55 protein-coding genes (2 of these 55 cut by a window edge) are annotated in these 55,112 nt (G+C 68.5%); 23 read left to right on the top strand and 32 right to left on the bottom strand.

All coding sequences use genetic code 11. From position 1 onward, the window contains the following. From dnaG to aroB, 7 genes are all read right to left on the bottom strand, one after another. Positions 1 to 1,681 carry the 5' portion of a DNA primase gene (gene dnaG, locus F793_RS0103835; protein ID WP_018882442.1) on the bottom strand. The gene continues 101 nt to the left of window position 1, outside the view, so 1,681 of the gene's 1,782 nt are visible here — the first part of the coding sequence; it begins with the start codon at positions 1,679 to 1,681; its stop codon lies beyond the left edge, outside the window. Between the two features lie 66 nt (positions 1,682 to 1,747). Then, positions 1,748 to 2,158, bottom strand: a complete 411-nt coding sequence (locus tag F793_RS0103830; RefSeq protein WP_018865576.1) for a DUF86 domain-containing protein — start codon at positions 2,156 to 2,158, stop codon at positions 1,748 to 1,750. After that, entirely contained in the window at positions 2,143 to 2,541 is a 399-nt protein-coding gene (locus tag F793_RS0103825; RefSeq protein ID WP_018865577.1) for a nucleotidyltransferase family protein, read from the bottom strand. Before F793_RS0103825 ends, F793_RS0103830 begins: the two co-directional genes overlap by 16 nt. Before the next feature lie 128 nt (positions 2,542 to 2,669). Beyond that, positions 2,670 to 7,133 (bottom strand): glutamate synthase large subunit, encoded by a 4,464-nt coding sequence (gltB, locus tag F793_RS0103820; RefSeq protein ID WP_018882441.1) that lies wholly within the window; start codon positions 7,131 to 7,133, stop codon positions 2,670 to 2,672. Positions 7,134 to 7,481: 348 nt separating this feature from the next. After that, positions 7,482 to 9,344 (bottom strand): SPOR domain-containing protein, encoded by a 1,863-nt coding sequence (locus F793_RS0103815; protein WP_026280795.1) that lies wholly within the window; start codon positions 9,342 to 9,344, stop codon positions 7,482 to 7,484. 11 nt (positions 9,345 to 9,355) lie between these two features. Next, on the bottom strand, positions 9,356 to 10,525 hold the full coding sequence (locus tag F793_RS0103810; RefSeq protein ID WP_018876529.1) for a deoxyguanosinetriphosphate triphosphohydrolase: 1,170 nt from the start codon (positions 10,523 to 10,525) through the stop codon (positions 9,356 to 9,358). 4 nt (positions 10,526 to 10,529) lie between these two features. Beyond that, positions 10,530 to 11,639: a 3-dehydroquinate synthase gene (gene aroB, locus F793_RS0103805; RefSeq protein WP_018881420.1), complete on the bottom strand. Its 1,110-nt coding sequence runs from the start codon at positions 11,637 to 11,639 to the stop codon at positions 10,530 to 10,532. A gap of 179 nt (positions 11,640 to 11,818) precedes the next feature. On the opposite strand from aroB, the gene rpsU reads away from it, so the two are divergent. The 4 genes from rpsU (at position 11,819) to hemE (ending at position 15,093) form a co-directional block, all read left to right on the top strand. Then, positions 11,819 to 12,034: a 30S ribosomal protein S21 gene (rpsU, locus tag F793_RS0103800; protein ID WP_012981683.1), complete on the top strand. Its 216-nt coding sequence runs from the start codon at positions 11,819 to 11,821 to the stop codon at positions 12,032 to 12,034. Between the two features lie 40 nt (positions 12,035 to 12,074). Then, complete coding sequence (locus tag F793_RS0103795; RefSeq protein ID WP_018865581.1) at positions 12,075 to 12,524, top strand: GatB/YqeY domain-containing protein; 450 nt, start codon at positions 12,075 to 12,077, stop codon at positions 12,522 to 12,524. A gap of 98 nt (positions 12,525 to 12,622) precedes the next feature. Continuing rightward, the gene (locus F793_RS0103790) at positions 12,623 to 14,029 is read left to right on the top strand and encodes an FAD-dependent oxidoreductase (RefSeq protein ID WP_018865582.1); all 1,407 of its coding nucleotides are present in this window, start codon (positions 12,623 to 12,625) and stop codon (positions 14,027 to 14,029) included. Positions 14,030 to 14,037: 8 nt separating this feature from the next. Continuing rightward, on the top strand, positions 14,038 to 15,093 hold the full coding sequence (hemE, locus tag F793_RS0103785; protein ID WP_018865583.1) for a uroporphyrinogen decarboxylase: 1,056 nt from the start codon (positions 14,038 to 14,040) through the stop codon (positions 15,091 to 15,093). Between the two features lie 278 nt (positions 15,094 to 15,371). Here the strand turns inward: hemE and F793_RS0103780 are convergent, their stop codons facing one another. Both F793_RS0103780 and F793_RS0103775 read right to left on the bottom strand, forming a co-directional pair. Further along, the gene (locus F793_RS0103780; RefSeq protein WP_018865584.1) at positions 15,372 to 15,977 is read right to left on the bottom strand and encodes a hypothetical protein; all 606 of its coding nucleotides are present in this window, start codon (positions 15,975 to 15,977) and stop codon (positions 15,372 to 15,374) included. Beyond that, on the bottom strand, positions 15,977 to 18,355 hold the full coding sequence (locus F793_RS0103775) for a penicillin-binding protein 1A (RefSeq protein ID WP_018882440.1): 2,379 nt from the start codon (positions 18,353 to 18,355) through the stop codon (positions 15,977 to 15,979). Before F793_RS0103775 ends, F793_RS0103780 begins: the two co-directional genes overlap by 1 nt. A 143-nt stretch (positions 18,356 to 18,498) precedes the next feature. On the opposite strand from F793_RS0103775, the gene F793_RS0103770 reads away from it, so the two are divergent. From F793_RS0103770 to F793_RS0103745, 6 genes are all read left to right on the top strand, one after another. Then, the gene (locus F793_RS0103770) at positions 18,499 to 19,566 is read left to right on the top strand and encodes a pilus assembly protein PilM (RefSeq protein ID WP_018876524.1); all 1,068 of its coding nucleotides are present in this window, start codon (positions 18,499 to 18,501) and stop codon (positions 19,564 to 19,566) included. Beyond that, a complete protein-coding gene (locus F793_RS0103765) occupies positions 19,563 to 20,126 on the top strand; it encodes a PilN domain-containing protein (RefSeq protein ID WP_018865587.1) in 564 nt (187 codons plus the stop codon). Before F793_RS0103770 ends, F793_RS0103765 begins: the two co-directional genes overlap by 4 nt. Further along, positions 20,126 to 20,707, top strand: coding sequence for a type 4a pilus biogenesis protein PilO (locus F793_RS0103760; protein WP_018865588.1), 582 nt, complete (start codon positions 20,126 to 20,128; stop codon positions 20,705 to 20,707). Before F793_RS0103765 ends, F793_RS0103760 begins: the two co-directional genes overlap by 1 nt. Beyond that, a complete protein-coding gene (locus F793_RS0103755) occupies positions 20,707 to 21,249 on the top strand; it encodes a pilus assembly protein PilP (protein WP_018865589.1) in 543 nt (180 codons plus the stop codon). Before F793_RS0103760 ends, F793_RS0103755 begins: the two co-directional genes overlap by 1 nt. Positions 21,250 to 21,267: 18 nt before the next feature. Beyond that, the gene (gene pilQ, locus F793_RS0103750) at positions 21,268 to 23,421 is read left to right on the top strand and encodes a type IV pilus secretin PilQ (protein WP_196799890.1); all 2,154 of its coding nucleotides are present in this window, start codon (positions 21,268 to 21,270) and stop codon (positions 23,419 to 23,421) included. Positions 23,422 to 23,525: 104 nt separating this feature from the next. Then, positions 23,526 to 24,068 (top strand): shikimate kinase, encoded by a 543-nt coding sequence (locus tag F793_RS0103745; protein ID WP_026280881.1) that lies wholly within the window; start codon positions 23,526 to 23,528, stop codon positions 24,066 to 24,068. Between the two features lie 184 nt (positions 24,069 to 24,252). Here the strand turns inward: F793_RS0103745 and F793_RS0103740 are convergent, their stop codons facing one another. Together F793_RS0103740 and F793_RS0103735 are read right to left on the bottom strand one after the other, a co-directional pair. Beyond that, positions 24,253 to 24,714 carry a nuclear transport factor 2 family protein gene (locus F793_RS0103740; RefSeq protein WP_018880016.1) on the bottom strand — a complete coding sequence of 154 codons (462 nt, stop codon included), beginning with the start codon at positions 24,712 to 24,714 and terminating at the stop codon, positions 24,253 to 24,255. After that, positions 24,690 to 25,100, bottom strand: coding sequence for a nuclear transport factor 2 family protein (locus F793_RS0103735; RefSeq protein ID WP_018865593.1), 411 nt, complete (start codon positions 25,098 to 25,100; stop codon positions 24,690 to 24,692). The genes F793_RS0103740 and F793_RS0103735 overlap by 25 nt, the downstream gene beginning before the upstream one ends. Positions 25,101 to 25,236: 136 nt before the next feature. On the opposite strand from F793_RS0103735, the gene F793_RS0103730 reads away from it, so the two are divergent. After that, positions 25,237 to 26,127, top strand: a complete 891-nt coding sequence (locus tag F793_RS0103730; RefSeq protein WP_018882437.1) for a PfkB family carbohydrate kinase — start codon at positions 25,237 to 25,239, stop codon at positions 26,125 to 26,127. Positions 26,128 to 26,182: 55 nt separating this feature from the next. Here the strand turns inward: F793_RS0103730 and F793_RS0103725 are convergent, their stop codons facing one another. From F793_RS0103725 to F793_RS0103655, 15 genes are all read right to left on the bottom strand, one after another. Further along, on the bottom strand, positions 26,183 to 26,452 hold the full coding sequence (locus F793_RS0103725; RefSeq protein WP_018865595.1) for an HPr family phosphocarrier protein: 270 nt from the start codon (positions 26,450 to 26,452) through the stop codon (positions 26,183 to 26,185). Next, positions 26,424 to 26,849, bottom strand: coding sequence for a PTS sugar transporter subunit IIA (locus F793_RS0103720; RefSeq protein WP_018865596.1), 426 nt, complete (start codon positions 26,847 to 26,849; stop codon positions 26,424 to 26,426). The genes F793_RS0103725 and F793_RS0103720 overlap by 29 nt, the downstream gene beginning before the upstream one ends. Positions 26,850 to 26,900: 51 nt before the next feature. Beyond that, positions 26,901 to 27,773: an RNase adapter RapZ gene (gene rapZ, locus F793_RS0103715; RefSeq protein WP_018882436.1), complete on the bottom strand. Its 873-nt coding sequence runs from the start codon at positions 27,771 to 27,773 to the stop codon at positions 26,901 to 26,903. A gap of 7 nt (positions 27,774 to 27,780) precedes the next feature. Continuing rightward, on the bottom strand, positions 27,781 to 28,812 hold the full coding sequence (gene hprK / locus F793_RS0103710) for an HPr(Ser) kinase/phosphatase (RefSeq protein ID WP_018882435.1): 1,032 nt from the start codon (positions 28,810 to 28,812) through the stop codon (positions 27,781 to 27,783). A 51-nt stretch (positions 28,813 to 28,863) separates the two neighbouring features. Then, positions 28,864 to 29,331, bottom strand: coding sequence for a PTS sugar transporter subunit IIA (locus tag F793_RS0103705; protein ID WP_018881413.1), 468 nt, complete (start codon positions 29,329 to 29,331; stop codon positions 28,864 to 28,866). A gap of 3 nt (positions 29,332 to 29,334) precedes the next feature. Then, positions 29,335 to 29,673, bottom strand: coding sequence for a ribosome hibernation-promoting factor, HPF/YfiA family (hpf, locus tag F793_RS0103700; protein WP_018865600.1), 339 nt, complete (start codon positions 29,671 to 29,673; stop codon positions 29,335 to 29,337). Between the two features lie 16 nt (positions 29,674 to 29,689). Then, the gene (locus F793_RS0103695) at positions 29,690 to 31,171 is read right to left on the bottom strand and encodes an RNA polymerase factor sigma-54 (RefSeq protein WP_018882434.1); all 1,482 of its coding nucleotides are present in this window, start codon (positions 31,169 to 31,171) and stop codon (positions 29,690 to 29,692) included. A gap of 89 nt (positions 31,172 to 31,260) precedes the next feature. After that, on the bottom strand, positions 31,261 to 32,031 hold the full coding sequence (lptB, locus tag F793_RS0103690) for an LPS export ABC transporter ATP-binding protein (RefSeq protein WP_018880013.1): 771 nt from the start codon (positions 32,029 to 32,031) through the stop codon (positions 31,261 to 31,263). Continuing rightward, a complete protein-coding gene (gene lptA, locus F793_RS0103685) occupies positions 32,028 to 32,555 on the bottom strand; it encodes a lipopolysaccharide transport periplasmic protein LptA (RefSeq protein WP_018880012.1) in 528 nt (175 codons plus the stop codon). Before lptA ends, lptB begins: the two co-directional genes overlap by 4 nt. Next, positions 32,536 to 33,081: an LPS export ABC transporter periplasmic protein LptC gene (gene lptC, locus F793_RS0103680; RefSeq protein ID WP_018880011.1), complete on the bottom strand. Its 546-nt coding sequence runs from the start codon at positions 33,079 to 33,081 to the stop codon at positions 32,536 to 32,538. The genes lptA and lptC overlap by 20 nt, the downstream gene beginning before the upstream one ends. A 38-nt stretch (positions 33,082 to 33,119) precedes the next feature. Beyond that, entirely contained in the window at positions 33,120 to 33,659 is a 540-nt protein-coding gene (locus F793_RS0103675; RefSeq protein ID WP_018865605.1) for an HAD family hydrolase, read from the bottom strand. Beyond that, on the bottom strand, positions 33,659 to 34,636 hold the full coding sequence (locus F793_RS0103670) for a KpsF/GutQ family sugar-phosphate isomerase (RefSeq protein WP_018865606.1): 978 nt from the start codon (positions 34,634 to 34,636) through the stop codon (positions 33,659 to 33,661). The genes F793_RS0103675 and F793_RS0103670 overlap by 1 nt, the downstream gene beginning before the upstream one ends. Next, positions 34,633 to 35,610 (bottom strand): calcium/sodium antiporter, encoded by a 978-nt coding sequence (locus F793_RS0103665; protein ID WP_018882433.1) that lies wholly within the window; start codon positions 35,608 to 35,610, stop codon positions 34,633 to 34,635. Before F793_RS0103665 ends, F793_RS0103670 begins: the two co-directional genes overlap by 4 nt. A gap of 56 nt (positions 35,611 to 35,666) precedes the next feature. After that, positions 35,667 to 36,593: an NAD-dependent epimerase/dehydratase family protein gene (locus F793_RS0103660; RefSeq protein ID WP_018878134.1), complete on the bottom strand. Its 927-nt coding sequence runs from the start codon at positions 36,591 to 36,593 to the stop codon at positions 35,667 to 35,669. 15 nt (positions 36,594 to 36,608) lie between these two features. Further along, a complete protein-coding gene (locus F793_RS0103655; RefSeq protein ID WP_018878135.1) occupies positions 36,609 to 37,706 on the bottom strand; it encodes an LLM class flavin-dependent oxidoreductase in 1,098 nt (365 codons plus the stop codon). A 102-nt stretch (positions 37,707 to 37,808) separates the two neighbouring features. Here F793_RS0103655 and F793_RS0103650 point away from each other — a divergent pair, with 102 nt between their 5' ends. The 11 genes from F793_RS0103650 (at position 37,809) to hisC (ending at position 47,199) form a co-directional block, all read left to right on the top strand. Further along, entirely contained in the window at positions 37,809 to 38,462 is a 654-nt protein-coding gene (locus tag F793_RS0103650) for a hypothetical protein (RefSeq protein ID WP_018876514.1), read from the top strand. Positions 38,463 to 38,536: 74 nt separating this feature from the next. Continuing rightward, positions 38,537 to 39,385, top strand: a complete 849-nt coding sequence (locus F793_RS0103645) for an ABC transporter ATP-binding protein (protein ID WP_026280880.1) — start codon at positions 38,537 to 38,539, stop codon at positions 39,383 to 39,385. Then, positions 39,378 to 40,160 carry a lipid asymmetry maintenance ABC transporter permease subunit MlaE gene (gene mlaE / locus F793_RS0103640; RefSeq protein WP_018876513.1) on the top strand — a complete coding sequence of 261 codons (783 nt, stop codon included), beginning with the start codon at positions 39,378 to 39,380 and terminating at the stop codon, positions 40,158 to 40,160. The genes F793_RS0103645 and mlaE overlap by 8 nt, the downstream gene beginning before the upstream one ends. Before the next feature lie 28 nt (positions 40,161 to 40,188). Further along, a complete protein-coding gene (gene mlaD / locus F793_RS0103635) occupies positions 40,189 to 40,647 on the top strand; it encodes an outer membrane lipid asymmetry maintenance protein MlaD (protein ID WP_017942739.1) in 459 nt (152 codons plus the stop codon). 46 nt (positions 40,648 to 40,693) lie between these two features. Beyond that, positions 40,694 to 41,338, top strand: a complete 645-nt coding sequence (locus tag F793_RS0103630) for an ABC transporter substrate-binding protein (protein WP_017942740.1) — start codon at positions 40,694 to 40,696, stop codon at positions 41,336 to 41,338. After that, positions 41,335 to 41,652 (top strand): lipid asymmetry maintenance protein MlaB, encoded by a 318-nt coding sequence (locus F793_RS0103625; RefSeq protein ID WP_017942741.1) that lies wholly within the window; start codon positions 41,335 to 41,337, stop codon positions 41,650 to 41,652. The genes F793_RS0103630 and F793_RS0103625 overlap by 4 nt, the downstream gene beginning before the upstream one ends. Positions 41,653 to 41,742: 90 nt before the next feature. Beyond that, positions 41,743 to 43,002 (top strand): UDP-N-acetylglucosamine 1-carboxyvinyltransferase, encoded by a 1,260-nt coding sequence (murA, locus tag F793_RS0103620; RefSeq protein WP_017942742.1) that lies wholly within the window; start codon positions 41,743 to 41,745, stop codon positions 43,000 to 43,002. Between the two features lie 37 nt (positions 43,003 to 43,039). Then, on the top strand, positions 43,040 to 43,690 hold the full coding sequence (gene hisG, locus F793_RS0103615; protein ID WP_017942743.1) for an ATP phosphoribosyltransferase: 651 nt from the start codon (positions 43,040 to 43,042) through the stop codon (positions 43,688 to 43,690). 11 nt (positions 43,691 to 43,701) lie between these two features. Then, entirely contained in the window at positions 43,702 to 44,769 is a 1,068-nt protein-coding gene (locus tag F793_RS0103610; RefSeq protein ID WP_017942744.1) for a 3-deoxy-7-phosphoheptulonate synthase, read from the top strand. Between the two features lie 37 nt (positions 44,770 to 44,806). Continuing rightward, complete coding sequence (gene hisD / locus F793_RS0103605) at positions 44,807 to 46,108, top strand: histidinol dehydrogenase (RefSeq protein WP_018882431.1); 1,302 nt, start codon at positions 44,807 to 44,809, stop codon at positions 46,106 to 46,108. Beyond that, on the top strand, positions 46,105 to 47,199 hold the full coding sequence (hisC, locus tag F793_RS0103600) for a histidinol-phosphate transaminase (RefSeq protein ID WP_018880006.1): 1,095 nt from the start codon (positions 46,105 to 46,107) through the stop codon (positions 47,197 to 47,199). The genes hisD and hisC overlap by 4 nt, the downstream gene beginning before the upstream one ends. A gap of 229 nt (positions 47,200 to 47,428) precedes the next feature. Here hisC and F793_RS0103595 read toward each other — a convergent pair whose 3' ends face one another. From F793_RS0103595 to F793_RS0103570, 6 genes are all read right to left on the bottom strand, one after another. Continuing rightward, a complete protein-coding gene (locus F793_RS0103595; RefSeq protein WP_018882430.1) occupies positions 47,429 to 51,973 on the bottom strand; it encodes a DEAD/DEAH box helicase in 4,545 nt (1,514 codons plus the stop codon). 18 nt (positions 51,974 to 51,991) lie between these two features. Continuing rightward, positions 51,992 to 52,294 carry a hypothetical protein gene (locus tag F793_RS0103590; protein WP_018878143.1) on the bottom strand — a complete coding sequence of 101 codons (303 nt, stop codon included), beginning with the start codon at positions 52,292 to 52,294 and terminating at the stop codon, positions 51,992 to 51,994. 61 nt (positions 52,295 to 52,355) lie between these two features. Continuing rightward, complete coding sequence (locus F793_RS0103585) at positions 52,356 to 53,561, bottom strand: alkaline phosphatase family protein (protein ID WP_018882429.1); 1,206 nt, start codon at positions 53,559 to 53,561, stop codon at positions 52,356 to 52,358. 10 nt (positions 53,562 to 53,571) lie between these two features. Continuing rightward, the gene (locus F793_RS0103580; RefSeq protein WP_018865620.1) at positions 53,572 to 53,892 is read right to left on the bottom strand and encodes a BolA family transcriptional regulator; all 321 of its coding nucleotides are present in this window, start codon (positions 53,890 to 53,892) and stop codon (positions 53,572 to 53,574) included. Between the two features lie 113 nt (positions 53,893 to 54,005). Continuing rightward, positions 54,006 to 54,305, bottom strand: a complete 300-nt coding sequence (locus F793_RS0103575; RefSeq protein WP_018138965.1) for a type II toxin-antitoxin system RelE/ParE family toxin — start codon at positions 54,303 to 54,305, stop codon at positions 54,006 to 54,008. Further along, positions 54,302 to 54,526 (bottom strand): addiction module protein, encoded by a 225-nt coding sequence (locus F793_RS0103570; protein WP_018138966.1) that lies wholly within the window; start codon positions 54,524 to 54,526, stop codon positions 54,302 to 54,304. The genes F793_RS0103575 and F793_RS0103570 overlap by 4 nt, the downstream gene beginning before the upstream one ends. Positions 54,527 to 54,644: 118 nt before the next feature. Between F793_RS0103570 and F793_RS0103565 the strand changes: the two genes are divergently transcribed. Next, positions 54,645 to 55,112, top strand: the 5' portion of a protein-coding gene (locus tag F793_RS0103565) for a haloacid dehalogenase type II (protein ID WP_018882428.1). It continues 201 nt past the right edge of the window; only the first 468 of its 669 coding nucleotides appear in the window; it begins with the start codon at positions 54,645 to 54,647; its stop codon lies beyond the right edge, outside the window.

The following is a 55,112-nucleotide window of genomic DNA, read 5'->3' as shown; positions in this document are numbered from 1 at the left end:
TTCGCGAACGGTAGTGCTGGCGCAGGAGCTGGCGGGCGCAGTCCAGCGCCGTCTGCCGGGTGACGGCCACCTCGCCGTCGTCCAGGGCCTGTTGGGCCAGGGCCATCAGGCGCTGGAAGTGGCGTTCCTCGCGGAAGCGTTCCAGCAGCCCGGCGGTATGCCGTTCGGGATTTTCGTCCAGGGCGGCGAGGAGCTCGCGCAGGGTGGCCGCGGCCACGCCGGGCAGTTCGACGAGCTGGCGGATCTCCGGCTGCGACCAGTCGAGTTCCGGATGTTGCAGGACACGCGCCAGCAGGGCGCCCCACAGGGCCGGCGGGCTTTCGCCGCCGGGTGCCCGGCTGGCGGTGGGGTTGGCCGGGAGATCGCCCCCCGAACCCGAGGCCGTCGCGCGGGCGGGTTCGGGAGGCTGCTCGGACAGGACCTGTTCCAGACGTTCGTGGCTCAGATGGGTCTCCTCGGCGATGCGTTCGACCAGCTGGTCGCGGAACAGGGGATCGCGCGTGGTGGCGACCAGCTTCATCGCGGCATGGGCGAAGCGGGTGCGGCCTTCGGCGGTGTCGGTCGGGTGCTCCTCGCGCAGTAGCCGGACCAGCGTCTCGGACAGGGGCAGGGCACCGGCCAGCCGTTCTTCCCAGCCGGCGAGGCCGTCACGCAGCACCAGGCTGTCGGGGTCGTCCCCCTCGGGCAGAAACAACACGCGCACCTCGCGCAGGCCCTGGATCGCGGGCAGTGCCTCGGCCAGCGAGCGCCAGGCCGCGCGGCGCCCGGCGGCGTCGCCGTCGAAGCACAGGGTGATGCGCGAGACCTGGCGGAACAGGCTGTCCAGGTGGGCGCGGGTCAGGGCGGTGCCCATGCAGGCCACCGCTCGGCGAAAACCGGCGCGGGCCAGTCCGACCACGTCCATGTAGCCCTCGACCACCACGATGTCATCCAGCCGGGTGCCGGCCTTGCGGGCCTCGAACAGGCCGTAGATGGTCTGCCCCTTGTGGAAGACCTCGCTCTCCGGGCTGTTCAGGTACTTCGGCTCTCCGTCTTCGATCAGGCGCCCGCCGAAGCCGGTAATACGCCCGCGCCGGTCGCGGATCGGGAACATGATGCGCCCGCGGAAGCGCTCGCGGATGCCGCCGTCGTCGCGGCGCGCGGCCAGCCCGGCATCCACCAGTTGCTGCGGGGTGAAGCGGGGCTTGAGGGCCTCAAGCAGGCCCGAGGGCGGGGCCCAGCCGATCTGGTAGTCGCGGGCCGTGGTGCCGTCGATGCCACGGTTTTTCAGGTATTCGACTGCCTTCGGCGTCTGGCGCAGCTGCTGCACGTAGTAGTCGGCGGCCGCGTTGAGGGCCTCGTACAGCGGGGCGTGGGCCTCGCGTTTGTCGTCCCCTCCGGCCTCGCGCGGGACCTCCAGTCCGGCCTGTTCGGCCAGCTGCTCCACCGCCTCGGGGAAGCTCAGGTTCTCGTACTCCATCAGGAAGCTGATGGCCGTGCCGTGCGCCCCGCAGCCGAAGCAGTGGTAGAACTGCTTTTGCGGCGAGACATAGAACGACGGCGTCTTCTCGCCGTGGAACGGGCAGCAGGCGGCGAACTCGCGCCCGGCCTTCTTCAGGCTCACGCGGCGCTGGATCACCTCGACGATGTCGCTGCGTTCGAGGAGCTCGTCGATGAATGCCTGTGGGATGAGGCCTGCCATGGGGGTCTGCTGGGGTGCCTGAGCCGTGGGGGTATCCGGATGATACCGGCTGCCGCGGCTTGTGGGTCAGATGCGGTCGGAAACCACGCGTGCGAAGGCCCGAAAATCATCCAGATGCCGGGAGCAGACCGAGTGGGTGATGTCCCAGTTGATGCGTTCGTAGTTGTGCACGGCGATGTTGCGGAAGCCGACCGCCTTCTTGAGTCGCTCGGCCAGGGTTTGCTCGATCACGCCGCCTTCGACGAGGCGGTCGAACGTCTCGCCCATGGTGTTGGGCGGCGGGAGGTCGAGCGAGGTGACCAGGTGTGCCCCGATGTCTACGCATTGCTGCACGGCACGCGACAAGTTCAGGGCAATGATGTCCTGAGTGTCCGGGTCCCGGGCCAGTTCCTCGGCCGTGGCGGGGCAACGCTGGCTGACCCGGTTAACGCAGTACCGTAGGGTCTCGAGTTTCTGCTCGACTACGCGCGGGTCCACGCGTCTCTCCGCTCGGCCAGGATGCGATTACGGTAGGGCAGGAAATCGGCCTGCTCGATCAGGTGACGGGTCAGGTAGCGCGCGTGGGTCTCGTCGCTGCCAAGCACGCGGATGCCCCGAGTCATGATCTCGCCCAGCAGGGGTTCACCCGCCTGAGTCAGGTCCACGAGGTCCACCGGACGCCCGGTGGCCGCGGCCAGGGCATCGATCAGCTCGATGCGTGCCTGGGTATCCAGAGGCGATCCGGCGCTGACGGCGAGGTCGAGGTCGCTGTCGAACCGTGCGCCGCTGCGAGCCAGCGATCCGAACAGGATGGCCAGCTCCAGTTCCGGATGTTGTTCCAGCGTGCGCCGGATATCCGCAATTTCGGCTCTCGTTTCCATGGCCTCGAGTCTAGCAGGAGTATCGGCTTGCCCGACGGTTCTCCAAACGCCTCGGTTCCGCACTGAGACGGGCCAAAACAAAACGGGCCCCGTGAGGGGCCCGCGTCGTCGTGCCGCCGGGTGGCGGGTCAGGCGGCCTGGCGCAGGTTGGCCAGCAGGCCCCGGAGTTCGGAGGCCTTGGGCTTCACCAGCCAGAACGAGCCCTGGTAGTCGTCGAAACGTTCCAGGATCTCGCGGCCCCAGGCGCTGTCCGTCTCGTGCACGAACTCGGTGATGAGTTCCTCGAGATAGTTGCGGTGCGCCTCCATGTCCTCGGTGTCGAGGCGGTGCAGGTCGATCAGCTCGTTGTTGATGCGGTCCGGGAAGTCGTTCTCCCGGTCCAGCACGAACGCGAAGCCGCCGGTCATGCCCGCGCCGAAGTTGATGCCGGTGTTGCCCAGCACCACCATCACGCCGCCGGTCATGTACTCGCAGCCGTGGTCGCCGATGCCTTCCACCACGGCGATCGCGCCGGAGTTGCGCACCCCGAAGCGTTCGCCGCACTGGCCGGCGGCGAACAGCTTGCCGCCGGTCGCGCCATACAGGCAGGTGTTGCCCATGATGGTGGTGTCCTGGCTGGCGAAGCCCGAGCCTTCCGGCGGGCGGATCACCAGCTTGCCGCCGGTCATGCCCTTGCCGACGTAGTCGTTGGCATCGCCTTCCAGGTACAGGTGCAGGCCGCCGGCGTTCCAGACGCCGAAGCTCTGCCCGGCCGTGCCCTTCATACGCACGGTGATCGGGGCATCGGACATGCCCTGGTTGCCGTGGCGCTTGGCGATCTCGCCGGACAGGCGCGCGCCGATCGAGCGGTCGGTGTTGGCAACGTCGAAACGGTACTCGCCACCGGCCTTGTTCTCGATCGCCTCGAGCATCTCGGCGACCATCTTCTCGGCCAGCTCGCCCTTGTCGAACGGCTCGTTCTTCGGCTCCTTGCAGAAGCGTGGCTTGTCGGCGAGGTCGCCGCTGGCCAGCAGGCCGTTCAGGTCCAGGTGCTGCTGCTTCGGCGTCTCGCCCGGCAGGATCTCCAGCAGATCGGTACGGCCGATCAGATCCGTCAGGCTGCGCACGCCCAGCTTCGCCATCCACTCGCGGGTCTCGCGGGCGACAAACTGGAAGTAGTGCATGACCATCTCGGGCAGGCCGATGAAGTGGTTCATGCGCAGCACCTTGTCCTGCGTGGCGACACCCGTTGCGCAGTTGTTCAGGTGGCAGATCCGCAGGTACTTGCAGCCCAGCGCGACCATCGGGCCGGTGCCGAAGCCGAAGCTCTCCGCACCCAGGATCGCCGCCTTGATCACGTCGAGGCCGGTCTTCAGGCCGCCGTCGGTCTGCAGCCGCACCTTGTCGCGCAGGTCGTTGCCGCGCAGGGTCGCGTGGGTCTCGGTCAGGCCCAGCTCCCACGGGGTGCCGGCGTACTTCACCGAGGTCAGCGGGCTGGCGCCGGTGCCGCCGTCGTAACCGGAGATGGTGATCAGGTCGGCGTAGGCCTTGGCCACGCCGGCGGCGATCGTGCCAACCCCGGCCTCGGAGACCAGCTTCACCGAGACCAGCGCATCCGGATTGACCTGCTTGAGGTCGAAGATCAGCTGCGCCAGGTCCTCGATGGAGTAAATGTCGTGGTGCGGCGGCGGCGAGATCAGGGCCACGCCCGGATTCGAGTAGCGCAGCTCCGCGATCATCTTGTTGACCTTGTGGCCCGGCAGCTGGCCGCCCTCGCCGGGCTTCGCGCCCTGGGCAACCTTGATCTGCAGCACCTCGGCGTTGACCAGGTAGTGCGGGGTCACGCCGAAGCGGCCGGAGGCCACCTGCTTGATCTTGGACATGCGCTCGGTGCCGTAGCGGGAGACGGCCTCGCCGCCCTCGCCGGAGTTGGAGCGCCCGCCTAGGCGGTTCATCGCGGTGGCCAGGGCCTCGTGGGCCTCCGGCGACAGCGCGCCCAGGCTCATGCCAGCGGAGTCGAAGCGCGGCAGGATCTCGGCCTCGGGCTCGACCTCGTCCAGCGCGATCGGCTCGATGTCGTCGCGGACCTTCAGCAGGTCGCGCAGCACGGTCACCGGGCGTTCGTTCACCAGGTCTGCATATTCCTGGTACACGCCGTAGTCGCCGGACTGCACGGCGCGGTGCAGGGTCTGGATCACATCCGGGTTGTAGGCGTGGTACTCGCCACCGTGGACGTACTTCAGCAGGCCGCCCTGGCCGGCGCTCTTGCGCGGGTTCCAGGCGCGCCTGGACAGCGTCTCCAGGTCCGCCTCGATATCGGCGAAGCGGGTGCCCTTGATGCGGCTGGTGGTGCCGGTGAAGCAGGTGTCCACGACCTCGTCGGCCAGGCCGACGATCTCGAACAGCTGCGCGCCGCGGTAGCTGGCGATGGTGGAGATGCCCATCTTCGACAAGATCTTGAACAGGCCCTTGTTGATGCCGCGGCGGTAGTTCTGCGCCAGGGTCAGCGGGTCGGCGTTCGGGATCTCGCCGGATTCGCACATGCCGTGCAGCGCGGAGTAGGCCAGGTACGGGTAGATCGCGGTGGCCCCAAAGCCGAGCAGGACCGCGAAGTGGTGCGGGTCGCGCACGGTGGCGGTCTCGGCGACGATGTTCGCGTCGGTGCGCAGCTTGGCGCGGATCAGCGCGTGATGCACCGCGCCCACGGCCAGCGCGGCCGGGATCGGGCGGCGTTCCGGGTCGATGCCGCGGTCCGACAGCACCAGCACCACGGCACCGCCGCGCACGGCCTCGACTGCGTTTGCGGTCAGGGCCTTCACGGCGTCTTCCAGGGAGCCGGCATGGACGTCGTAGTTGAGGTCCATGCGCTCGACGCGGAAGGCGTCCTCGGTCTGGTTGCACAGTTCGCGGAACTTGGCCTCGGACAGCACCGGGGAGTCGGATACCAGGCGGTGGGCGTGGTCCGGGGTCTCCTCGAACAGGTTCTGCTCGCGGCCGAAGCAGGTCTCCAGCGACATCACGATGCTCTCGCGCAGCGGGTCGATCGCCGGGTTGGTGACCTGGGCGAACTGCTGGCGGAAGTAGTCGTACAGTGAGCGGGTGTGCTGCGACAGCACCGCGAACGGGGTGTCGTCGCCCATCGAGCCCACGGCCTCCTGACCGGCCTCGGCCAGCACGCGCAGGATCTGGTCGCGCTCCTCGAAGGTCACGTCGAACAGCTTTTCGTAGGTCTCCAGGCGCTCGGCCGGCATCGGCTCGCCGGAGAACAGCTGGTTGTCGTCCAGCTGGCTCTTCAGGTGTTTCTCGTGGGCGCGCAGCCACTGGCGGTAGGGCTGGCGCGTGCGGTTGATGCGGTCGACGTCCTCGGGATGGAGCAGCTCGCCGGATTCGGTATCCACGGCCAGCATCTGCCCGGGCTTCAGGCGGCCCTTGGCGACCACGTCCTCCGGGGCGTAGTCGTACACGCCGATCTCGGAGGCCAGGGTGATGTGGCGGTCCTTGGTGATCACATAGCGCGCCGGGCGCAGGCCGTTGCGGTCCAGGGTGCAGGCGGCGTAGCGGCCGTCGGTCAGCACGATCCCGGCCGGGCCGTCCCAGGGCTCCATGTGCATGGAGTTGTATTCGTAGAAGGCGCGCAGGTCGGAGTCCATGTGCGCGACGTTCTGCCACGCCGGCGGGACCAGCAGGCGCATCGCGCGGAACAGGTCCATGCCGCCGGCCAGGAGGACCTCCAGCATGTTGTCCAGGCTCTGCGAGTCGGAGCCTTCCAGGTTGACCAGCGGCTCCAGTTCGGCCAGTTCCGGCAGCTTCTCGGTGGCGAACTTGTGCTGGCGTGCGACCGCCCAGTTGCGGTTGCCCTGCACGGTGTTGATCTCGCCGTTGTGGGCGAGGAAGCGGAACGGCTGCGCCAGGCCCCACTGCGGGAAGGTGTTGGTGGAGAAGCGCTGGTGGAACACGCAGATCGCGGTCTCCAGCTCCGGGCGCTGCAGGTCGCGGTAGAACACCGGCAGGTTTTCCGGCATCACCAGGCCCTTGTAGGAGACCACGCGCGCGGACAGGCTCGGCACGTAGAATACCGGGTCGTCGCCCATCGCGATCTCGGCGCGGCGGCGTACCACAAACAGGGCGCGCTCGAAGTCATCGCCGTCCATGTCGGCCGGGGCGTTGATGAACACCTGCAGGATGTGCGGCTGGCTCTTCAGGGCCTCGGCACCACAGGCGTCTTCCGGGTTGACCGGGACCTCGCGCCAGCCGGCAAGCGTAAGCGGGCCGCGCTCGATCGCGTTCTCCACGGCGGCACGCGTCTCGGCGATCTTTTCCGGGTTGATGAACACGATACCGGCGGCGAAGCGCTCGGCCAGCTCGATGTTCGACTCCGAGGCCAGGGTGCGCAGGAAGGCCTCGGGGGCCGTCATCAGCAGCCCGCAACCATCGCCGGTCTTGCCGTCCGCGGCGATCGCGCCGCGGTGGGTCATGCGTTCCAGTGCCTTGATTGCCGTGTCCACCACCCAGTGGCTGGCGACGCCGTCCATGTGCGCAATGAGGCCGAAGCCGCAGTTGTCGCGCTCGAATTCGGGGCGGTAGAGGGTGCCGTTCAGTTGGTTCTGTCGCATCGGTGAACTCCGGTCGCAGCGCGCAGGGCCTTGCGCGGGCGCGGTACGTGGGTCAGGGCCGTCCCTGGGAACAAGAACACGAAAAAAGGCGCAGGAATATAGCGAACCGCCATTCTCCCGGCAAACCGGGCCCGGTCAAAAAGACACGACACCCGCGCAGGTTAAAGTCCGGCAGGGTAGTTCACCACGGAGCCACCAATCAGGTCGAAGGCGGTTCACAGGAAGATGGGAAGACTGGAAGGTACTGACTGGAATGTTTTTGGTCGGAATCGTCTTTTCCTTCCCGTCTTCCCATCTTCCTGTTAATGCTTTTCAGGTTCTCTTTGGGCACCTTGTGGTGGGTGCAGCTTAATCCCGGACGGCGTTCTGGACCGAGCCGATGGAGCGGATCCAGGGCTCGTCGTTGCGCACTGCGGCCGGCAGGTCCTCGGCGGCGCGCTGGGCGGCCGCCCGGTCGGAGAAGACTCCGGCCAGGATGACCACGAAGTCGCGGTTGTTGACCCGGGTCGGGATGTAGCGGATGGCACCCAGATCGTGCTGGTCCGCGTATGCGCGTGCGGCCTCCATGTTCGGCGCGGCCAGCAGCTGGATGGTCGTGGCGCTGCCGTCCTGGTTGTTCAGCCAGTCGCGGTCACTGGCCAGACGCGCGGCGTCGGCGTCGTCCACGGCCGGTGCTTCGGCGGCGGGTTCCGGCTCGGGTTCCGGTTCCGGCTCTGGCGCCGGTTCCGGTGCGGGCTCGGGGGTTGGCTCCGGCTCGGGTGCTGGCTCCGGCTCCGGAGCGGGTTCTGCGTCACCGGCTTCTGCGGTGGGTTCAGGTTCGGGTTCGGGTGCTTCTGCGGCCGGTTCCGGGGAGTCGGTCCCGGGCGCGGACGGTTCGGCCGCGGCCGGCGGGGGCAGATCCAGCGGGTCGGCCACGGCGATCTCGTCATCGTGCGCGGGCGCCGGCTCGGGCCTGGGTTCGGGCTCGGCCTCGGTGACGCGCGGTTCGGGCAGGGGTAGCTCGATGATCTCGCTGTCGGCGGGCGCGGGCTCGCCCTCCAGCAGTTGCCAGGCGACCGGTGCGGCGATCCCCAGTGCCACGGTGATGGCGACGGCGGGTACGAACCAGCGCTGGTTCCAGAACGCGGCGTTTTCCGGTGCCGGGGGCTCGGGGATACGGTCGTCGGCCGCAATGCTGCCCGGCTCGCTCGCGGAGCTCTCCGGGGCGGGAGGCTCGGCGGTGGAGGTGGACAGGGCTTCGGCCGCGGGCGTGAAGTCCTCGTCGTCGCGGCCCGCCCGGAGGCTCGGTTCCGGGTCCGGGGCGGGCTCGGGGGTCGGCTCGGGCTCCCTGCGAGCGGCGTGAAAGGCCGGTTCTTCTGTGTCCGGTTCCGGGTCGGGGGTATCGACCTCGGCGGCGTCCCCTGCGGCCACGCCGGGCGCGGCGCTGCCGGTGGTCGCCGCGGCGCTGGCCCGGCGCTCGCTGCGGCACTGGCGTTCGAGGAAGCTGTTGGCCTCGCGGTTGAGGTTGCCCGGCAGGCCCTGGCTGGTGGTCTGCAGGTGGGCAATGGCGTCCGCGTCCAGCAGGCGGTCGGGGTCGGTCAGGCCCGCCGCCTGCAGGCGGTGGCGCAGGTAGGCCGCGGTCTGTTCCAGGTTGAAGGCGCGCAGGCTGACCCGGGTGACCTGATCCTCGTCGGAGGGGTCGGGCAGGTACAGGCGGCGGCGCAGCAGGCCGCCGGACCCCACCAGGATGATGCGCGGGGCGCGGCCGTGCTTGGCGAGGACCTCGCTGCGCATGCGCATCAGATTGTTGACGATGTCGGTGCCCACCAGATGGGCGTCGTCCATGGCAATGACCGGGTCGACGCCGTCGTCGACGCGGTCGGCCAGCAGTTCGGTCAGGGGGCGGTCGGGGTCGTCCGCGTTCTGCGAGCGCAGGTAGTTGCGAATGGTGTTGTCCACCGATTCGAACTGGGTATTGATCCGCGCGCGGAAGGCAATCAGCTCGAACGGGTCGGGCAGCATGGCCAGCAGCCGCATCAGCTGCAGGCTGCGTCCGGAGCCGTTCTCCCCGGTCATCAGGACGACCGCCCCGGGGCCGTTCAGGGCAGCCCGTGCCGATTCCAGCTGGCCGTCCAGCAGCGGATCGCTGTAGATGAAGGTCTCGTCGGGGGCGTCGTCAAACGGCGGCGCGTGCAGGCCGAGTTGTTCCAGGCATTGTTCGGAAAGCGCCATCGGATTCGGTCTCAGGTCAGCGTGCCCAGGTCGAACAGGCGGTGGTGTTCGCGGATGGCGTGGCGGTCGGTCATGCCGGCGATGTAGTCGGCGATGGCGCGTTGCAGGGCGTGCGGATCATGCGCGGCGATTGCGTCCGCGTGGCGCTGGTAGTTCTCGGGCATCAGGCGGGGCTCGGACTCGAACGCGGCGAACAGATCGTGGATCAGTTGACGTGCCTTGTGCATGACCCCGTGGACCTGATGGTGATGGTAGAGGTTCTCGCGCAGGAAGCCCTTGAGTTCACGCGCCTGCTCGGCCACCTCCGGGCTGAAGCGGATCAGGGCCTCCCCGGCGCGGCGGACGTCATCGGCGGACTGCGGGCGGTGGCGGTCGATGGCCGCCTGGCTGCTCCCGATCAGGTCGCTGACCAGGGTGTCGATCATGCGGCGCACGGTCTCGTGCTGGGTTCGCCGTGGATCCAGATCCGGATAGCGGGCCTGGACCTTCTCGCGGCAGTCGCGGAACAGGGTGACCTCGGCGAGGCGGTCCATGGTGAGCAGACCCGAGCGAAGGCCGTCGTCGACGTCGTGATTGTTGTAGGCGATCTCGTCGGCCACGTTGGCGAGCTGGGCCTCCAGGCTCGGCTGTTCCTTCTGCAGGAAGCGCACCCCGACCTCGCCCAGCTGGCGGGCCTTTTCGGGCGAGCAGTGCTTGAGGATGCCCTCGCGCGTCTCGAAGGTCAGGTTGAGGCCGTCGAACTCGGCGTAGTGGCGCTCCAGCAGATCGACGATGCGCAGGGACTGCAGGTTGTGCTCGAAGCCGCCGTGCTCGCGCATGCAGGCATTCAGGGCGTGCTGCCCGGCGTGCCCGAACGGCGTGTGGCCGAGGTCATGCGCCAGGGCGATGGCTTCGACCAGGTCCTCGTTGAGTTGCAGGGCGCGCGCGATCGAGCGCCCGATCTGCGCGACCTCCAGCGAGTGGGTCAGACGGTTGCGGAACAGGTCGCCCTCGTGGCTGATGAAGACCTGGGTCTTGTACTCCAGGCGGCGAAAGGCGCTGGAGTGCACGATGCGATCGCGATCGCGCTGGAAGTCGCTGCGGTGGCGGGGGGCGGGCTCCGCCTGGGCGCGCCCGCGCGAGTGCGCGGGATCGCAGGCCCAGGGTGCCAGTCCCAGTGTGAGGCTGCCGGGCGTGGTCATGGCCTCAGGCGACACGGGCATGCTCGCGCAGGGTATGGTCCAGGGCCGCCGGATCGAATGCGTCGGTCAGCACGGCCTCGCCAATGCCGCGCAGCAGGACCAGCCGCAGGCGGCCACTGGCGACCTTCTTGTCGATGGCCATCAATTCGCGGAAGCGCTCCGGGGTGACCTCGGCCGGGGGCTCCAGGGCCAGGCCGGCGCGTCGGATCAGGGCCTCCGCGCGTTCGCGGCCGGCGCGGTCCAGCCAGCCCATGCGCTCCGACATGCGTGCGGCCATGGCCATGCCGGTGCCGACGGCCTCCCCGTGCAGCCAGGCGCCATAGCCCATGCCGGCCTCGATCGCGTGGCCGAAGGTATGGCCCAGGTTCAGCAGGGCGCGGATGCCGCCCTCGCGCTCGTCGGCGGCGACGATCTCGGCCTTGCAGGCGCAGGAACGGCGAATGGCGTGGGCCAGCGCCTCCGGATCCAGCGCGCCGAGGGCGTCGATGTGCTCCTCCAGCCAGGCGAAGAAGTCGGCGTCGCGGATCAGGCCGTACTTGATGACCTCGGCCAGGCCGGCCTGCAGCTCGCGCCGGGGCAGGGTCTTCAGGGTGTCGGTGTCGATCACGACCGCGCGCGGCTGGTGGAAGGCGCCGATCATGTTCTTGCCCAGCGGGTGGTTGACCCCGGTCTTGCCGCCCACGGAGGAATCGACCTGGGCGAGCAGGGTGGTCGGCACCTGCACAAAGTCGATGCCGCGCTGATAGATGGCGGCGGCAAACCCGGCGATGTCGCCGACCACGCCGCCGCCGAGGGCGACAATCCGGCTGCCCCGGTCCAGGCGAGCCTCCAGCAGCCGGGTCAGGATGCTTTCCACCGTGGCCAGCGTCTTGTGCTGTTCGCCGTCGGGCAGTTCGATCCACAACGGCTCGCCGTCAAGGTCGCAGGCCGCGAGGCTGCGTCGCAGGGCGTCGCCGTACAGGGGGGCCACGGTGGTGTTGGTCACCACCGCGACGCGCCGGCCCGCCAGCGCCGGGCGCAGGTGTTCCGGGGCGGCCAGCATGCCCGGCCCGATGTGGATCGGGTAGGCGCGCTCGCCCAGTTCGACATTGAGGCTTTCCATGTGCGCCATCATAGCGTGCGGGCCGATGATGGCGTAAGCCGGGCATGTGCCGTGCTGCGGATCGCTTCACGGACTTTTGCAATTGGTGCGGGTTGGATTACCATAGGGAGTTCTGCATGGTCGCCCGGAGTGTTGGCGGCCGGTTTTGTTGTTTTTGATCGAAAAGATCCAGCATCCGTTTCGGAGATTGTATGCCGCACGTACGAGTTCGTGAGAATGAGCCCTTCGAGGTCGCCCTGCGCCGTTTCAAGCGCACCTGCGAGAAGGCCGGCGTGGTCGCGGAAGTCCGCCGCCGCGAGTACTACGAAAAGCCGACCACCGAACGCAAGCGCAAGGCCGCGGCCGCGGTGAAGCGCCAGTTGAAGAAGAACTCCCGCGACATGACCCGCCGGGTGCGCCTGTACTGAACCCCTGTCCGGGTAGCTGCCCGGACCCGAGGACCCGACCATGTCGCTCAAGGCCCGGTTGCAGGATGACGTGAAGCAGGCCATGCGGGCCCGGGAGAAGGACCGCCTGGCGGCATTGCGCATGATTCAGGCCGAGGTGTCGCAGTTCGAGGTCGACGAGCGGCGCGAGGCCGACGACGACACCGTTCTGGCAATCCTCAATCGCATGCTCAAGCAGCGGCGCGACTCCATCGATCAGTACCAGAAGGGTGGTCGCGAGGATCTCGCCGCGCGCGAGGCCGCGGAGATCGCCATCATCGAGGAATACATGCCGGAGCCGCTGGATGCGGCGGCCCTCGATCAGCTGGTGCAGGAGGCGATCGCCGAGACCGGCGCCGCGGCCCCCGGCGACATGGGCAAGGTGATGGGCGTACTCAAGCCCCGGGTCTTCGGTCGTGCCGACATGGGTGTGGTGAGCCAGAAGGTCCGGTCCGCACTGGGGCATTCTTGACCGTTACGCTCGTTTGAGCGAAACGAACCATTCCTGAACGCATGAACGGTTGAACCCCGTGGCGTCATGCCGCCGGTTCCCGTCGGAGCGAGTGATCCATGGCTTCCAATCCGATGCAGTTCCTGGACCTGCCGCGCCAGGACCCCCAGAAGACCCCCGCCGAGATCCGGATCCACGAGTTCGGCGAGATCATTGGTCAGTTCGACCCGGCGACCGCGGGGCAGCAGGCGGGCCGCTGTCTGGCTTGCGGCAATCCCTATTGCGAATGGAAATGCCCGGTCCACAACTTCATCCCGAACTGGCTGAAACTGGTGGAAGAGGGCAACCTGTTTGCCGCGGCCGAGCTCTCGCACAAGACCAACTCCCTGCCCGAGGTCTGCGGCCGCGTGTGCCCGCAGGACCGTCTTTGCGAGGGCGCCTGCACCCTGAATGACGGCTTCGGCGCGGTCACTATCGGCTCGGTCGAGAAGTACATCACAGACGAGGCATTGAAGGCCGGCTGGCGCCCGGATCTCTCCGACGTCACCGCGACCGGCAAGCGGGTCGCGGTGATTGGCGCCGGCCCCGCGGGGCTGGGCTGCGCCGATATCCTGGCCCGTAACGGCGTGCAGGCGGTGGTGTTCGATCGCTATCCGGAAATCGGTGGCCTGCTGACCTTCGGCATCCCGCCGTTCAAGCTGGAAAAGCACGTCATCCGCACCCGCCGTGAGATCCTCGAGGGCATGGGGGTCGAGTTCCGGCTGAATACCGAGATCGGCCGCGACATCGCGATGGACGCCCTGCTGGAGGAATACGATGCCGTGTTCCTCGGCATGGGCACCTACACGGCGATGCAGGGCGGCTTTCCTGGCGAGGACCTGCCGGGCGTGTATCCGGCCCTGCCGTTCCTGATCTCCAACATCCGCCAGGTGATGAACTGGCCGCAGGAAGAGGGCGGCGAGTTCATCGACATGGCCGGGCAGCGCGTGGTCGTGCTGGGCGGCGGCGATACCGCGATGGACTGCAACCGCACCTCGATTCGCCAGGGCGCCGCCTCGGTGACCTGCGCCTACCGGCGCGACGAAGAGAACATGCCCGGCTCGCGCAAGGAAGTGGTGCATGCGCGCGAAGAGGGTGTGCACTTCGAATTCAACGTGCAGCCGGTGGAGATCGTCGGCGACGGCAAGGTAGAGGGCGTGAAGGTCGTGCGCACCCAGATGGGTGCCCCGGACGAACGCGGCCGCCGCCGTCCCGAACCGGTCCCCGGCTCGGAGCACGTGATCCCGGCCGACCGGGTGCTGATCGCCTTCGGCTTTCGTCCGTCGCCCTCGGACTGGTTTGCCGACTACAAGATCGGTATCGACGAGGGCGGGCGCGTGCAGACCGCGGGCGAGCATGCCTTCCAGACCGGCAACCCGAAGGTGTTTGCCGGCGGCGACATGGTGCGCGGCTCCGACCTGGTGGTCACCGCCGTCTTCGAGGGCCGCGAGGCCGCCGAAGGCATCCTCGAATACCTCGGCGTCTGAGCCTTTCGATGTCCAATAGCCTGAAAAACGATCGTCTCCTGCGGGCCCAGTTGCGCGAGCCGGTGGACCGTCCGCCGATCTGGATCATGCGCCAGGCCGGGCGCTATCTGCCGGAATACCGCGAGACCCGCGCGCAGGCCGGCAGCTTCATGAGCCTTTGCCAGAACCCGGAGCTGGCCTGCGAAGTCACCATGCAGCCGCTGCGCCGGTTCCCGCTGGACGCCGCGATCCTGTTTTCCGACATCCTGACCATTCCGGATGCGATGGGGCTGGGGCTGTACTTCGAGACCGGCGAGGGCCCGCGATTCCGCGAGCCGGTCCGCACGCTGGAGGCGATCGAGAACCTCCCGGTGCCCGACCCGGAGCAGGAACTGCGCTACGTGATGGATGCGGTGCGCCTGATCCGCCGCGAACTGGACGGCCAGGTGCCGCTGATCGGCTTCGCCGGCAGCCCGTGGACCCTGGCGACCTATATGGTCGAGGGCCAGGGCTCGCGCGACTTCGCCGAGACCAAGCGTCTGATGTACGGCGAGCCGCAGGCGATGCACGCCCTGCTGCAGAAGGTGGCCACCGCGGTCACCGACTACCTCAACGCCCAGATCCGCGCCGGCGCCCAGTCGGTGATGATCTTCGACACCTGGGGCGGTTCCCTGACCCCGCGCGCTTATCGCGAGTTTTCGCTGGCCTACATGCAGCGCATCGTCGATGGCCTGATCCGCGAGAACGACGGTCGCCGTGTGCCGGTGACGCTGTTCACCAAGGGCGGCGGGGCCTGGCTGGAGACGATGGCCGATACCGGGGCGGATGCCCTGGGCCTGGACTGGACCATCGAGATTGGCGAGGCCAGCCGGCGGGTCGGTGACCGTGTCGCGTTGCAGGGCAATCTCGACCCGTCGGTGCTCTACGCGCCGGAGGCCGTGGTGCGCGAGGAGACGCAGCGGGTGCTGGACGGTTTCGATCGCGATACCGGGCATGTCTTCAACCTGGGCCATGGCGTTCACCCGGGCATCGATCCCGAGCGCGTCGCGGCGATGGTGGATACGGTCACGAACTACCGCCGATAGCGGCATGCGGTTCGCCGCCGCCCGGGCTGGCCGCCGGGGTGTTACTAGGAGCCTGTCGGATTTGGGAGTGATCTGCTGCGCGTATGGGAGAGCGGCCCCTGTTCCGCTCTCTCTCGTTACATAGTCCCCACTATGCGCCTCGAGAGACCGAAAAAAGGGTCTCACTCTCCCATCACGCTCGCGACGACCACCCAAGCCCGATAGGCTCCTGGGCGATCGCAGCGCGCCGGCGGCGCTTGATCTCGATCCCCTGGTTAGTCCGCTGCTGCCGGCGCTTCTTAGGCGTCGGCCTCTGCCAGCAGCCTTTCTACCTCCGCGCGCGTGGCCCGGGGCATCGGTCGCCCGTCCACCGGGGAGGGGGGCGACTGGCGCAACCCGTCCAGCGGGAAGACCGTGAGTTCCACGTCGGTGTCGTCGGGGCCGCGAAAGGCGAGGAAGGGAATACGCTGCTCGCGGCCCTGACGGCTGCGATAGCGGCGTTCCCCGGTCTCGCACTGGATACCCCGTTCACCCAGTTCCAGGATTACCTCCTCCACGGTCTCGGCAAAACCATGCAGATTGAGCAGGGGCTGGGATTCGACCAGGCCCTGGAGCAGGGGGCCGACCAGGCGCGGCTCGAGATGGCGCAGGCGCTCCATCACGATCAGGGCCGCCGCCAGTCGTTCACGATAGGCGGCGCGGCTGGCCGGGCTGGCGAACAGCCGACTGCGCTCGATGGCGGCATCCTGGATCTCCAGATTGCCGGGCATCTCGTGACGGTTGTCCACTCCCAGGTGCTCGGCGGCCTTGCGCTTGGCGAGCGCAAAGTCGCGGATGCCGTCGTCAAGCATGATGCGCGCGGCCTCCTGCGCCAGTTCCTGGCGGATACGCGAAGGGGCGCCCATCAAAACACCAGTTCGGGTTGCTGACTGCCGCTGTCGCCGTCTCCGTTGCTCCCCGGGATCACGTGGCCGCGCTCCGGGATCTGATGGGGCAGTAGCCACTGGTTGCGCGCGCCCGGCGTGTCGTCACTGGGCGCGCGCTGGCCATTCGGCAGGATGGCGACGCGCACGAGGTCGTCGGGGCGCTCCAGCGGGCGTTCCGGCTCATCCGCCAGAACGCTCCCCATGAAGCGCGTCCAGATCGGCAGTGCCGCACGTCCGCCGCTCTCGCGCCGGCCCAGTTCGCGATTGTCGTCAAACCCGATCCAGGCGGTCGCGACCAGGTCCGCGTTGAACCCGGCGAACCATGCGTCGCGGTAATCGTTGGTGGTGCCGGTCTTGCCGGCCAGGTCGGAGCGCCCGAGCTCCAGGGCGCGCCGGCCCGTGCCCGAGGTGATGACGCCGCGCAGCATCTCGCCCATCTGCCAGGCGACCCCGGGCTGCAGGACCGGAGTGGGGTCGGTGTACTGCAGGGGCCCGCTGCTCGCGACCAGCGGCAGGTCCTGCCCCTTGGGGCTGGAGCAGGGGGCCGGGCAGGCGCGTTCGGTGGGGGCCTCGTAGAGCACCTCGCCATCCACGGTCTCGATGCGGGTGATGATCCAGGGGCTGTTCAGGCGGCCGCCGCTGGCGAATACCCCATAGGCGTTGTTGAGCTGCAGCGGGGTCAGGGTCCCCGTGCCCAGGACCATGGACAGGTTGTTTGGCTGGGTTTCCAGGTCCAGGCCGAAGCGGGTCAGTTCCAGGTGGACGTTCCCGGTACCCAGGCGGTCCAGCAGCCGGATGGACGCGAGGTTGCGGGAGTTGGCCAGTGCCTCGCGCAGGGTAGTCTCGCCATGGAAACGCCGGGTGTAGTTCTGGGGCCGCCATTCCGCCCCGAGCGCCGGGTCGTTGAAGACCATCGGGGCGTCGATGACGGTCCCTTCGGGGCGGTAGCCCTCGCGCAGGGCGAGGGCGTACACCAGTGGCTTGAAGGCCGAGCCGGGCTGGCGCTGGGCCTGGGTCGTCCGGTCGTAGCGGTTCTCGAAGAAATCGAACCCGCCGGCCAGGGCTGTGATGGCACCGTCCTCCGGGGCCTGCGCGATCACGGCCCCGGTAACCTCCGGCTTCTGCGCCAGGCGCCAGCGCCCGTCGGTGTAGGGGCGGATGCGGATGACGTCGCCGCGGGCGAAATCGGGCGATCCGGCCCATTCGCGGTCCTCCGGCAGGATTGTCTGCTCGCCGATGCGGCCACCGTCGACCCGCAGGGTCCCGTCCTCGTCCAGGCCCAGCACCACTGCGGGAAAAAGCAGGCGTCCGTGGATGCCGATGGCCTTCAGTGCCCGTTCGCGGGCATCGGAATCGTCCAGGGTGGCCTCCGGAATGCGCATCTCCGGACCGCGAAAACCGTGACGCTCGTCATATTCCAGCAATCCTTCCCGGAGGGCCTGATTGGCCGCTTCCTGCTGGCGGGAATCAATCGTGGTGTGCACCTGGAGCCCGCGGCGATAGGCCTCGTCACCCCACAGGTTCACAACCATCTGGCGTGCCATCTCCGCGACCCAGTGGGCGTCGATTTCGGTCGCGGCGGTGTGGCGTTCCGACAGGACCGGGCGCGACACCGCCGTTTCGAAGGCGGCCTCGTCGATTGCGCCGGTCTCCAACATCCGTCGCAGCACATAGTTGCGGCGGATCTCGGCGCGTTCGGGGCTGGCGACCGGGTTGGTCGTGGAGGGGGCCTTGGGCAGGGCCGCGAGGGTGGCGATCTCGTCCAGTTCCAGATCCTCCAGCGACCGGCCGAAGTAGACCCGCGAGGCAGCCTCGATACCGTAGGCCCGCTGGCCCAGATAGATCTTGTTCAGATACAGCTCGAGGATCTCGTCCTTGGACATTTCCTGTTCCAGACGGATGGCCAGGAAGATCTCGCGGAGCTTGCGTTCATACGTGCGGTCGCGCGTAAGAAAGATGTTGCGCGCCAGCTGCATGGTGATCGTGCTGCCGCCCTGGGTGCGCTGGCCGCCGGTGGAGACGACGTTGAGCGCGGCCCGGGCCAGCCCCATCACGTCCACACCCGGATGATCGTAGAAACGCTCGTCCTCGGCCGCGATAAAGGCGTCGCGAACCTGCTGCGGGATGGCGTCGATCCGCACCGGGATGCGCCGCTCTTCCGCGAACTCGCCCATCAGGCGTCCGTCCGCGCTGCGTACCTGCAGGGGTGTCTGCAGGCGCACGTCCCGCACGGCGTCCGCCTCGGGGAGGGTGGGTGCGTAGTAAACGTACAGGGCGGCCAGGGCGACGGACAGGCCGATACCGGCTGCCAGAATCAGGGCCAGCAGCGCCGTAATAATCTTAAAGACCGGATTCATGACAGCAAAAAAAGTGAGGCCAAGGTGAGAAGTCGCATTCAATGCGACTTGCAACCTCGAAGTCGCGGTGTATATTGTGAACGAGCTAGCATACGTGATTGTAACGCTACCAGTTACTTTCGTTGGGGTATACAGGGGGATGTGTGCTGAGTCTCGGAAAATCCAAACATGGGGTCCTGGGCGTGGACATCAGCTCGGCAGCCGTCAAGGTGCTGGAGCTGGCGCGACAGGGTAAGGGGTACCGGGTCGAGGCCTTCGCGGTCGAGCCGTTGCCGGACGGGGTGATGGTCGACAAGGTCTGTCAGGACACCGAGGCCGTGGGCAATGCCCTGGCCCGGGCGGTCAAGCGGTCCGGGACTCGACTCAAGCATTGTGCGATGGCCGTCCCCTCTTCCGCTGTCATCACCAAGACCATTCAAATGTCGGCCGCGCTGGGCGATGCGGAACTCGAAGGCCAAGTCTTCGTGGAGGCCGATCAGTACATCCCCTACACCCTCGAAGAGGTCAACCTGGACTTCCAGGTCCTGGGCAAGAACGAGAAGAACCCGCAGATGGTGGATGTCCTCGTGGTGGCCTCGCGCCGCGAGAACGTCGATTCGCGCGTGGCCATTGCCGAGGCCGCCAAGCTGACCCCCGAGCTGGTGGACGTCGAGGCCTACGCGATCGAGCACACCGCCGAGCGCCTGATGGAGCAGATCCCCGATCGCGAAAGCAAGCCTATCGTGGCGGTGGTGGACGTCGGCTCCTCGGTCACCGCGGTGTACGTCGTCAGCCAGGACGAGGGCGTGGTCTACACCCGCGAGCAGAATTTCGGCGGTCGCATGCTTACCGAGGAGATTATGCGCCGCTACAGCATGAACTATCAGGAAGCCGGGTCCGCCAAGATGAGCGGTGACCTGCCGGCCGACTACGGCAGCTCCATCCTCGAGCCCTTCAAGCAGACCATGGTCGACCAGATCCAGCGGCTGCTGCAGTACTTCTACGTCACGCGCCCGCAGGACACCATCGACCACATCCTCCTGGGCGGCGGGTGTGCGGCCATCCCGGGTGTGGACGAACTGCTGGAGGAGGCTGCCGGCACGCCGGTCTCCATCGCCAATCCGTTCCGCGGCATGGCGCTGGCCAAGCGGGTCAACCAGGAACGCTTCGCCAATGATGCCCCGGCGCTGATGACCGCTTGTGGCCTGGCCATGCGGGGGTATGCGTCATGATCTACATCAACCTCCTTCCCTGGCGCGAGAAGGCCCGCGAGCAACGGCGCAAGCAGTTCTTCGGTGCGGCCGGCGGCGCCGCCGTGGTCGGCGTCCTGCTGGCCTTCGCCGGCTACAGCTTCATGGGCGCGCTGATTGACCATCAGCAGTCGCGCAACCAGATGCTGGAGAGCGAGATCCGCGAGCTGGACCGCCAGATTGCCCGGATCCGAGATCTGGACGAGCAGCGCGAGGCGCTTATCGCCCGCATGGAAGTGATCCAGACCCTGCAGGCCCGCCGTCCCGAGGCGGTCCACCTGTTTGACCAGCTGGTCGAGACGCTGCCCGATGGCACATTCCTTAGCGAGGTTCGTCAGGAGGGCGAGAATGTCCGGCTGGTCGGGCGTTCCGAGTCCAACACGCGGATCTCCGCGCTGATGCGCCGGATCGACGCGTCGCCCTGGCTGGGCAGTTCCAACCTGCAGATCATCGAGACCCGGGAAGAGGGTCGTCTCCAGGTGCGTGACTTCCGTCTGGATGCCACGCAGACCCGGCCGGATGCCGAAGAGGGGGATTCCTGATGGATCTCAAGGAACTCAACCAGATCGACTTCAACAACATCGGGGAGGCCTCCTGGGGCGTCAAGGGCCTGATCCTGGTCGTAATTGTCCTGGCCATCCTCGGCCTGTCCTACTACCTGTTCATCGGTGATCAGCGCACGGATCTCGAGCGCGCGGAGAGCCGTGAACTGCAGCTGCGCGACGAGTTCGAGGACAAACAGCAGCGCGCCGCCAACCTTCAGGCCTACGAGGACCAGCTCGAGGAGATGGAGCGCATGTTTGCCTCCCTGCTCGAGCTGCTGCCCAGCAGCGCGGAGATCCCCAGTCTGCTGGTGGACATCTCGCAGACCGGATTGCAGGCGGGGCTGGAAATCGAGCTGTTCGAGCCCCGCGGCGAGAACCGCCGTGACTTCTACGCCGAGGTCCCGATCCGGCTGCGGGTCCGCGGCGGATACGAGGACCTCGCCGAGTTCGTCAGCGGGGTGTCGGCCCTGCCTCGGGTGGTGACCATGCACAACATGCATATCCGTCCCGGTGATTCCGACAATGACCTGCTGATGGATGCGGTCGCCCGTACCTACCGCTACCTGGAGGAGAACTGATGAAGCATTCTTCCATGCAGGTGGTGTGGCCCGGGTTGGCCCTGGTGCTGGCGGGTGGCTTCCTGCTTTCCGGCTGCACCCAGGATAACCGCGACCTCGAGCGCTATATCGCCGAGGTAAAGGAGCGCCCGGGGAGCGGGATCGAGCCGATCCCGACCCTGGACCCGCACGAACCGTACCTCTATCCCGGACATACGCGGTCGCCGTTTGACTCGTCGGTAATCGCGCAGCCGGAGCTGGCGGCGGCCGAGGGGCAGCCGGGTGATGCCGAGGTCGATCCCGATCGCCCGCGCGAGTTCCTCGAGGGCTTCCCGCTGGATTCCCTGCGCATGGTCGGGTCGCTGGAGCAGCATGGCGTTCGCTATGCCCTGGTCCGAACCCCGGACCGCGGGGTCCAGCGGGTAACGGAAGGCAACTACATGGGACAGAACCACGGCGAAATCGTCGAAATCACGCCCACCCAGATCCGGCTGATCGAGGTGGTGCCGGATGCCTTCGGGGGCCATGTGGAACGCGAGAATTCGGTAGCGCTGACCGAATAGCGGTTGGGGGAGAAGAACATGATGACGAGCATTCGCCGCAAGGTCGGCATAACCAACAGGGGATTCAACATGGGTTCTTCCATGCGCGCTTTCGCAGGGACGGTCGTGGCCGGCCTGCTGTTCATGGTGTCCCAGGGGGTGGCTGCCACCGAACTGGAAGAGATCCGGGCCGGCAGCCTGAGCGGGGACCGGGTGCAGGTGAACCTGCGCTTCTCCGAAGCGCCGCCTTCCGACATCCGTGCCTTCGCGATTGATTCGCCGCCGCGTATTGCGCTGGATCTGCCCAACGTGGGCAACTCGTTGCCACAGCGCGAGACCGACCTGAACGTGGGGCCCATCCTGCGCGCAAGCTCCGTAGAGGCGGGCAACCGCACGCGCGTGGTCCTCAATCTGACCCAGGCCTCCGAGTACCAGACCCGGGTGGAGGGCAATAACCTGATCCTGACCCTGGGTCGCGGGGTCTCCGAGGCGGATGCCCGAACCCAGCAGGTCGTGGACCGCGCGGGTGAACCGACCCCGGTCACCCGCAGTGCGCGCCCGGTCGAGATTACCGGAATCGACTTCCGTCGCGGCAGCGAGGGCGAGGGTCGCGTCGAGGTCGATCTCTCGCGCTCCGGCGCCGAGATCAACGTCCGTGAGCAGGCGGGGCGCATCGAGATGACCTTCCCCCGCGCGATGATCGACGAAGCCCTCGAGCGCCGCCTCGACGTCGTCGACTTTGCCACCCCGGTGCATATGATCGACACCGTCGCGGAACGTGACCGCGTGCGTATGGAGGTCGAGGCGCGCGGGGAATACGAGATCCTGTCCTACCAGAGCGACCGCCAGTTTGTCCTCGAGGTCGCCCCGATCTCCGAGGCGGAGCGCCAGGCCCGTGCGCGTGAGGAAGAGGAATTCGAGGGTGAACGCCTGTCGCTGAATTTCCAGGACATCGAGGTGCGCTCCGTCCTGCAGCTGCTGGCGGACTTCACCGATCTGAACATCGTGGTCAGCGATACCGTGGGGGGCAACATCACGCTGCGGTTGAACAACGTCCCCTGGGACCAGGCGCTGGACATCATTCTGCGCGCCCGCGGCCTCGACAAGCGCATGGACGGCAACGTCCTGTACGTCGCCCCCAGTGAGGAGATCGCCGCGCGCGAACGCATGGAGATGGAGGCGGCGCGGGATCGCCAGGAACTGGAGCCGTTGCGCACCGAGTTCGTGCAGATCAATTTCGCCCAAGCCGAACAGATCGCTTCCCTGATCCGGAGTGACGAGGGGGCGCAATTCCTTTCCGAGCGCGGCAATGTCACGATCGATAGCCGCACAAATACGCTGCTGGTGCAGGACACTCAGAGCCGCATCGAGGACGTGCGGCGCTTGGTCTCGACGCTGGATGTGCCGGTGCAGCAGGTCCTGATCGAGACGCGTATCGTCATTGCTCGAGACAGCTTTAATCGCGAACTTGGTGCCCGTTTTGGTGTTTCTGGTTCGCGTGGCGAGGGGCGACGGACTCAGCTCGGTGCGGGTGGGTCTCTTGACGGCGCGAGTGCCGCGCGAGGGACGTCTTCTGGCAGCCGAGGGGCCGGTGAGTTGGCGACCGGGGTCGAACTAGGCAATCGTTTGAATAGTTCGTTACCTGCAGGGAATGACGCAGGTCGTGCTGGCATCAGTATTCTGCGAAGCGGGGTGTTGCTGGATCTTGAACTCTCGGCGTTGGAGGTTGAGGGCCGGGGCGAGATCATCTCCAGCCCGCGTGTTATCACGGCAAACGGTCAGACCGCGTATATCAAGGACGGTCAAGAAATTCCGTATCAGGAGGCGACAGCATCCGGGGCGACCTCTACCCAGTTCATCGAGGCTCTTCTGGCGACCGAGGTAACCCCTCAGATCACGCCCAACGGTAATGTCATTCTCGACATTCGCGTGAACAAGGATGAGCCTGATTTTGCCCAGGCGGTACTCGGTGTGCCGACTATCAACAAGCGTGAGGTTGAGACACAAGTCTTTGTCGGGGACGGAGAGACGGTGGTTCTTGGTGGTGTCTACGAAATCGAGAGCAGCGAGTCTCTGGAAAAGGTGCCATTCTTTGGTGATATACCGTTCTTGGGTAATTTGTTCCGGAATCGTGCGACCGAGAATGCGAAGGCAGAGCTGTTGATCTTTGTGACGCCGCGGGTGCTTGACTAGGCGCACGGAGCGCCCGTTGCGCGCGAGGTTTAACGTCCGAACCAGAAAGCCGGGGCCTGTCCCTGGCTTTTCTTTGGTGGGTGCAGCCAGTAGCCTTGGTGACCATGCAGAACATCGTACTGGTAGGCCCGATGGGGGCCGGCAAGAGCACAATCGGGCGCGGCCTGGCCGGGCTGCTGCGGCGTCCCTTCTTCGACACGGATCAGGAGATCCAGCGGCGTACCGGTGTGGATATCCCGACCATCTTCGAGTTCGAGGGCGAGGCGGGGTTTCGCAAGCGCGAGACGGCGATGCTGGAGTCCCTGCTGGAACAGGAGGGGGCCGTGATCGCCACGGGTGGCGGGATCGTGGAACGCCCGGAGAATCGCGAGCTGCTGCGCGAGCAGTTCGTGATCTACCTGCGCGTCCCGGTGGAGGAGCAGTTCCGCCGCACTCGGCGCAACCGCAAGCGCCCGCTGATCGCGGAGGCGGCGGATCCGAAGGCGCGGCTGCAGGAGCTGTTCGAGGCCCGTGATCCGCTCTACCAGGAGATCGCCAGTCTGACACTGGAGGGCAAGGGTCGACGTGTGCGCGACGCCGTCAAGGGCGTGTGCTCGGCCCTCCAGGTGCAGCGCCCCGACCTCTGCCAACCACGCTCCGACGGTTAGTTTGCTCGACCTCTTGGGGAAACAGGACAAAAGCGGTGACAGGAAGTCTGGAAGAGCGGAAGAGTGATTTTGCGAGTGATGCCCGAGCGCACCGGACCCTGACCCAACTTCCCATCTTCCAGCCTTCCTGTGATCCGCTTTTGACTTTCTGTGTGCGGTTCCCGTTGGGTTATCCAGTTGGTCGTCAGTGGCGGGTGTTGCCGCCGCCGTCGGGGACGAACATGCCTTCCTGGGAGGGGGGCGAGCGGCGGCCGTGCGAGGCGTGATGGAACAGGAGCCGCCAGCGCGAATCCACCCGTCGCCAGGTCTGGCTGATCAGGATGGTCCCGGTCGGCGCCACGTCGCCCGGGCGGGTGATCGCCTCCTCGATGACCAGGCTGATGACTTCGCCGCTGTCGTGGCGTCCCACGATCTTTGGCTCGATGCCGATGTTCAGTTCGCGCGCGAAGACCAGCAGCCAACTCTCCATCACCTCCGCCACGCCGCGGTGCGCGCGCGGGCTGCCCGGGTGGATGCAGACGATGTCCGGCCGCTCGGCCCACAGGCGCATCATCTGCTCGATGTCGGCGGCGCGGAACGCGGTGTAGTACGCCTCGACGCAGCGGTCGGCATCGGTCTCCATCAGTGCATGCCCCCGGTCGGCCATTCCGGGGCCGGTTCCGGGTCCGGGCTGGCGTGGTGGAGCACCATGCGCCAGCTGTCGCCCACCTGGCGGTAGCCGTTGGTCGCCAGCATCACGCCCCGGCGCTCCCCATGGACGTAGAGGTTTTCCCGCAGGACGTGCAGGACGAGGTCATCGCCCGGGATCGCCGTCACCTGGGTGCGGTGGACCACGACGCCGCGCATGCCGGGCAGAATGTCGTCCCAGCTCTCCAGGATCACGTCCGTGCCCTGCAGGCGTTCGCCCCCGGGGTGGATGCAGACGCACTCGTCGCTGTCGTGCCAGACCTCGCGCATGCCCTGCGGGTCGCCCGCCTGAAAGGCTTCGTAGAACGCGGCTTCCGCGGACTGGGGAGAGGGGAACGTGGCCATACGCGTCGGGGGAGCTCCAGAATCGGAATGCTTATTGTCGCAGGAGCGCTTCCCGATGACGAATGCGGGCCGGGCCGGGAGATGACGTGGTCGGCTCGAGCCGCCAGAATGGCGCCCCCGGACCACTGGAGCCCGCATGGCACGCATCCTCGCCACCGGCATTGTGACCCTCGACCATACCCTCGACGTCGCCGCATTTCCCGCCGAGGACGCGGAGATCCGCGCGCTCGCCAGCACGACCCAGCCCGGCGGCAACGCCACCAATACCGCGGCGATCCTGGCCCAGTTCGGGCATCGCCCGGGACTGGCCGCGGTGATTGCCCGGGGTGCCGGCGGGAACGACCTGGTCGAGCAGTTGCAGGCGCGCGGGCTGGACGTACAGCACTGCGTGCGGCGACCCGGAGCGACGCCGACCTCGCATATCCTTCGTTCCCGGGCCACCGGCAGCCGTACCATCGTCCACCACCGCGATCTCCCCGAACTGGAGGAAGCGGATGTCTCCGGCGTGCCCTGGTCGGAATACGACTGGCTGCACTTCGAGGGCCGTAACCCCGAAGCCCTGGTCGCGATCCTGGCAGCCGCGCGCGCAAGTATCTTCGACCAGCCCGTATCGCTGGAGCTGGAGAAACCCCGTCCCCGCCTGGAGGCCTGCCTGGAGTATGCCGACGTCCTGATGCTTTCGCGGGAGTGGGCCGCCACCGTGGCGGACACACCGGAGGACGCGCTGCGGCAGATGGCGAGCCGCTTCCCCGACCGCATCCTGACCGTGACGGCCGGAAGCGCCGGGGCCTGGCTGGCTGCCCGTGGCGCGATCCACCACTGTGCACCCACGCCCGGTCTGCAGGTGGTGGACAGCGTGGGTGCGGGAGATGCCTTCAATGCCGGCCTGATCGATGCGCTGGTCTCCGGCAACCCCCCCGAGCAGGCCTTGAACGCGGCCGTGCGCCTGGCCGAGCGCAAGCTCACGCAGGTCGGGTTCGAGGGGCTGGCGGCGAAGGTGTCAGACCTCGGCGCCGCGCCGGGTTAGGGCCGGGAGAAAGGGGGATAGCCGCCGGTTCAGCGGCACACAGGCGTCAGGGGGATCAGGCCTCTTCGCCGAAGCGGTCGGCCACCAGTTCAGTCAGCGCGTCCAGCGCCTCGGGGGCATCCTCGCCTTCGGTCTCGATGGTGATCTCGCTGCCCTGGGCCGCGGCCAGCATCATGACCCCCATGATGCTCTTGCCGTTGACCTCCTGCTGGTTGCGGGAGACGGTGACATCGGCGGCGTACTGGCTGGCCAGGCTGACAAACTTGGCCGCAGCACGCGCGTGCATCCCCAGGCGATTAACGATGGGGACTACGCGCTGCGGCATCGCTGCACTCCTGGTCGCAGAGAAGGATCCCGTCATGCCCGCCGGAGAGGGCCTTGTTGACCAGCTCGGTCAGCGGGAGATGCTGGTAGTTGAGCACGCGGATCAGCATCGGAAGGTTGATCCCGGCGATCACGCGCGCGTTGGCCCCGCGAGCCACTCGGCTGGCGACGTTGGAGGGGGTGGAACCGAACATGTCGGTCAGGATCAGTACCCCGGCGCCGCTGTCCAGAGTGGTCAGGCGCTCGCGGGCGCGGGCCAGGACCTCGTCGGGGTCGTCGTTCTGGGACATCGCCATGGACTCGCAGTCATCGGGCAGGCCGCCAAGCATGCTTTGTGCGGTCTGCAAGAGGGTGTCGCCCAGATTTTGATGCGTGATCAGAATGAGACCAACGCCCATGGATCTGCTCCAATTGCGGGTTCCGTAGGGGCCTGCCCCCGCGCTTCGTGGTTACTGCTTGCCCAGCTCGCGGTGACGGGTGCTAACAGTAACATGTTCCCGGTCCCGCCACGCCCCCGCAAGGCGTTCGACCAGGTATACCGAGCGGTGTCGGCCGCCGGTGCAGCCGATCGAGACCGTCACGTAACTGCGGTGGTCCTCCAGCAGCCGCGGGAGCCACTGCGAGAGAAAGCCCTGGATGCTGTCGAACATGGCCGCGACCTCCCCGTGCCCCTCGAGGAACTCGCATACGGCCTGGTCGCGGCCGGTCAGGCCGGCCAGCTCGCGTTCGTAGTAGGGGTTGGGCAGACAGCGCACGTCGAACACGAAGTCCGAGTCCATCGGCGCGCCGTGCTTGAAGCCGAAGGACTGGAACAGCAGGGACAGCTCGTGCTCTCCGCGCTCGCCCATGCGGTCGCGCAGGGTACGGGCCAGGTCGTGCATCGACAGCCGCGAGGTGTCCACCGTCAGGTCGGCCTCCGCCGCGACGTGGCCCAGCCACTCGCGTTCGCGGTCGATGGCCTCCACCAGGGGCACGCCATCGCGCGCCAGCGGGTGACGCCGCCGGGTCAGGTGGTAGCGCCGCAGCAGTACGTCGCTTGAGGCCTGCAGGAACAGGACCTCCACCTGCAGGCCCTCCGCCCGTAGCCCGGCCAGCAGGCTGGCAAACCCCTTCAGGGCCTCCAGCCCGCTGCGCACGTCGACGCCCACCGCCAGATGGCGATCGCCCTCGGTGTCGTAGTGGCCCTGGCGCACCTGGCGGATCAGGTCCGGCAGCAGCGGCAGCGGGAGGTTGTCCACACAGAAGTAGCCCGCGTCCTCCAGGGTGTGCAGGGCGACGGTCTTGCCGGATCCGGACAGACCGCTGACGATCAGCAGGCGCATGGCGGACTCAGCCCTCCGGGTCCGGGTTGGGGACGGTCGTGGCGGGCACGGCCCGGTGGTAGGGCGGCTCCTCGGCCTTGCCGCTCATCTGCCGGCGTTGGCGGGCGCGCAGGTCATCCCCGGCGATGTAGCCCTGCATGTGCAGCATGTGGTTGCGCACGGCGGCCTCGATCATCACCGCGATGTTGCGACCCGGCGCCACCGGCAGACTGATCAGCGGGATCCGCAGGCCGAGGATGTCGATCTCGCCGCGGCGGCCGTTCAGCCGGTCGTCGGGGACCGGCGAGGGCTCGCCGTGATCGCGCAGGTCGATGATCAGCCGCAGGTACTTGCCGCCCTTGATCGCGGAGTCGCCGTACATGGCGCGGATGTTCAGGACCCCTAGCCCGCGCACCTCGAGCAGGTCCTGGAGCAGGGCCGGGCAGTGACCGCGCACGATGTCGGGGGCGATGCGCGCGAACTCGGGGGCATCGTCGGCGATCAGGCGGTGCCCGCGCGAGATCAGCTCCAGCGCCACCTCGCTCTTGCCGACGCTGGAGGCCCCGCTGATCAGGACACCGATGCCGAGGATCTCCATGAACACGCCATGGCGCACCTCGAAGTGCGCCAGACGCTGCTGCAGGAAGTAGCGCAGCAGCGCGATGATCTCGTGGCTGCTGGTGCTGGAGCACAGGATCAGCGGCAGCGCCTCCTGCGGGGCATGGGGCATCTCCGAGAACGGACAGGTGTCCTCGGCGAAGATCACCGCGGTGGTGCCGGTGCGGGCCATCTCCAGGATCAGGTCGTTGCGCTGGTCGTCGCTGAGGCCGGCGATGTAGCGGGCCTCGAAGTCCCCGATGACCTGGATGCGGTTGGGGCGGATCAGGTTGAGGTGGCCGGCCAGTGGCAGGTCATCCCCGTCCTCGCCGACGAGCTTGCGGTCGGGGGCGGCGTGCTCGCCATGCACGAAGCGCAGATCCAGGCGGTTGCCCATGGCCTGGATCAGGCTCTCCACGTTGATGTCGCGGGCAATCCCGCCTTCGCCCAGTGCCTCGTTCATGAGCAGGGCCGGCGGGGACCGGTGGCGTGGCAGGGTGCGGGGCGCACGGGATCAGCCCTCGCGGAAGCGGCGGACGAGTTCCTGTTCCAGGCTGGCGGCATCGCTGGCCCGGCGCAGGGCGGCAATGGTGTCCGGTTGCGAAAGCCCGCGCGCCAGCTGGGCCAGCAGGTCGAGGTGATCGCTGGTGGCGGCCTCCGGGACCAGCAGGGCGATCAGGATATCGACCGGCTCGTGGTCCATGGCGTCGAAGTCGACGCCGCTCTCCAGGCGCAGGACGGCCACGCGCGGAGCCTCGAGATCGGCCAGGCGGCCATGGGGGATCGCAACCCCATGGCCCAGGCCGGTGGAGCCCAGCTTTTCGCGCGCGGACAGGGCCTCGAAGATCGCGGTGCTGCCCGGTCCGCCGGCATCACCGCCGCCGGCGAGGAGTTCCGACAGGGCCTCCAGGGCCCGCTTCTGACTGGAGCATTCCGGCTCCAGGCGGATGCGCTCGGCGGTGATCAACTCGGCAATGGACATGGGTCAGGAGGCCTGCTCGCGATTGCGCTGGGCGCCCTCGGCCCGGTGATGATCCTTGACCTTTTCCTTGTGCTTGATCAGCTGGCGGTCGACCTTGTCGATCAGCGCGTCGATGGCGGCGTACATGTCCTCGTGGGAGGCCTCGGCGTGGATGTGATTGCCGCTGACCTGGAGATTCGCCTCGGCCTTGTTGAACTGGTTCTGGGTCTTCTCGTGGGTCAGCACGACGTGCACGTCGATGACCTTGTCGAAGTGGCGCTCCAGCTTCGCGAACTTCTCGTTGACGTAGTCGCGCAGGGCGTCGGTGAGGTCCACATGGTGGCCGGTCAGGTTGATCTGCATGGTCGGGACTCCTTGGTTACTTGTGGCCGGTGGGCATCGAGGCCATCTGCCGGCGTTCGCTGGATGAAGGGATGTGCATCGCCTCGCGGTACTTGGCTACGGTGCGACGCGCCACATTGATGCCCCGGTCCGCCAGGATCTGGGCGAGCCGGGCATCGCTGAGCGGCTTGTTCGCGGGTTCGTCGTCGATCAATTCGCGAATCATGGCACGGATGGCGGTGGCGGAACACTCGCCACCGTCGTTGGTGCCGACGTGGCTGGAAAAGAAATACTTGAACTCGAAGACCCCGCGCGGGGTGTGCATGTATTTCTGGGTTGTGACCCGGGAGATGGTCGATTCGTGCATCTCCAGGATCTCGGCGATATCGCGCAGGATCAATGGCTGCATCGCGACCTCGCCGTGTTCCAGGAAGCCCTGCTGGCGATGGACGATCGCCTCAGCGACGCGCAGCAGGGTGTCGTTGCGGCTGTGCAGGCTCTTCAGGAACCAGCGCGCCTCCTGCAGCTGGTCGCGCATGAAGGCACTGTCGCGCGCATCCGATACCTGGCGCACCATGCCGGCGTAGAGGTCGTTGATACGGATGCGTGGCGCGATCTCCGGGTTCAGCTCCACGCGCCAGCCGTCCGGGGTGTGGCGCACGTAGACGTCCGGCACCACGTACTCGGAGGTGGCGGAGCTGATCTGTGCGCCCGGTCGCGGGTTCAGGGTGCGGATCAGGTCCAGGGCGCGCGCCAGTTCGTCCGGGTCGCGCACCCCGGACTGGCGCTGCAGGGCCTTGTAATCGCGCTTGCCCAGGCTGTCCATGCCGTGTTCCAGGATCGCCCGGGCGGCCTCGCGGGCGGGGGCATCCGGGGCCAGCTCGCGTAGCTGGATCTCCAGGCACTCGCGCAGGTCGCGCGCGCCCACGCCCAGCGGGTCGCATTGCTGGATCCAGTGCAGGACCGCCTCGACCTCGTCGACGCCGACGGGTTCGTCCTCGCCGCGGCTGATGGTCTCGGCCAGGGTCTCGAGGTCGCCTTCGAGATAGCCATCGGGGCTGATCGCGTCAATCAGGGCCGCGCCGATGCGCTGGTCGCGCGGGGTCAGGTGGCTCAGGTGCAGCTGCCACAACAGGTGGTCCTGCAGGCCCTCGCCGTCGTCGTCGCTGGTATTCTCCAGCGGGTCGCGGTCGTCCACGCCCTTGGGGGCGGGCGGCGGTTCGTAGATGTCGTCCCAGCGGCTGTCGGTGGTCAGCTCCTCGGGGATCACGTCATCGCTGGTGGTGGTGGCCTCCATGCGGTCGCCTTCCACCACCTCGCCCTCCGCGTCCAGGCGCTCGGTCGCGGCCATCTCGTCCTCGTCCTCCACCTGCTCCAGCATCGGGTTGCTCTCCAGCGCCTGCTGGATCTCCACCTGTAGTTCGAGCGTGGACAGCTGCAACAGGCGGATGGCCTGCTGCAGTTGCGGGGTCATGGTGAGCGTCTGACCCAGCTGAAGATTCAGGCCGGGTTTCAGCATTGGCTGTGCGGGGCGCGGGTGACCATAAGAGCGATCTTAAATGCTGCCTCGTGGTTTGTGCACCGGCGCGGGTTGTGCGCGTGCCGGCATCACAGGCGGAAATTCTCGCCGAGATAGACCCGGCGCACCTGGGGGTCGGCCAGTAGCTCGTCGGGTGTCCCGGCGGCCAGCAGGCGCCCCTCGCTCAGAATATAGGCCCTGTGGCAGATCCCGAGGGTTTCGCGCACGTTGTGATCGGAGATCAGAACCCCGATGCCGCGCGCTGCAAGGTGGCGAATTACATCCTGGATATCGCCCACCGAGATCGGGTCCACCCCGGCAAAGGGCTCGTCCAGGCAGATGAATTGCGGGTCACCGGCCAGGGCCCGCGCAATCTCGGCGCGCCGACGTTCGCCGCCGGACAGCGCGATCCCGGGGCTGTGGCGCACGGTCTCGAGCTGAAACTCCTCGATCAGCGCGTCGCCGATACGCCGGCGTTCGTGGCGGTCCAGGCCGGGGCGCAGCTCCAGCACGGCCTGCAGGTTGTCCCACACGCTCAGGCGGCGAAAGATCGAGGCCTCCTGGGGCAGGTAGCCGAGACCGGCGCGGGCGCGCACGTGAATGGGCGCGCGGGTGATGTCGTGCCCGCCCAGGGTGATGCGCCCGGCGTTAGGGCGGATCAGCCCGACCAGGCTGTAGAAGCAGGTGGTCTTGCCGGCGCCGTTGGGACCCAGTAGGCCGACCACTTCACCGGGTGCGAGGTCGACATCCACCTGGTCGAGCACGGTGCGCTGGCCGTAGCGCTTGGTCAGTTCGCGCCCGATCAGGCGATCACGGGCCTCGGCGGGTTCCGGCGCCGGGCTGGTGGCGGGTGCGTTCATTCGTCGTCGCGTGGCTGGATGGTGATGCGTACGCGTTCGCTGTCGCCCTCGCCGCGTTCGGCCTCGATCACGTCGGTGGTCAGGTCGTAGGTGATGCGCTTGCCGCGCGCCTCTTCGCTGGCGGTGATCACATGGGCCTGGTCGGTGAGGATCATGCGGTCCTCGTTCAGCAGGTAGTCGATGCGCAGCGCGGTGGCGATGCGCATCTCGCCGGTCTCGGGGTCGGGGGATTCCAGGCGGGCCGGCTCGCCGTGGGCCTCCATCTCGTAAGGGCGACGATCCCGGGTGCGCACGTAGACCGTGTCGGCCTCCAGCGTCATGTCGCCGCGGATCACGATCACGTCCCCGGTGTAGGTGCCCAGGCCCTGGCGTTCGTCCATCTCCGCGCGGTCGGCGGTGATCTCCACCGGCAGCGAGGGTCCCGATCCCTGCTGGCCCAGGGCCGGCGTCGCCAGCAGGGCGGAGAGGAGGCCGGCCGCCGCAAGCAGGCCCGGCAGGCGGCGGCTATTCGGGATCGGGGTCATGCGCGGGGTCCTCCTCGCTCGCCTCGCTGTAGAGCGAGTACACGTCATGGAACAGCTCTATGGTATCCGCTCGCGAGTCCACGCGCAGGCCGGTGCCGCGCTGGAACAGCCCGGGCTGGTTCAGGGTGGAGAGGGCGTCCGAGGTGGCGACCATGGTGTCTGTGGCGATACGTACATCCCGCGAGTCGATGACCGTCTGCACGCGTTCGCCGCGGGCTGGTTGTACGCCGTGGGTGGGGCCGACCAGGTCCAGGGTTTCGTCAGCCGGGCGGTGCAGGGCCGCCGGGGCGGTCCAGCGCCATTCGATACCGCCATCGGCGAACAGGTCGAGTTCCGGGTCATCCACCCACTGCGGCCCGTCGCGGCCGAATTCGCGCAGTCGGGTGCCCTGCAGCCGGTGGGTCCGCTCACCGTCGTCGCCGGTGGCGTGCAGCGTGAATCCGTCGATCTGCAGGGTCACCTCGCCCTCGGGCGGGGTGACCTCGGCGGTTGCGGGGCTTGCGCACGCCAGCGTGAACAGGACCAACGGCGGCGCCAGACCGTACCGGTTGCGTCTCCGCCGGCTCATCCGTTCAGGTAGGTCTCGAGCAGGGCGTCCAGCCGGTCCTGCGCGGCCAGCAGCCCCTCGCAGGCCTCGCGCACGGCGCCGCGCCCGCCGTGGGCCTCGGTGACCCACTGGGCGTGGCGGCATACCAGCGGGTGGGCGTCCCCGACCGCGATCCCGAGCCCGACCCGCTGCATGGCCGGCAGATCGACGATGTCGTCGCCCATGAAGGCGGCTTCCGCCGGGTCATGGCCGGTGCGCTGCAGCAACTCGTGCAGGGCCTCGCCCTTGTCGCGGCGGCCCTGGATCAGGTGCTCCACGCCCAGGTCCCGCATGCGGTGTTCGACCACCCCGGAGGTGCGCCCGGTCAGGATGGCGATGTCGAGGCCGCCGTCCAGCGCCAGGCGGATCCCGTGGCCGTCGCGGCTGTTGAAGGCCTTGTACTGCTCGCCGCCATCGCCCAGGAACAGGCTGCCGTCGGTCAGCACGCCGTCCACGTCCAGAATCAGCAGGCGTACGGCTTGCTGGCGGGTGCGCAGGGTCGCGGCATCCAGGTTCATCAGGCCACCCCGGCGCGCAGCAGGTCGTGCATGTTGATCACGCCGACCAGGCGCTGGTCGGCGTCGGTGACCGGCAGGGCGTTGATGCGCCGGCTCTCCATGGTCTCGAGTGCCGTGACCGCCAGCCAGTCGGGCTGCGCGGTGTGGCCGCCGGTGGTCATCGCCTCGCCGATGGTCAGGCCGTCCAGGCTGTGCCCGGCATCCAGGGTGCGGCGCAGGTCGCCATCGGTGAACACGCCCTGGATGCGGTCGTCGGCGCCGGCCACGATCACCAGCCCGAGGCCCTTGCGGGTGATCTCGAACAGGGCGTCCTTCAGCGGGGCCTCCGGCGTGATGCGCGGGATCGCGTCGCCGGTGTGCATGATGTCGGCGACATGCACCAGCAGCCGCCGGCCCAGCCGGCCGCCAGGGTGCGAGCGGGCGAAGTCGTTGGCGGTGAAGCCGCGTGCATCCAGTACCGCGACCGCCAGGGCGTCGCCCATCGCCAGCGCCGCGGTGGTGCTGGAGGTGGGGGCCAGGCCCAGCGGGCAGGCCTCGCGCTCGACACTGACATCGAGGTGCACGGTGGCGTCGGCGCCCAGGCGCGAGCCGGGGTTGCCGGTCATCGCGATCAGCGGCACGCCCAGGCGCCGGATCAGCGGCAGGATGGTGAGGATTTCGTCGGTCTCTCCGGAGTTCGACAGCGCGATGACCACATCCTCGCGGGTGATCATCCCGAGATCGCCATGGCTGGCCTCGCCCGGGTGCACGAAGAACGCGGGGGTGCCCGTGGAGGCCAGGGTCGCGGCCAGCTTGCTGCCAATGTGCCCGGACTTGCCCATGCCGGTGACGATCACGCGGCCCTTGCACTCGAGGATGCAGCGGCAGGCCTCGAGGAAGCTGTCGTCGATGCGCCGGGCGAGGTTGTGCACGGCCTCGGCCTCGTCGTTGAGGACGGCCAGGGCCAGGTTGCGGGTGGTTTCGGGGTTGAAGTTCATGCAGTTGCCGTAATTCCCAAATAGACAAGGTAGCTTGCGAAGGCGACGAGGAGAAGGGCGCCCTGCCAGCGCAGGATCTGTCCCCGGCGGCCCAGCGCGATCAGGAACAGGGCCACCGTCAGTGCCAGCATCACGGGATAGTCGCGTGCGAGGACGTCGGCGTCGATTGCCAGCGGCGCGATCAGGGCCGGAACCGCCAGCACCGCGAGCAGGTTGAACAGGTTGGAGCCGACCACGTTGCCGATCGCCAGCCCCGCCTCGCGGCGGAAGGCGGCGACCACCGATGTGGCCAGCTCGGGCAGGCTGGTGCCGATCGCGACGATGGTCAGGCCGATGACCAGATCGCTGACCCCCAGTTGTTCGGCGATTTCCACCGCGCCCCAGACCAGGGCCTGGCTGCTGGCCAGCAGGAGCAGTAGCCCGAACACCAGCCACGCAATCGCGGGACCGAGGCGATCGCTGTCCGGGATGGTCTCCACCATGCCGCGCACGACTTCGGGGGCATCCTCGCCCGAGGCCTGTTGCGCGCGGCGGGCGGTCAACGCCATCCAGGCGGTGAATGCGGTCAGTCCCGCGAGCAGGGCGATGCCTTCCATCTGGCCCAGCTCGCCGCCGACCAGCAGGAGCAGGACGCCGAAGCTGACCAGCAACAGGATCGGCAGTTCGCGGCGAACCATGCCGCGGCCGATCGCCAGCGGTGCGACCACCGCGGCGGCCCCCAGCACCAGTGCGATGTTAGCGATGTTCGAACCGATCGCGTTGCCTACCGCCACGCCCGGGTTGCCCTGCAGGCTCGCGAGGACCGAGACCACGAGCTCCGGGGCCGAGGTGCCGAAGGCGACAATGGTCAGGCCGATGACCAGCGGGCTCACGCCGACCCCGCGGGCAAAGGCGGAGGCGCCGAACACGAAGCGGTCGGCACTCCAGGTCAGCAGGATCAGGCCGACGATGACGGCGGCGATGGGTAGGGCCATGGGGCAGACGGGTCCCGAACGGTCAGGCCGCGATTGTAGCGGATTGGGGCGCTGTGTCAGTGGCGCAGGCGCTCCAGGCACGCGGTGGTACTGACCCGCGGGGTCCAGCCCAGCTGCTCGCGAGCGCGGGCGCAGTCCAGCACCAGCGGGCCGTCCAGCCCGCGCACCCACCCGGGGTCGCCCGCGCGGGCGCTCAGGCGCCAGGCCAGCGGGTGCAGGGCGCGGATCAGTCCCAGGGGGACCGGTACCCCCCAGCGCCGCTGGTGGCGAGCCATGGCCCGCAGTGACCAGGCGGGTTCGGCCCCCAGATTGAAGGTGCCCTGTGTGCGGGTGGTCACGCTGCGGGCGATCGCCGCCGCGGCGTCGTCCTCCCACAGGATCTGCACCGGCTGCTCGCCCGCGGCGGGATAGAAACGTCCGCGGGCGATCTGCAGCAGCAGCGGGTGCGCATGCGGCCCGACGATCGCGGGCGGGCGCAGGATAGTCACGCGGCATTCAGGGTGTTCGCGCGCGAGGGCGCGCAGGGCCTGCTCCACGGCCACCTTGTCCTCTGCATAGGGGAAGCGCGGCCGGGTCGGGTGGTCTTCGGTCAGGGGCTGCGGGCTGTCCGGCCAGGGGCCGTAGACCGCGGCGCTGGACAGGAACACGAGGTGGCGCACGCCGGCGGCGATGGCGGTCCGAAAGACCTGATCACTGAGGGCGACATTCTGCTGCCGGACCCAGGCACGGTCGTGCCGGCGGCCGTGGCCCCCCATCAACTGGAAGGCGAGGTGCACCAGGGTGTCGACCCCGGCCAGATCCTCCGGCCGGAGCCGCGTCAGGTCGCCCACACGGGCCTCGCAGACGGCGGCGCCTCCCGGCGGGGGGAGCGCCGGCGGGGTCCGGTCCAGCGCGAGGATGCGCAGGATCGCCGGCTCGCGCGCCAGGGCGGGCAGCAGGGCCTGTCCCACGCATCCGGCCGCGCCGGTCACGGCGATATGCATGGGTCCGTGTGGCCCTCAGGTCGCGCTGCGGGCGACGGCTGGAGCGGGATCGGCGAACGCGGGCATGACCTCCTCCGCGAAGCAGTCCATGGACTCCTCGGCCAGGGCCTGCGGGACGGCGCCGGCGCCGAAGGCGAGCAGGACCTGGTCGACCCCCGCCTCGCGCAGTCCCTCGATGCGCTCGCGACACTCGGCGGGCGTGCCGACCAGCGTCATGCCCAGCATGTCGAGGATCTTGAGGTTGATCCCGGCCTTGACCAGGTGGCGGAAGCGGCCCAGCGAACGGTAGTAGTCGTAGCCCTCGATCAGGCGTTCCAGCACCGGCAGGGTCTGCTGGAACATGTGGCGGTAGAACCACTCGAACGCAGGCTTGGCCTCGCGCCGGGCGCGTTTGCCGTCCGGCAGGCACAGGACTCCAAGCGTCATGCCGACCCGCGGCGGATGGGCGATATCGGCGCGCGAGGCATCCCAGGCCTCGTGGTACAGGCGGATGTCCTCGCGGATCATCTGCCAGGGCTTGAACGGGCCCGCCAGCGCCCCGATGCCCTGCTCGGCCGCCCAGGTGAAGGACTCCGGGCTGACCGCGGCGGTCCAGATCGGCGGGTGCGGGGCCTGCACCGGGCGCGGCATCACGGGCACGTCGTCCAGGTGATGGAACGGGCCGTCCTGGGTGATGCGGCCGGTCGCGAAGGCCTGGCGCAGCGCGTCCAGCCCGGCATCGACCCGCGCGCGGGACTCGCTCATCTCGGCCCCGAATGTGGCATATTCGCGCGGCGAGAAGCCGCGTCCGATGCCGAGGTCCAGCCGACCGCCGGAGAGCTGGTCCAGCATGCCGACCCGCTGGGCCACCCGCAGCGGGTGGTGGTAGGGCAGGGGCACTACGCCGAGCCCCAGGCGCAGGTGCTCGGTGCGCTGGCTGGCGGCGGCCAGGACCAGGTCCGGCGCGGTGGAGTGCGAGAACTCCGGCATCAGGTGGTGTTCCACCAGCCAGGCGGTGCCGAAGCCCAGGCGGTCGGCCCGCTCCCACAGGCGCAGGGTGTTCTCCAGCACCTCCGATTCGGAGGTCTGCAGGAAGTCGGGCACCGAGAGTTCATGGAACAGGTCGAAGCGCATGGCGCAACTGTGCCGCGCGCACGGGGGCGATACAAGCAGACTGCGCGAGGATACGGTTACAACGTGGTGATGGTCGGGCGGTGACGGCACGGAAGGAGAGACATGACGAACGATCAGGAAGCGCTGGCGCTGCAGGCCGCCGGAGTCGCGGGCCCCGGCGAGGACTGGTGGGAAGGCTTCTTCCCGGAGGATCTGCCGCGCGAGTGGCAACTCGAGTATTACACCCACTATCACAGCCGCCTGCTGCTGCCCGCCGCGCTGTGGCTGGAGACCTCGGCCCCCGCGTTCGGCGACTGGGACGAGGCCGTCGCCCCCGCGCTGCGGCTGACGCTCGAGTGGCCGGCGGAGGTTACGCCCGAGTCGGGGGCCGCGCGGGCGCTCGCGCTTGCCGAGGCCGCGGGCCCCTGTCTGCAGGCAGTGGCGCCGGGGCCGATGACGGCGGCGCAGGTCTCGGCAATCCGGGAGGCGCTCGAGGCGGCCGGCCTGGCGCGACTGATGGTCTATGGACCCGGTGAGCCACATACGATCACCCACGCCGAGGCGGCTTTGTTTTATCCGGCCCCGACGGGATCGACGACCGTGGGTGGAGCCTGGCAGATCACCCCCGAGCCGGGCCTGGGCGCGCCGGGCTGGCGTGCGCTGGTGGAGGCCCTGGGTGCGGCCGGCGGAAGCGGTGAGACTCCGGTCTTCCTGCGGGCCCGCCCGGACCGTCTGTCGGACTTTCGGACCATCGCCCAGCTACTGGGAATGGGATGAGCATCTCCCCGTGGGTTTGACGGTCCACCGGCCGGCGGCCAGACTTCCGGGTTCCTTAATGGCGAGGAGCGCGCGTGGCTGACCCGGCAGTGGCAGACAGTCCGCATATCGTGATCGAGAACCTGCGTTTCCGGCGCGGGCGCAAGGTGGTCTTCGACGACTTGTCGATGCGTATCCCGCGCGGGCAGGTGACGACCGTGATGGGCCCCAGCGGCAGCGGCAAGACGACCCTGCTGCGCCTGATCGGCGGACAGCTGCGCCCGGACGCGGGGCGCATCTGGGTGGATGGCCAGGAGGTGGCGAAGCTCTCCACCCGCCGCCTGTACGCCCTGCGCAAGCGCATGGGCATGCTGTTCCAGAGCGGCGCGCTGCTGACCGACCTTTCCGTATTCGAGAACGTCGCCTTCCCGCTGCGCGAGCACACCGATCTGCCGGAGGATGTGCTGCACGCACTGGTGCTGCTGAAGCTGGAGGCGGTGGGTCTGCGCGCGGCGCGCGAGCTGGACCCGGCCTCGCTGTCCGGGGGCATGGCCCGGCGCGTCGCCCTGGCGCGGGCCATCGCGCTGGACCCGGACCTGATCCTCTACGACGAACCGTTCACCGGGCTTGATCCGATCACCATGGGCCAGATCGTCAGCCTGATTCGCCAGACCAACGAGAGCCTGGGGCTCACCAGCGTGCTGGTCTCGCACGATGTGGCGGAGGCCATGGCGATCTCCGACCATGTGGTGCTGATCGCCAATGGCCGAGTGGTGGATGCCGGGCCGCCGGACGAGCTGGAGGCGCGCGCCTCCGACTGGAGCGCGCAGTTCCTGCAGGGCCGCCCGGACGGGCCGGTGCCGTTCCACTATCCGGGCGCGTCCTATCGCGACGACCTGCTGGGACAGGGCCTGCTGGGACAGGGGGAGCGCCGCGATGACTGACGCGATTGCCTCGCTGGGCCGGACCACGATCAACGCCCTGGTGGTGTTCGGTCGCGCCTTCGTCTTCCTGATGCGGGTGCTGGCGAGCCTCGATATCGTCATCCGTCGGTTCGGCCTGACACTCGCCCAGGTGTATTCGGTGGGCGTGCGCTCGCTGCTGATCATCATCGTGTCGGGGCTGTTCGTCGGCATGGTGCTCGGGTACCAGGGCTACATCACGCTGGTGAACTTCGGCGCGGCCGAGGCCCTGGGCGGGGTGGTGGCGCTGTCGCTGGTGCGCGAGCTGGGTCCGGTGGTTACCGCGCTGCTGTTCGCCGGCCGCGCCGGCTCGGCGCTGACCGCAGAGCTGGGCCTGATGAAGACCACGGAGCAGCTCTCGGCGATGGAGATGATGGCGGTGAATCCGTACCGCCGGATCTTCGCGCCACGCTTTGTCGCCGGATTCCTCTCCATGCCGCTGCTGGCCGCGATCTTCAGCGCCGTAGGGGTGATGGGTGGCTATATCGTCGGGGTGGGGCTGCTTGGCGTGGACAGCGGCGCCTACTTCTCGCAGATGCAGTCGGTGACCGACTGGAACGAGGATGTGCTGTCCGGCGTGATCAAGAGCATCGTGTTCGGCTTCGTGGTGACCTGGATCGCGGTGTTCCAGGGCTTCAACGCGCAGCCGACCTCCGAGGGCATCTCGCGCGCGACCACGCAAACGGTGGTGGTCGCGTCGCTGGCGGTGCTGGGCCTCGATTTCATCCTGACCGGGCTGATGTTCGGCGCGGGTTGACCAACCAGTATTTCCCTAGGGTGGCAATATGAAGGTACGTTTCTTCGAACTGGCAGTGGGTGTCTTCGTACTGCTGGGCATCGGGGCGCTGTTCTACCTGGCGGTCCAGGTCAGCAACGTAACCGACTACCACGACCGCGACACCTACACGGTGACCGGCTACTTCGACAACATCGGCGGGCTCAAGACCCGGGCCCCGGTCACGGTCTCGGGTGTGCGCATCGGCCGGGTTGCGGATATCCGCTACGATCCGGAGCGCTTCCGCGCCGAGGTGACCCTCGCCATCCGCTCGGAGCACGACTATCTGCCGATGGATACGCAGGCGGCTATCCATACCGCGGGGCTGCTGGGCGAGCAGTACATCGCCCTGGAGCCGGGCGGCGACTACGAAACCCTGCAGGACGGCGACGAGCTGATGTTTACCCAGTCGGCCCTGGTGCTGGAGAACCTCATTGGTCGTTTCATGACCAACATGGGTAGTGACTGATTCGCCCAAACCCGGAGCAAGAGACATGACACGGTTGCGTGACTATATGTGGAGCCTGCCGCTGGGGCTGATGGTCCTGCTGCTGGCGGCGCCGGCCCAGGCCGACAATCCCGCCGAGATCATCCAGCAGTCCATCGACGCGGTGTACAAGGAGCTGCGCGCCAACGAGTCGCGTGCGCAGGAGGATCCGGACTTCGTGATCGGTGTCATCGAGGACAAGATCCTGCCGGGCGTGGACGTCAACGGCATGGCCCGGCTGGTCCTGGCGCGCCACTGGCGGGATGCCAGCAGCGAGCAGCAAAGCCGGTTCACCGAAGCCTTCAAGAACACGCTGCTGCAGGCCTACGGGGTGCAACTGGCCGACCATCTGGACAAGGATGTGCGCGTGATCGAGCGCCGCTCGCGCCAGGACGAGCGCATGGCGGTGGTGGCCACCGAGGTGGTGATGGGATCCGGCCAGTCGAACATCCAGGTGAACTACCGGCTGCGCCCGGTGAACGGCGAATGGAAGGTCTTCGATGTCGAGGCCGAGGGGCTCAGCTTCGTGGGCAACTTCCGCACCCGCTTCAACGAGGAGATCAACCGCGACGGTCTGGACGCCCTGATCGAGCGCCTGGAAGACGGGGACGAGAGTCTGGTCGAGGACGCGGTGGGCGATGCCATCCAGGACAACGGGGCCGGCAACCCGTGAGCGATGCACAGATCCGGGCCGATGACGGTGGCCTGGTCGTCAGCGGGCCGCTGACCTTCGCCACCGTCTCCGGGCTGGAGGCCCGGGCGTGCGGGCTGATGGCGCACCTGCCGGAGCATGCGCGGGTGGATCTGTCCCGGGCCGGACGCATCGACAGCGCCGGCGTGGCCTTCCTCGTCATCCTCTGGCGCCGGGCGCGGGAGCAGGGCCGCACGCTGGTCTTCGAACCCCTGCCGGACGGGCTCCGGCCGCTGCTGGGGCTGTATGACCTGGAGGCGATCATCACCGACTCCGCGGCCCGATCCGTGGCCTGACCCGGGCGAACGGGCGAGTGCCGCGCGGATTCGTTATCATGGCGCGTTTCGCCGGGCCATGGTCGGTCCGGCGGTGAATCCGGGCACCCCATGGACAAGCTGATCATCACCGGAGGCGGCCGACTCGAGGGTCAGGTCTGGATCTCCGGGGCCAAGAACGCCGTGTTGCCGATCCTGTCCGCCACCCTGCTGGCGGACGGGCCGATGACCATTGGCAACGTCCCGCACCTGCAGGACGTCACCACGACCATGGAGCTGCTCGGGCGCATGGGCGTAAGCCTGACGGTCAACGAGCGCATGCGCATCGAGGTCGACCCGACCACGCTGACCCAGTGTGTGGCGCCGTACGATCTGGTGAAGACCATGCGCGCCTCCATCCTGGTGCTGGGGCCGTTGCTGGCGCGCTTCGGCGAGGCCGAGGTGTCGCTCCCGGGTGGCTGTGCGATTGGCTCGCGGCCGGTGAATCTGCACTTGCGTGGCCTCGAGGCCCTGGGCGCCGAGATCGATGTCGACGGCGGCTACATCCATGCGCGCGCGGATCGCCTGAAGGGCGCGCGGGTGGTGTTCGACCAGGTCACCGTGACCGGGACCGAGAACCTGCTGATGGCCGCGACCCTGGCCGAGGGCGAGACCCTGATCGAGAACGCCGCGCGCGAGCCGGAGGTGATCGATCTGGCGGACTGCCTGACGGCGATGGGGGCGAAGATCCAGGGCGCCGGCACCGACACCATCCGGGTGCAGGGCGTGGAACGCCTGCACGGCTGCGAATACGACGTGATGCCGGATCGAATCGAGACCGGTACGTTCCTGGTCGCGGCGGCCGTGACCCGCGGGCGCGTACGCTGCCGCAATACCCGTCCCGAGCTACTGGATGCGGTCCTGGCCAAGCTGGTCGAGGCCGGTGCCCGCGTGGATACCGGGCCCGACTGGATCGAACTGGACATGGAAGGCCGCCGGCCGAAGGCGGTGAACCTGCGCACCGCGCCGTTCCCGGCCTTCCCGACCGACATGCAGGCGCAGATGATGGTGCTGAACACGGTCGCCGAGGGCACCGGCTCGGTGGTGGAGACGGTCTTCGAGAACCGCTTCATGCATGCGCTGGAGCTGCAGCGCATGGGCGCGCACATCACGATCGAGGGCAATACCGCGATCGTCGAGGGTGTGGAACGGCTGGTTGGCGCGCCGGTGATGGCGACCGACCTGCGGGCCTCGGCCAGCCTGATCATCGCCGGTCTGGTGGCCGAGGGCGAGACCGAGGTGGACCGCATCTACCATATCGACCGCGGCTACGAGTGCATCGAGGAAAAACTGAGCCAGATCGGCGCGACCATCCGTCGCGAGCCGGTCTGATACGCGACTCACACGGAACCGGACGAACGCCTGACCCATGATGGATCCCAACGCCCTGACCATCGCCCTGTCCAAGGGCCGTATCCTCAAGGACACCCTGCCGCTGCTGGCCAGCGCCGGGATTGAACTGCTGGAGGATCCGGACAAGACGCGCAAGCTGATCCTCGACACCAACCGCGAGGACGTGAAGATCGTGGTGGTGCGCGCGACCGACGTGCCTACCTATGTGCAGCACGGCGCGGCATCCATTGGCGTGGCCGGCAAGGACGTCCTGATGGAGCACGGGGCCGCGGGGCTGTACGAGCCGCTGGACCTGCACATCGCCCAGTGTCGCCTGATGCTGGCCGGGCGCCCGGGCCAGCAGCCGGACCCGCAGCAGCGCCTGCGCATCGCCACCAAGTTCGTGAACATCACGCAGAACTATTTCGCCCAGCAGGGCCGTCAGGTCGAGATCATCAAGCTCTACGGCTCGATGGAACTGGCGCCGCTGGTCGGTCTGGCCGACTACATCGTGGACCTGGTCGATACCGGGAACACCCTCAAGGCCAATGGCCTGGAGCCGCTGGAACTGATTACCCCTATCAGTTCCCGGTTGATCGTGAACCAGGCAGCCATGAAGATGCGACATAGAACCATTCAAAATCTCATCGAGGGCCTGCGGGAGGCCGTCACGCCCGCGACGACGTAACCGAGAACACCATGACCGCCGATACCGACGACCTCCGAATCCGCGAAATCCAGGAGGTGTCCGCCCCGGACACCGTCCGCGAGGAGCTGCCGATCACCGATGCGGCCGCCGACACCGTGTTCGAGGCACGCCAGGCCTGCCATCGCATCCTGCACGGTGAGGACGATCGCCTGCAGGTGATCGTCGGCCCCTGCTCGATCCACGACGTGGATGCCGCGCTGGACTATGCCGATCACCTGAAGACCCTGCGCGAGGAACTCTCCGATGCCCTGCACATCGTGATGCGGGTGTATTTCGAGAAGCCGCGCACCACGGTCGGCTGGAAGGGCCTGATCAACGACCCGGACCTGGACGGCAGCTTCCACATCAACAAGGGCCTGCGCGTGGCGCGCGGGCTGCTGCGCGATCTGGCGGTCAAGGGCATGCCGGCGGCTACCGAATACCTCGACCTGATCAGCCCGCAGTACATCGCGGACCTGGTCGCCTGGGGCGCGATCGGCGCTCGCACCACCGAGAGCCAGGTGCACCGCGAACTGGCCTCCGGCCTGTCCTGCCCGGTGGGCTTCAAGAACTCCACCGACGGCAGCCTGCGGGTGGCGATCGACGCGATCCGCTCCGCCTCGCGCCCGCACCACTTCCTGTCGGTGACCAAGGCCGGTCGCTCGGCGATCTTTTCCACCACCGGCAACGACGACTGTCACATCATCCTGCGCGGCGGCAAGCAGCCGAACTACGATGCCGCGAGCATCGAACAGGCCTGCAAGGAGCTGCGCATGGCCGAGTTGCCGGAGATGGTGATGGTCGACTGCAGCCACGCGAACAGCCGCAAGGACCCGCAACAGCAGGTCGAGGTGGCACGGGTGCTGGGCGAACAGATCGCCGGCGGTGACCGACGCATCATGGGTGTGATGCTGGAGAGCCACCTGACCGGCGGCCGCCAGGACATCCTGCCCGGCAAGCCGCTGAAATATGGCCAGAGCATTACCGATGCCTGCATGGGCTGGGACGACAGCGAGGCCACCCTGCGCCTGCTGGCCGAGGCCGTGCGGGCCCGCCGCAAGACGCCCGTGCCTGCCTGACAAGACGTCCGTGCCCGTCTGAACCGAGGAATACGCCATGCCCTCCATTGCCCGACTCGATACCCAGCAGCCCGATTTCGACAAGGCCCTGGAGCACCTGCTGTCCTGGGAGTCCGTTGCCGACACCGGCGTACGCGATGCGGTGGACGAGATCCTGGGGGCCGTGCGCGCCGAGGGTGACGCGGCCGTGCTGCGCTACACCGCCAAATTCGATCGCCTCGATCGCCCTGCGGTCGCGGACCTGGAGATCCCGCACGAGCGCCTGCAGGCCGCGTTGGAGTCGATCCCGCCGGAGCAGCGCTCGGCATTGGAGACCGCCGCCGCGCGCATCCGCCAGTACGCCGAACACCAGAAGATGCAGGACTGGGACTTCACCGACGAAGACGGCACGGTCCTCGGTCAGCGTGTGACCGCGCTGGATTCCGTCGGGCTGTACGTGCCCGGCGGCAAGGCGGCCTATCCGTCCTCGGTGCTGATGAACGCGGTGCCGGCCAAGGTCGCGGGCGTCGAGCTGCTGGTGATGGTCGTGCCCGCCCCGGGCGGTGAACTGAACGACCTGGTGCTGGCCGCGGCCGCCGTGGCCGGGGTGGACCGCGTGTTCACTGTGGGCGGCGCCCAGGCCGTGGCGGCCCTGGCCTATGGCACCGATACCATCCCGGCGGTGGACAAGATCGTCGGCCCCGGCAACATTTTCGTCGCGGCGGCCAAGCGCGAGGTGTTCGGCACGGTCGGCATCGACATGATCGCCGGCCCGTCGGAGATCCTGGTGGTCTGCGACGGCGAGACCGACCCGGACTGGATCGCGGCCGACCTGTTCTCGCAGGCCGAGCATGACGAACAGGCCCAGTCCATCCTGCTGTCCTGGGACGCGGCCTTCCTCGACCGCGTCGCCGAGGCCATGGACCGCCTGCTGGCCGAGATGCCGCGCGCCGAGATCATCCGCACCAGCCTCGACAAGCGCGGGGCGCTGGTGAAGGTACGCGACTCGGCCGAGGCCGTTGCCGTTGCCAACCGCATCGCCCCGGAACACCTGGAGCTGTCCGTGGCCGATCCGCAGGCGATGCTGGACGCCGGCCTGCGTCACGCCGGCGCGATCTTCATGGGCCGCTATACCTCCGAGGCCCTGGGCGACTACTGCGCCGGCCCCAACCACGTGCTGCCGACCTCGCGTACTGCGCGTTTCTCCTCGCCGCTGGGCGTGTACGACTTCCAGAAGCGTTCGAGCATCATCCACTGCTCGGCCGAGGGCGCGGCCAAGCTGGGCGAGACCGCTGCGGCGCTGGCCCACGGCGAGGGCCTGACCGCCCACGCCCGTTCGGCCGAACTGCGCACTCGATGACCGCCCGTGCGACCCGGACTCCGGACGCCCTGATGCGCCCGGAGGTGCTGGCGCAGCCGGCTTACCAGGTGGCCGACGCCACCGGCCTGATCAAGCTGGACGCGATGGAAAACCCGCATCCCTGGCCGGGGGAGCTGGAAGACGCCTGGCTGGCGGCCCTGCGTGATCCGCAACTGAACCGCTATCCCGACGCGCAGGCGCAGGGTCTGGCTGCACAGGTGCGCGCTGCCCACGGGGTGCCGGAAGCGGCCGGGCTGATGTTCGGCAATGGCTCCGACGAACTGATTCAGATCCTGATCACGGCGATCGCCGGCTCCGGCCGACCGGTGCTGGCCCCGGAGCCGACCTTCGTGATGTACGGGGTGCTGGCCCGTGCGCTGGGTGTGCCGTTCGTCGGCGTGCCCCTGAACGCGGACTTCACCCTGGATCTCGCGGCGATGCGCAAGGCGATGGCCGAGCACAACCCGGCCGTGGTGTTCCTCGCCTATCCCAACAATCCCACCGGGACGCTCGACGACGCCGCGACCGTGGAGACGATCGTCGACGAGAACCCGGGCGTCACCGTGGTCGACGAGGCCTACGCCCCGTTCGCTGCGCACAGCTTCCTCGCGCGCGTTGGCGAGGATGACGGGCTGATGGTGATGCGCACGGTCTCCAAGCTGGGCCTCGCCGGCGCACGGCTCGGCTATCTGGCCGGAACCCCGGCCTGGGTCGACGCGCTGGACCGCCTGCGCCTGCCGTACAACATCAACACCCTGACCCAGCGCTCCGTGGCCTTCGCCCTGGAGCACCGCGAGGCGCTGGATGCCCAGGCCCGAGGCATCATCGAGGAACGCGACCGCCTGAGCGAGCGCCTGACTGCGACGACGGGCGTCGAGCAGGTCTTTCCCAGCCAGGCCAACTTCATCCTGTTCCGGGTACGCGCCGGGGCGGGGCATGCGACCTTCGCCGCCCTGCGCGACGCCGGGATCCTGATCAAGGACGTCGGCCGCGCGCACCCCCTGCTCGCCGACTGCCTGCGCGTAACCGTCGGCCGGCCCGACGAGAACGACGCGTTCCTCGCCGCCCTAGGGCAGGTCCTCTCCACCTGACGACTTCCGGGTTGCACCACCATGGGCAGGGGCTTCGCCTGCGAGCAGGCTCCTACTGGCTGGGGGCATGTGAACGCCGCGCTGCGACGAATTTCGCCCAATCCTCCACAACCCGAAAGCCCTTCTTCCAACCTCCCCGTCTTCCTGCAGACCACAAACCGAACTTCTCCGTGGCCTCTGTGCGCTCTGTGGTGAAAAGCCCTTCCTGGCCCTTTCCCTGCAAGGTGGGTTAGCGGCGGCCGGCGGGTGGCTCCAGGCGCAGGCCGCGCACCTCGCCCAGTGCGCCGCCGGCGCGCAGGGCGGCGGCGAACGGGGACTGGCGCGCCGGTTCACCGTTGATGCTCTCGATGGTCACGCCGCGGCGCTTCGGCAGCCAGGCGCTGCTGGCGAGCTGACGAATCGCCTCGGTGACGAGTGCCGCGTGGGCCTCGCCGGTGTCGATGCCGGGGATGGTCTCCCAGACGAACAGTTGGCGACCGGAGGCGGCCAGGTACAGCAGCGGCTGGCCGCCGGCCAGGGCTACCAGCGCCCCGGCGACCCGGCGCAGGCGGCCCTCGGCCGCTTCCGGCGGCTGCGGCCAGGGCAGGAGCTGGCCCCAGGGGCTGGCCGGGTCGACGCTTGCCAGCCACTGCGGTTCGGGGGTGTCGTCGGCCGCTCGTTCCAGGGCGCGCAGGCGGTCCACTGCGCCGGCGCGGGCGAACTGCGCGCCGGTCAGGCCCTCCACGAAGTGGCCGCGGCGCAGCTTGCCGGTGTCCTCCATCGCGCGGTAGACGGGATACACGCGCCCGAAGCCGCCCGGCAGGCCCTCGGCGCGGGCCATATCGCGGCTGACCACACCGTAGCGGGCCAGCAGGTTCTCGGCCTGTTCGCGGGCGCGCTCGGTCAGCGACACGCCGGGGTCGATCAGCTCGGCGCCCCGTGACCAGCGCCCGCCGGCCAGACCCTGTCCCGGGCGTCGCCGGCCGCGCGCGGAGGTCCTGCGCTGGCCCAGGCTGCGCAGCGGCGCGAAGGTGTCATTGGTGATCTGCCCGGCCCAGACCAGGTCCCAGATCGCGGTTTCGATCGCGTCCTGGCGGGCATCCGGCTGTGCGCTGCGGGCCGCGCGTTCCAGCTCCAGGTAGAAGCAGGCGCCGCGCCGGTCCAGGGCCTCCAGGATCGCCTGCGCCAGCGGGTCGTCGTTGGTGGGGGTATCCGTGGCATCGGCCTCCGGCTCCAGCAGCACCATTGCCTGTTCGCGGCGCAGGAAGCGGATGCGCCCGTCGCGCTGGCCCAGCGCACCACTGCCCACCCATACGAACTCCCCGGAGGCGGTGATGCGGTCGAGCGCATCCAGCGAGAAGTCGCGCACCCGCATCGGCAGTACGTGGGCGGTCCAGGCGGACCAGGGCAGGGCGATGCCCTCCAGTTGCGTCAGCGTGTCGCGCAGGGCGCCGGCCCCGCGGCCGGGCTCGGTCAGGCCTTGCCAGGCGGGCAGGAAGCGGCCCAGCGCACGGGCATCGACCGCGGCCGCCTCGTCGCGCAGCCGCGCCAGGGTGCGGCGTTTCAGTCGCCGCAGGATGTCCAGTTCGCACCAGTCCTCGCCGGTGCCCTGCGGGCGGATCTCGCCGCGCAGCAGTACGCCGGCGCGCTCCAGGCTCTCGAGCGCCGGCAGCAGGGCGCCCGGCGCGAGGCCATAGCGAGCGCCCAGGTCCTCGCTGCGGAACGGGCCGTGGGTGCGGGCGTAGCGGCGCAGTAGTTGTTCCAGCGGGCGCTGCGGCGGTTCCAGGAAGCCGGCGGGCAGGCCGGGCGGGGGCACCACGCCGAGGGCATCGCGGTACAGCGCGGCGTCCTCGGCGGCGATCCAGCGCGGCTCGCCAGCGATGCGCACCTCCACCGCCCGCAGGGACTGGGCGAGCTGTTCCAGCCATGGCCCCGGTGCCTCGGCGCAGGCGGCCGCCACTTCGTCCGAGCTCAGGTCCCCGCGCCGGCGCAGCAGGTCGTGCAGGGCGTCGGCGTCCGGCACCCGGGTCGCCTCGGTGGCGTGCGCCAGTTCGGCCTCCAGTTCGGCCAGGGCCTCGGGGTCGATCAGCTCGCGCAGTTCGGCCTGGCCCAGCAGTTCGGCCAGCATGCCGCGGTCCAGCGTCAGCGCCTGGGCCTTGCGCTCGGCCATCGGCGCGTCCTGCTCGTAGATGTAGGCCGCGACATAGGCGAACACCAGGCTGCGGGCGAACGGCGAGGCCTGCGGCGTCTCCACCTCGTGCACGCGGATGCGCCGCTCTTGCACTCCGCGCAGGATCTGACGCAGGGCGTCCAGATCGAACACGTCGGCCAGTACCTGGCGGTAGGTCTCCAGCACCACCGGGAAGCTCGCGTACTCGCGCACCGAGGCCAGCAGCTGCTGCGACTTCAGCCGCTGCGCCCACAGCGGGGTGCGCTGGCCGGGGCGGTTGCGCACCAGCAGCAGGGCGCGCGCCGCGTTCTCGCGAAAGGCGCTGGCGAACAGGGTGGAGTTGCCCAGCTCGCGGGTGACCGCCTCCTCCAGCTCCTCCGGGTCGGGGAACAAGGCGTCCAGCTCGGGCAGGTCCTCGCTGTCGGCCAGGCGTAGCACGATGCCGTCGTCGGTGTACATCACCTGCACCTCGAAGCCGGAGTGGCTGGTCAGCGCGCCCTGCAGGGCCAGCGCCCAGGGGGCGTGCACGCGCGCGCCGAATGGCGTCAGGATGCAGACGCGCCAGTCGCCAACCTCGTCGCGGAAGCGTTCGACCACGATGCGCTGGTCGGAGGGCAGCTGTCCGGTGGCCTCGCGCTGCTCGTCGATGTAGTCGCTGAGGGTCTCCACCGCCGCCTCCGACAGTGGCGCGTGTTCCCTGAGCCAGGCCGCGCGCTCGGCGCGGCCCATGCGTGCCAGCCGCTCGGTGGCGGCGCCGATGGCCTGGCCGAGCTGGATCGGGCGGCCGGGGCCGTCGCCATGCCAGAACGGCAGCTTGCCGACCTCGCCGGGGGCCGGGGAGACGAGCACGCGGTCGCGGGTGATCGCCTCCACGTGCCAGGTGCTGGCACCCAGGGTCACGTTCTCGCCGGTCTTCAGCTCGAACACCATCTCCTCGTCCAGCTCGCCGATGCGCGGCCCGCCCTCGCCAACATGCACGCCGTACAGCCCACGGTCGGGGATGGTCCCGGCGTTCAGGCGCGCGGCCAGTGCCGCCCCCCGGCGCGGGGTCAGTTCGTCGCGGGCGCGGTCCCAGGCGAGCCAGGGGCGCAGGTCGGCGAAGTCGGTGCTGGGGTAATGGCCGGAGAGCATGTCCAGCGTGGCCTCGAGCAGCGCCCGCGACAGCTCGCGCCAGGGCGCGGCGCGGCGGACCAGAGCGTGCAGCTCGTCCACCGTGCGCGGGCGTTCGCAGACCATCGCGACGAGCTGCTGGGCCAGCACGTCCAGCGGGTTGTGCGGGGCATGGATCGGTTCCAGCGCGCCGGCCTGCATGCGCTCGCCGATCACCGCGCATTCGAGCAGGTCGCCGCGAAAGCGTGGCAGCAGCAGCGAGCGCGAGACCTGGCCCACCCCGTGCCCGGCACGCCCGGCGCGCTGCAGGCCACGCGCGACCGCACCGGGGGATTCGACCATGATCACCAGATCCACCGCGCCCATGTCGATGCCCAGCTCCAGCGAGCTGGTCGCGACGATGCCGCGCAGGCGCCCAGTCTTCAGCCGGCCCTCGATCTCGGCGCGGCGCTTGTGCGAGACGCTGCCGTGGTGGGCGGCGACCAGGTCCTCCACCGGTTCGGCGTCCTCCGGCTGCTGTTCGCGCCAGGCCTCGTTGATGCGCTGGACCAGTCGCTCGCACAGCCCGCGGCTGTTCACAAACACGATGGTGGAGCGGTGCTCGAGGATCGCGGCCAGCAGGCGCGGCTCCAGGCGTGCGGCGCGGTCGCCGCCAGCGGTGGGGAGCTGCCCGGTGCCCTGGCTGTACACCGCGCCGAGGATGGAGCCGGACGGGATCGGGCCGGATGGTGAAGGGCACTGTGCCTCCGGTCCTTCGATGGTCGGTTCTGCGTGCTCGGCGGGTGGCTCCTCGGGGGCGAGGATCTCCAGGTCCAGGCGCGGTGGCTCGGCGGCGTCGATCACCTCCACCTCGCGGTCGCCGCCGAGGAAGCCGCGCGCCACCTCCACCGGGTGCACGGTGGCGGAAAGCCCGATGCGCTGCGGGTCCTCGCCGCAGCGTTCGGCCAGGCGTTCCAGCGACAGGGCGAGATGCGCGCCGCGCTTGTTGCCGGCCAGCGCATGCACCTCGTCGATGATCACCGTGTGGATGGACTCGAGGTTTTCGGCGGCCTTCGAGCCCAGTAGCAGGTACAGCGACTCCGGCGTGGTCACCAGGATGTCGCCGGGTTCGCGCGCCTGGGCGCGGCGCTCGGACTGCGGGGTGTCGCCGGTGCGGATGTGTACCACCGGCTCGCCTGCGGTCGGGCCCGCGGTCTCGCCCAGACGCGCGGCGGTCTGAGCGATGCCGGTCAGCGGGGCGCGCAGGTTGCGTTCGATGTCGGTGGCCAGCGCCTTCAGCGGCGAGATGTACAGCACCGAGTAGACGCGCCGGGCATCCGGTGCGGACTCGCCGGTCAGGCGGTCAATGGCGCTGAGGAAGGCGGCGAGGGTCTTGCCGCTGCCGGTGGGGGCGATCAGCAGGCAGTGATGGCCGGCCCGGATCGCGGGCCAGCCGCGCGACTGGATCGCGGTCGCCTGCCCGAAGGCCTCGCCGAACCAGGTATCGGTCGCGGGGCGAAAGGGCGTGACCGGCATCGGCTCGCGTATGACGCGTCAGGCGTGGCCGACGGTGGTGTCGGTGGTGGCGTGGAAGTAGTCGCTGTCGCGCGCCAGCTCGTCGATCAGCTCGTGCAGCATGGCCAGGCGGCTCTCGGCGTCCGAGAACGGGGCGCAGTCCTCGCACAACGGATCGCCGCAGGGCTGGCGGCTGTACAGCCAGAAGTGCACGGCACCGGCCAGCAGGCCGTCGGCGACGTCGCCGGTCTCGGCGGCCTGGCCGTCGTCGGCGAGCCGGTTGGCCAGCTCGATCAGGTTCTGGGCAGCGTTGTTGTAGGTCTGGTCGGCGGTGTCGTTCATGGATTCTCGAAATCGGTTTTCGGCTAGCCGCGATCCTTCGATCGCGAACGAACCCGGCAGTTTACCGCGACTGGCCGATATTCCGAAGAAACAGGGGAATATGCCGCTCCTCGGGGGACAGTCCGCCGTGGGCGCCAATGAAGAATGGCCCCTCGTCGTCGTCCGGCGGGTCTACCAGGTAGGCGTCCTCCGCCGGCAGCAGCAGGTAGTCGCCGGCGCGCGCCCGCAGCTCGGGGTGCTCCCGGTTATGCCCAGGCGGAAGGCCCAGTGTGCCGTGCCCCAGCCAGTCGGCGGCGGGGATTGCGGCCACGTCCTCACCGAAGGCCGCGTGCAGCGCGCGGCGAAACTCCGTATTGAGGCCCTCCCGCACGTGGGCGATGGCGGCACGTGGCTCGCCGGTCAGGCGGTGGCGCAGGCAGGCCTGCACCGCCGGGTGCTCGCGCAGGTCCAGGCGGCGTTCCATGGTGCGCATGCCGTGGTCGGCGGTAGTCAGGAACACGCTCTCCGGGCGCTGGATCTGCGCGCAGGTCGCGGTGTAGGCCAGGTCCAGCTGCTTCAGATGGCGCTCCACCTCCGGGCTCTCCGGGCCGTAGGCGTGGCCCAGGTGGTCGAGCTCCGACCAGTAGACGTAGGTGAAATGCGGCCCCGGCGTCGCGTTCACATGCGCGGCCACTCGTGCCGGCAGCTCGGACAGGTCCTCGAAGCCGATGAACGCGGCGGAGCCGTTCATCATGCGGTTGTAGGGTGTGCCGCCGATCCAGTCCGGGCCGATCATGGTGGTGTGGCAGCCGAGCCGGTCGACCAGGCGGTCTGGCCGTACGCGGCCGGTCAGCTCGCGGTAGCCGAGCGTGGCCGGGCGGTCCTCGGCGTCGCGCTCCTGGCCCATCAGCACCGTCAGCGTGCGCTCGGCAGACGGCAGCCGGGTGTGCCAGCCGAGCAGGCCGTGCTGCGCGGGTGCGCGCCCGGTCAGGATGCTGGTGATCGCGGTCGCCGTGGTGCTGGGGAACACGGTCTCGAGGTCGGTTACGTAGTCCGCGCCCAGCAGCGGCGTGTGGCGGCGATAGCGGGTGGCAAAACCGTCGATCAGCCACAGCACGATATGGCGGTCCGGCCCCAGGTGTTCGGATACACCCGCCAGCGGCGGGTGGCTGGCCACCGGGTTCAGGCTGGCCTCGATCTGGCCGAGCAGGTCCATCAGCCCCGGCGCTTCCAGCCGGGCGCGCAGGATGTCATCCACGACCGAGTCGGCCGCGGCGTTAGCCGTCATCGACAAGCGATCAGGCCTTGCCGCCGTCGCCACCCATGCAGGGCGGGGAGTCGGCGACCTTGCCGGCACGCTCGAACCACTGGTCCGGGTCCAGCGTGTGCAGCGCCAGGGCATGGATGCCCCCGGCCAGCTCGTCGGCCAGGGCCTGATTCACCAGCCGGTGCCGCGCGATCAGCTTCTGATCACGAAAGGCGTCGGACACCACCGTCACCTTGAAATGCGACTCCGAACCCGGCGGCACGTTGTGCATGTGGCTCTCGTTCACCACCTCCAGATGCTCGGGCGCAAAGCGCTCCTCCAGCTTCCGGGTAATGGTCTCCTGCATGCTCATCGACGACTCCAGTGCTTCGATTGACGGGACATCGCACTCAGTGTGCCGTGTCGTACCCGCATGTCCAGATCCTTGGCCAGCCGCATGGCTGCCGCTGTCTGGGGGGGCAGTCATCAGCCTTCCCGTGTGCGTTCCTTCCAGTAATCCGGGTGGCGATGCAGGTGCATGACCGCGAGAATCAGGATGCCCCCGTCCTCTTCTGCGTAGAGAACCCCGTACGGAAACCGCTTCACGAATGAGCGCCGCACTTCGCCCTCCAGAACGGTCCAGGCACGCGGGTAGGCGATGGCGCGTTGCACCGCTGCAAACACTTCAACTGCAAAATCGTTCCCGAGGCCGGGCTCGATTTCTTCGTAGTACTGAACGGCCTCGGTGAGTTCTTGCTCCGCTTCCGGGTGAAAGCGAAAACTCATCGTTCAAACCGGCTCCATATCCTCTCGAAGACCTGTTCGCCCGGAATCGCTTCGACTGTGCCCGAGCGGATCTCTTCCAGGCGCTTCCGCGAGACCTCCGCCCATTTGCGGTCCACGCCCGCATCGGGCGGGTTCAGGCTGCGCAGGAGGGAATCGACCACCAGAGCGCGCTCTTCCACGGGCAGGGACTCGGCTTCGTCAATAAGGTCTTTGATCTTCATGTCACCATCTTCCTGGTATCGCTGGGGGGCGATGACCGGCGCAAGCGGAATTCTCATACTGGCATCTTGCGGCCGGTAGTGCGAGATGGCGGTTTGGTGGTTACATCCGGGAGGGGCTATGCGGCAGACGCTGGCGTTTGATGTGTACGGGACGCTGATCGATACCCAGGGGGTTACGGCGACGCTCGAAGGGTGGATGGGCGAGCGGGCGCCGGTGCTGGCGCGGGCCTGGCGCGAGAAGCAGCTGGAGTACACCTTCCGGCGCGGGCTGATGGGGGCGTACGCGGATTTCGACACCTGCACCGAGCAGGCGTTGCGGTACTGCTGCGAGGCACTGGGTATCGCGCTCGAAGCGGAGCAGGAGGCGGAGTTGTTGCGGTGCTACCGAGAGCTCCCGGCCTTCGCCGATGCAGGGCCGGCCCTGGACGAGCTGCGCGCGGACGGACACCGCCTGTTTGCGTTCTCCAACGGGACGGCTGAGACGGTCAGCGGGCTGTTGCGGAACGCCGGCCTGGAGGATCGCTTCGAGGATCTCGTCAGCGTGGACGAGATCGGCTGCTTCAAGCCGGACCCGCGCGTGTACCGG

This window comes from Thioalkalivibrio sp. ALE22 (assembly GCF_000381445.1).
Classification (GTDB): domain Bacteria; phylum Pseudomonadota; class Gammaproteobacteria; order Ectothiorhodospirales; family Ectothiorhodospiraceae; genus Thioalkalivibrio.
Note: the sequence above shows the minus strand (reverse complement) of the source record. Positions and strands in the feature narration are given on the sequence as shown.

What these genes read in the sequence shown, in the direction of transcription:
- F793_RS0103665 (WP_018882433.1), bottom strand. Translation starts at nt 35,610, where the DNA reads ATGGCCCTACCCATCGCCGCCGTCATCGTCGGCCTGATCCTGCTGACC.
- F793_RS0103775 (WP_018882440.1), bottom strand. Translation starts at nt 18,355, where the DNA reads ATGAATCCGGTCTTTAAGATTATTACGGCGCTGCTGGCCCTGATTCTG.
- hisD (WP_018882431.1), top strand. Translation starts at nt 44,807, where the DNA reads ATGCCCTCCATTGCCCGACTCGATACCCAGCAGCCCGATTTCGACAAG.
- F793_RS0103630 (WP_017942740.1), top strand. Translation starts at nt 40,694, where the DNA reads ATGTGGAGCCTGCCGCTGGGGCTGATGGTCCTGCTGCTGGCGGCGCCG.
- F793_RS0103660 (WP_018878134.1), bottom strand. Translation starts at nt 36,593, where the DNA reads ATGCATATCGCCGTGACCGGCGCGGCCGGATGCGTGGGACAGGCCCTG.
- F793_RS0103610 (WP_017942744.1), top strand. Translation starts at nt 43,702, where the DNA reads ATGACCGCCGATACCGACGACCTCCGAATCCGCGAAATCCAGGAGGTG.
- F793_RS0103590 (WP_018878143.1), bottom strand. Translation starts at nt 52,294, where the DNA reads ATGAACGACACCGCCGACCAGACCTACAACAACGCTGCCCAGAACCTG.
- F793_RS0103740 (WP_018880016.1), bottom strand. Translation starts at nt 24,714, where the DNA reads ATGGCCGACCGGGGGCATGCACTGATGGAGACCGATGCCGACCGCTGC.
- hisG (WP_017942743.1), top strand. Translation starts at nt 43,040, where the DNA reads ATGATGGATCCCAACGCCCTGACCATCGCCCTGTCCAAGGGCCGTATC.
- F793_RS0103780 (WP_018865584.1), bottom strand. Translation starts at nt 15,977, where the DNA reads ATGGGCGCCCCTTCGCGTATCCGCCAGGAACTGGCGCAGGAGGCCGCG.
- F793_RS0103580 (WP_018865620.1), bottom strand. Translation starts at nt 53,892, where the DNA reads ATGAGCATGCAGGAGACCATTACCCGGAAGCTGGAGGAGCGCTTTGCG.
- hpf (WP_018865600.1), bottom strand. Translation starts at nt 29,673, where the DNA reads ATGCAGATCAACCTGACCGGCCACCATGTGGACCTCACCGACGCCCTG.
- rapZ (WP_018882436.1), bottom strand. Translation starts at nt 27,773, where the DNA reads ATGCGCCTGCTGATCGTCAGCGGTCTGTCCGGATCCGGCAAGACCGTC.
- hemE (WP_018865583.1), top strand. Translation starts at nt 14,038, where the DNA reads ATGTCCAATAGCCTGAAAAACGATCGTCTCCTGCGGGCCCAGTTGCGC.
- F793_RS0103765 (WP_018865587.1), top strand. Translation starts at nt 19,563, where the DNA reads ATGATCTACATCAACCTCCTTCCCTGGCGCGAGAAGGCCCGCGAGCAA.
- hisC (WP_018880006.1), top strand. Translation starts at nt 46,105, where the DNA reads ATGACCGCCCGTGCGACCCGGACTCCGGACGCCCTGATGCGCCCGGAG.
- F793_RS0103705 (WP_018881413.1), bottom strand. Translation starts at nt 29,331, where the DNA reads ATGTCCATTGCCGAGTTGATCACCGCCGAGCGCATCCGCCTGGAGCCG.
- F793_RS0103815 (WP_026280795.1), bottom strand. Translation starts at nt 9,344, where the DNA reads ATGGCGCTTTCCGAACAATGCCTGGAACAACTCGGCCTGCACGCGCCG.
- F793_RS0103735 (WP_018865593.1), bottom strand. Translation starts at nt 25,100, where the DNA reads ATGGCCACGTTCCCCTCTCCCCAGTCCGCGGAAGCCGCGTTCTACGAA.
- F793_RS0103810 (WP_018876529.1), bottom strand. Translation starts at nt 10,525, where the DNA reads ATGACCACGCCCGGCAGCCTCACACTGGGACTGGCACCCTGGGCCTGC.
- F793_RS0103675 (WP_018865605.1), bottom strand. Translation starts at nt 33,659, where the DNA reads ATGAACCTGGATGCCGCGACCCTGCGCACCCGCCAGCAAGCCGTACGC.
- F793_RS0103655 (WP_018878135.1), bottom strand. Translation starts at nt 37,706, where the DNA reads ATGCGCTTCGACCTGTTCCATGAACTCTCGGTGCCCGACTTCCTGCAG.
- F793_RS0103585 (WP_018882429.1), bottom strand. Translation starts at nt 53,561, where the DNA reads ATGACGGCTAACGCCGCGGCCGACTCGGTCGTGGATGACATCCTGCGC.
- gltB (WP_018882441.1), bottom strand. Translation starts at nt 7,133, where the DNA reads ATGCGACAGAACCAACTGAACGGCACCCTCTACCGCCCCGAATTCGAG.
- F793_RS0103760 (WP_018865588.1), top strand. Translation starts at nt 20,126, where the DNA reads ATGGATCTCAAGGAACTCAACCAGATCGACTTCAACAACATCGGGGAG.
- murA (WP_017942742.1), top strand. Translation starts at nt 41,743, where the DNA reads ATGGACAAGCTGATCATCACCGGAGGCGGCCGACTCGAGGGTCAGGTC.
- hprK (WP_018882435.1), bottom strand. Translation starts at nt 28,812, where the DNA reads ATGAACGAGGCACTGGGCGAAGGCGGGATTGCCCGCGACATCAACGTG.
- F793_RS0103570 (WP_018138966.1), bottom strand. Translation starts at nt 54,526, where the DNA reads ATGAAGATCAAAGACCTTATTGACGAAGCCGAGTCCCTGCCCGTGGAA.
- F793_RS0103575 (WP_018138965.1), bottom strand. Translation starts at nt 54,305, where the DNA reads ATGAGTTTTCGCTTTCACCCGGAAGCGGAGCAAGAACTCACCGAGGCC.
- aroB (WP_018881420.1), bottom strand. Translation starts at nt 11,639, where the DNA reads ATGATGGCGCACATGGAAAGCCTCAATGTCGAACTGGGCGAGCGCGCC.
- F793_RS0103670 (WP_018865606.1), bottom strand. Translation starts at nt 34,636, where the DNA reads ATGAACTTCAACCCCGAAACCACCCGCAACCTGGCCCTGGCCGTCCTC.
- F793_RS0103745 (WP_026280881.1), top strand. Translation starts at nt 23,526, where the DNA reads ATGCAGAACATCGTACTGGTAGGCCCGATGGGGGCCGGCAAGAGCACA.
- mlaE (WP_018876513.1), top strand. Translation starts at nt 39,378, where the DNA reads ATGACTGACGCGATTGCCTCGCTGGGCCGGACCACGATCAACGCCCTG.
- F793_RS0103825 (WP_018865577.1), bottom strand. Translation starts at nt 2,541, where the DNA reads ATGGAAACGAGAGCCGAAATTGCGGATATCCGGCGCACGCTGGAACAA.
- pilQ (WP_196799890.1), top strand. Translation starts at nt 21,268, where the DNA reads ATGATGACGAGCATTCGCCGCAAGGTCGGCATAACCAACAGGGGATTC.
- rpsU (WP_012981683.1), top strand. Translation starts at nt 11,819, where the DNA reads ATGCCGCACGTACGAGTTCGTGAGAATGAGCCCTTCGAGGTCGCCCTG.
- F793_RS0103650 (WP_018876514.1), top strand. Translation starts at nt 37,809, where the DNA reads ATGACGAACGATCAGGAAGCGCTGGCGCTGCAGGCCGCCGGAGTCGCG.
- lptB (WP_018880013.1), bottom strand. Translation starts at nt 32,031, where the DNA reads ATGAACGCACCCGCCACCAGCCCGGCGCCGGAACCCGCCGAGGCCCGT.
- F793_RS0103730 (WP_018882437.1), top strand. Translation starts at nt 25,237, where the DNA reads ATGGCACGCATCCTCGCCACCGGCATTGTGACCCTCGACCATACCCTC.
- F793_RS0103725 (WP_018865595.1), bottom strand. Translation starts at nt 26,452, where the DNA reads ATGCCGCAGCGCGTAGTCCCCATCGTTAATCGCCTGGGGATGCACGCG.
- F793_RS0103795 (WP_018865581.1), top strand. Translation starts at nt 12,075, where the DNA reads ATGTCGCTCAAGGCCCGGTTGCAGGATGACGTGAAGCAGGCCATGCGG.
- F793_RS0103720 (WP_018865596.1), bottom strand. Translation starts at nt 26,849, where the DNA reads ATGGGCGTTGGTCTCATTCTGATCACGCATCAAAATCTGGGCGACACC.
- mlaD (WP_017942739.1), top strand. Translation starts at nt 40,189, where the DNA reads ATGAAGGTACGTTTCTTCGAACTGGCAGTGGGTGTCTTCGTACTGCTG.
- F793_RS0103695 (WP_018882434.1), bottom strand. Translation starts at nt 31,171, where the DNA reads ATGCTGAAACCCGGCCTGAATCTTCAGCTGGGTCAGACGCTCACCATG.
- lptA (WP_018880012.1), bottom strand. Translation starts at nt 32,555, where the DNA reads ATGACCCCGATCCCGAATAGCCGCCGCCTGCCGGGCCTGCTTGCGGCG.
- F793_RS0103595 (WP_018882430.1), bottom strand. Translation starts at nt 51,973, where the DNA reads ATGCCGGTCACGCCCTTTCGCCCCGCGACCGATACCTGGTTCGGCGAG.
- F793_RS0103790 (WP_018865582.1), top strand. Translation starts at nt 12,623, where the DNA reads ATGGCTTCCAATCCGATGCAGTTCCTGGACCTGCCGCGCCAGGACCCC.
- F793_RS0103755 (WP_018865589.1), top strand. Translation starts at nt 20,707, where the DNA reads ATGAAGCATTCTTCCATGCAGGTGGTGTGGCCCGGGTTGGCCCTGGTG.